The sequence below is a fragment of the Pseudomonas sp. FJ2-5-13 genome, from assembly GCF_029201605.1.
GTDB lineage: Bacteria > Pseudomonadota > Gammaproteobacteria > Pseudomonadales > Pseudomonadaceae > Aquipseudomonas > Aquipseudomonas lactis.
This window is the reverse complement of the sequence record NZ_CP104045.1, coordinates 5,959,661-6,017,331: the sequence shown is the minus strand read 5'-3', so window position 1 is coordinate 6,017,331 and position 57,671 is coordinate 5,959,661. Positions and strand designations below refer to the sequence as shown.

Here is a 57,671-nt window from a genome sequence, read left to right as displayed (position 1 = left end):
ACGAAGACAGCAACAGCACCGTCAAGACCCGTCGTCAGCAGGAAGACCAGCGCCGCATGGCGTTCCGTCGCGCCATCGAAGACCGTTGCGAGGAGCGCCAGTTGCTCCAGAGCATCAGCGACTACCCGGAACTGCATTGGCAGGCACCCGTGGCTGCCCAGCGAAACGCTCAGCCAGCGCGCTGATCTGCACCCGTTCGCTGCGAATAAAGCCCAGGAACGCATGGGCCACCGGTGACAGGCGTTTAGCCTTGGCCTGCACCAGGCACCAACTGCGGTACAGCGGCAGTTCTTCTACCGGCAGCTCCTTGAGCCCGCCGGTGGCCAGCTCCAGGTTCAAGGCGTGGCGCGTCAGCAGGGCCACGCCCAACCCTGCCGCCACGCACTCACGCTGTGCCTCCGCCGAGGCCACTTCCACCGTCTGGGTGAAGTGCACGCGTTTTTCCTTGAAGTACTCTTCGCAGGCCAGCCGCGTGCCAGAGCCCGGTTCGCGGATGAGCAGGGTGTAAGGCTCCAGGTCCTGCAGGCGCAACGGCCCTTGCAGGCTCAGGGGATGATCCGGCAATGCCACGGCCACAATCGGGTTGTTGAGAAACGGCAAGAACTCCAGGCCCATGTCCTGGGGCACCATGGACATGATCACCAAGTCGTCGCGGTTGTCCGAGAGCCTGCGGATTACCTGGGCACGGTTGACCACCGTGAGCTGCAATTGCACTTCCGGATGCTGGCGCTTGAAGGCGGCGAACAGGTGCGGCACGAAATACTTGGCGCTGGATTCCACCGCCAGTTTCAGTTGGCCTTGCAGTGACCCCTGCATGTCCGATAGCTGCATATCGAGGTTTTCCAGGCGCCCGAAAATATCGCGGCTGGCCCGTTGCAGGGCTTCGGCAGCCTCGGTCATGTAGAGCTTTTTGCCAACATAGTCGAACAGCGGCTGGCCGATCAGCTCTTCCAACTGACGAATTTGCAGGCTGACCGCCGGTTGGGTGAGGGACATTTCCTCGGCGGCACGGCTGTAGGAACGCAAATCACACACTTCATTGAAGATCTGCAATTGACGCAATGTCATACGCATCAATGACTTACGCATTTTATAAGCCCTTAGCTCCCCGGTCGTCCGGCCAACTATAAGTCTTTACTTATACACAACCCAATAATTATTGATTTTTGTTAATTCTCCTGTGCGCATAGTGTGTGTCTCGCGACTGTCATGAAACATTTGGTCACGCACCGGCCCGGCTGCAACGGGTCGAAGCACGCAAATCGGCTCAAGGGAATTTCCAAGTGATAAAAAAGATCCTGATCGCCAACCGTGGTGAAATTGCCGTACGAATCGTGCGTGCCTGCGCCGAGATGGGCATTCGCTCGGTCGCGGTTTATTCGGACGCCGACCGCCACGCGTTGCACGTCAAGCGTGCCGACGAAGCCCACAGCATCGGTGCCGAGCCACTGGCCGGTTACTTGAACCCGCGCAAGCTGGTGAACCTGGCGGTGGAAACCGGTTGCGATGCGCTGCACCCCGGCTACGGCTTCCTGTCGGAAAACGCCGAGTTGGCAGACATCTGTGCCGAACGCGGCATCAAATTCATTGGCCCTTCGGCCGAAGTGATTCGCCGCATGGGCGACAAGACCGAAGCGCGCCGCAGCATGATCAAGGCCGGTGTGCCGGTTACGCCGGGCACCGAAGGCAACGTCGCCGACATCCATGAAGCCCTCACCGAAGGCGACCGCATCGGTTACCCGGTGATGCTCAAGGCCACCTCCGGTGGCGGCGGGCGTGGCATTCGTCGTTGCAACAGTCGCGAAGAACTCGAGCAAGCCTTCCCCCGCGTGATTTCCGAAGCCACCAAGGCCTTCGGTTCGGCGGAAGTGTTCCTGGAAAAATGCATCGTCAATCCCAAGCACATCGAGGCGCAGATCCTTGGTGACAGCTTTGGCAACGTGGTGCACCTGTTCGAGCGTGATTGCTCGATCCAGCGTCGCAACCAGAAGCTGATCGAAATCGCCCCTAGCCCACAACTCACCCCGGAACAGCGCGCCTACATCGGCGACCTGTCGGTGCGCGCGGCCAAGGCTGTGGGCTACGAGAACGCCGGCACCGTGGAGTTCCTGCTCGCCGAGGGCGAGGTGTACTTCATGGAGATGAACACGCGGGTGCAGGTGGAACACACCATCACCGAAGAAATCACCGGCATCGATATCGTTCGTGAGCAAATCCGCATCGCCTCCGGCCTGCCGCTGTCGGTCAAGCAGGAAGACATCCAGCACCGGGGTTTCGCGTTGCAGTTTCGTATCAACGCCGAAGACCCGAAGAACAACTTCCTGCCAAGCTTCGGCAAGATCACCCGTTACTACGCCCCCGGCGGCCCCGGCGTGCGTACCGACACGGCGATCTACACCGGTTACACCATCCCGCCGTTCTACGACTCCATGTGCCTGAAACTGGTGGTGTGGGCGTTGACCTGGGAAGAAGCCATGGACCGCGGCCTGCGTGCCCTGGACGACATGCGCCTGCAAGGCGTGAAGACCACCGCCGCCTACTACCAGGAAATCCTGCGCAACCCGGAATTCCGTAGCGGCCAGTTCAATACAAGCTTTGTGGAAAGCCACCCTGAGCTGACCAACTACTCGATCAAGCGCAAACCCGAAGAGCTGGCCCTGGCCATCGCCGCCGCCATCGCCGCCCACGCAGGCCTGTGAGGAATATAACAATGAGCAAGAAGATCTTCGTAACCGACACCATCCTGCGCGACGCCCACCAATCGTTGCTGGCCACCCGCATGCGCACCGACGACATGCTGCCGATCTGCGACAAGCTCGACAAAGTCGGCTACTGGTCCCTGGAAGTCTGGGGCGGCGCGACCTTCGACGCCTGTGTGCGCTTTCTCAAGGAAGACCCGTGGGAGCGCCTGCGCCAACTGCGCGCCGCGCTGCCTAACACACGCCTGCAAATGCTGCTGCGCGGCCAGAACCTGCTGGGCTACCGCCATTACAGCGACGACGTGGTCAAAGCCTTCGTGGCCAAGGCGGCGGTCAACGGTATCGACGTGTTCCGCATTTTCGATGCAATGAACGACGTGCGTAACCTGCGCGTGGCCATTGAAGCGGTCAAGGCCGCTGGCAAGCATGCCCAGGGCACCATCGCCTACACCACCAGCCCGGTGCATACCGTGGAAGCGTTCGTGGCCCAGGCCAAGCAATTGGAAGCCATGGGCTGCGATTCCATCGCAATCAAGGACATGGCTGGCCTGCTCACGCCCTACGCCACTGGCGAGCTGGTCAAGGCACTCAAAGCCGAGCAGAACCTGCCGATCTTTATCCACTCCCACGACACCGCCGGCCTGGCCGCGATGTGCCAACTCAAGGCCATCGAAAACGGTGCCGACCATATCGACACGGCCATCTCCAGCTTTGCCTGGGGCACCAGCCATCCGGGCACCGAGTCGATGGTCGCTGCCCTTAAAGGCAGCGAGTTCGACACAGGCCTCGACCTGGAACTGCTGCAAGAGATCGGCCTGTACTTCTACGCCGTGCGCAAGAAGTACCACCAGTTCGAAAGCGAATTCACCGCCGTCGACACCCGTGTGCAGGTCAACCAGGTGCCGGGCGGGATGATCTCCAACCTGGCCAACCAGCTCAAAGAGCAAGGCGCTCTGAACCGCATGAGTGAAGTGCTGGCCGAGATTCCACGAGTGCGTGAAGACCTCGGCTTCCCGCCACTGGTAACGCCGACCTCGCAGATCGTCGGCACCCAGGCGTTCTTCAACGTGCTGGCCGGTGAGCGCTACAAGACCATCACCAACGAAGTGAAGCTCTATCTGCAAGGCGGTTACGGCAAGGCGCCGGGCACGGTGAACGAAAAACTGCGCCGCCAGGCCATCGGCAGCGAAGACCTGATCGACGTGCGCCCGGCGGATTTGCTCAAGCCGGAAATGACCAAGCTGCGCGGCGAAATCGGCGCACTGGCCAAGTCCGAAGAAGACGTGCTGACCTACGCCATGTTCCCGGACATCGGGCGCAAGTTCCTCGAAGAGCGCGACGCAGGCACCTTGGCTCCTGAAGTGCTGTTGCCGATCCCGGAAGCGGGCGGCGTGGCCCGTGCTGGCGGCGAAGGCGTACCGACCGAATTCGTTATCGATGTGCACGGCGAAAGCTACCGCGTGGATATCACCGGTGTCGGCGTGAAGGCCGAAGGCAAGCGCCACTTCTACCTGTCCATCGACGGCATGCCGGAAGAAGTGGTGTTCGAACCGCTCAACGAGTTTGTCAGCAGCGGCGGCAGCAAGCGCAAGCACGCGACCGAACCGGGCCATGTCAGCACGGCGATGCCGGGCAATATCGTTGATGTGCTGGTCAAGGTCGGCGATGTGGTCAAGGCCGGCCAGGCCGTGCTGATTACCGAAGCCATGAAGATGGAAACCGAAGTGCAGGCAGCGATTGCCGGCAAGGTGAGCGCTGTACATGTGGCCAAGGGCGACCGGGTGAACCCTGGCGAAATCCTGATTGAGATCGAAGGCTGATCACAGCCTTCGAAACTAACGTTTAATCCTCGGGGGGGCAGGTGCTCCCCTTTTTTTTCGCCTGCAATTCAGGCGTTCACGGGCTTAGAAGCTCATTTTCCACTGGCCCATCAGGCCTTGGTCGTGGCCATGGTTGCCGGCTTGGCTGGTATAGGTCAGGCCGACGCTGTGTTGGGTGGACAAGGCAAGGTCCAGGCCCGCTTGCAAGTCAAAGCTATCGCGGTCCAGGGCGGTGCCGGTGATGGTGTAACCGTCGATCAGACCCGGCGCATAGCGCGAGGTTTGGCGGACCTGGCTGTTGACGTCGCCGTAGAGGTGTTTCCAGCTCGTGCTGAGGTGGGGCGTGAGGCTCATGTTGTTGTCGAAGCGATACAGCGTTGCCAGGCGCAGGCCAAAGGTGCTGTTCAGGTTTCGCTGGGTTTGTGGGCCGACGTTCAATGCGGTCACGCCGCCGCTCTCTTTGAAACGGTCGCGCTGATAGCGTTGGTAGCCGAGGCCGACGAAGGGTTCGACAGTGGAATCACCGCTGCCCAATTGATAGCCCAGTTCGGAGAACAGGGTCTGGCTGCTGGCGTTGTATTTGCTTTTGAGCGAGTCGTGGTAATTGAGCAGGCTGACGCTGCGTTTGTTCTGCCCGGCATGGTTGCTGTAGATCGCCCCCAGGCGCAGGGCGAAGGGGCCGTCCTGGCGCACGGCGTAGCCGCCCAAGTGCCAGCTGTCCAGGTCGGCGGCATAACGCGGGGCATCCAAGCGGCTAGAGGTCTTGGCGCCCATGACACCCACCCGCCAGGCATGGTCGACCGCCCAGTCGGCGCCCAGCAACAGGCCTTGGGTATCGTGTTTCAAGCCGGCGCTACCGTGTTGTGCGTCTAGGCTGCCGCCGTTGCCCAGGCCTTGCACCCAGAAGTGGCCGTCGTCGTCAGTAGGCAGTGTGCGCAGAGTGGCCAGCAATTGGCGGCTCAGGTGCTGGGTGGTGGCCTGGGTTGCGGTGGCCAGGTTGGCGTTTTGGCTGGCGGCCAGTTGCTCAAGGGCTGCACCGATCCCTCCGGGTTGTTTGCTCAATTGTTCGAGCGATTTTTGCAGGTCCTTGAGGTCTTCCGCGTCCAACTCGCCGGAGGCCACCAGTTGAATCACTGCCGGCTCCAGCACCTGGGCGACTTGCAGGCCGTTGTGCGAAGTGGCCTGCTGAGTGAGGAACCCGTCGAAGGGCGGTGGAATGGGCGGCGCTTCGAACTGGGGTATAAATACTCCGCTATAGTCGGCGGCGTCATAGGGATAGCTGCCGTAAGGCTTGTATTCAATATCGCCTCGCGCATGGGCTGGCTGAAAACTTGCGGCCACTGCCAAGCTGATGACGATTGCGATTCTTTGAAGTGTAAAGGGCATGAATTCCCAACCTCTGATGAATGAGGCCGGGAATTTAGGCGAGGCGCGGGGGGATAACTGTCAGCCTATCGACCGCTGATGTGCGGGAGTTGTCTCTAGTACGGTGCGATTAAAAACTCATCTGCCATTGGCCGGTCAGCGCATGGTTGCGGCTGTTGCTGCCCACTTCGCCGGTATAGCCCAAGCCCAGGCGATGACGGGCGGATAAGCCTACGTCCAGGCCTGCTTCGAGCAACAGGCTGTCGCGGTCCAGGGCGCTGCCTTGCACATTGAAGGCGGTGCCACCGGCCAGGAAAGCCTGGCGTGTGGTGCTGTCGACATCGCCATAGGTGTGCTTCCAGCCAAGGCTGGCGCGGGGTGTGAGGCTGACGCCGTTGTCCAGCTGGCTCAGGTGCGCCAAGCGCAGGCCGAAGGTGCTGCTGAAGTTGTCCTGGGTCTGGCCCTCGACATGCAGTGCAGCGGCGCCGCCTTTTTCGTTATAGCCGTCGCGCTGGTAGCGCTGGTAGCCGAGGTTGGCGAACGGTTCTGCGCTCAAGCGACCGCTGCCCAGGGCGTAGCCCAGTTCCGCAAAAGCCTGCTGGCTGTTGGCGTCATAGTCGCCTTTGGGGCGGTCGTTAAAACCGTTGAAGGCCACCGTGCGTTTACTGTCGCCCTGGTGCCCGCTGTAGGCCGCACCCAGGCGCAACGCCAATGGGCCGCTCTGGCGCAGGGCATAGACGCCGGCGTGCCAGCTGTCGACGCTGCCGTCCACACCGGTGGTGTCCAGGTCGGTCTTGGAGTAACCGCCCAGCACACCCAGGCGCCAGTCGCTGTCCAGCGCCCAATCGGCGCCGAGCACTGTGCCTTTGGTGCGTTGGGTCAAGCCGTTGCTGCCGTGCTCGCCATCAAGCTTGCCGTAGCTGCCGATGCCTTGCAGCCACAGTCGGCCGCGGGCATTCGGGTCATTGAGGTTGCGCACCTCGGCGGGCACGCCGGTGGCGGCCAGTACCGGTGTATCTTTGTCATTGAGCCCTACCAGCAGTCCCGCACCGCCGCCCACCTGGTGCATGGCGGCGAGCATGCTGTTGCCCACTTGCGCACTGGCATTGAGGGTGGCGCTGGTGAGGTTGGCGGTGCTGCTGCCCGCCAGTTGCTCGATAGCGGCACCGGCTGTGCCGGTGGTGGTATTGAGCAGGGCGTTGTACAGCGGATTGGTCGTGCCCAGGCCCGCCAGGCTGTTGGCGGCGCTGGCGCCGTTGCCGGTGTTGGCGAACTGGTTGAAGGCGATGTCGTTACGGGTGTACGTAAGGCCGACCTGAGTGGGGCTGTAATCCAGGGTCGGGGTCAGGAAGGCGTAGTCGCTGGTGACCTTGCCAAACGTGCCATTGATGCTGCCGGCTTGCAGCACGCTGTAATGGCTTTGCCAGGGGTAGGTGCCTTCGCCGGGGTTGACCGCCAGCGTCGCGCCATTGAGGTAAGCGGTGCCGCCGACCTTGATCGGCGCGCTGCTGCCGTCGGCGTTGACGCCATAGGCCAGGGTCGAGCCGCTGCCCATGCGCAAGTCGCGGTTGATGCTGGCGGTGCCCAGCGCGGTGTTGGTCTGCAGGGTGCCGTTCACCACCAGGCTGCCCACCGAGCCGCCGCCGGCATACACACCGCCTGCGTCGACCGTCACGTTACCGGCAATGCCGCCTTGGTTGACCAGCGTGGCACCGCTGGAAATTTCGCCGCCGTCGCTGAAGTCACCCTGGCCGGTCAACGTCCAGGTGCCTTGCTTGACCTCCAACCGTTCGAGGTTGCGGCTGTCGCCAAAACTGCCACCGGCGACGTCGTCCAGGGTCAGTCGGTCGTAACCGCTGCCGCCGTCCACCGTGCCAATAAAGCGGCTGCCGTTGCGCAAGATCAGCTGGTCATCGCCGCCGCCCAAATCCAGGGCCAGGCCATTACTGCCGCTTATGGTGCCGCTGTTGATGACCGTGTCGGCAAAGTTGCCGACGAACTTCACGCCAAAGCCATCCAGGCCTTCAATCGTGCCGTGGTTCTCCAGGGTGGTGGCCGCGAGCCCCGGCCCGTCGCTGCCGTCGTCCACCAGGATGGCATTGTTGGCACCACTGATCAGCGCGCCTTTGGCGTTGTAGAGAGAGCCACCGCCCAGGGCGATCCCTTCGCTGCCGTTGGCGAAGCCGTTCTTGTCGACACCCCCGGCGCCGACGCCCTGGATAACACCGTAGTTTTCGATATGCGCGATCTTGTCGATGTCCACACCGTCACCGTCGCCATCCGGTTGCAACCCGGAGAACGCGCCGATGATGGTGCCGTGGTTGACCACAGTGCCGTCGCCATCGGAACCAAAGCCTGAGCCGTTGCGGCCGATCACCGTGCCGTAGTTGGTCAGCGTGGCGCCCTCGTCCGTGGTGATGCCATGGCGGCCACCGGAAATCAGGCCGTAATTGGTGACCGTCACGCCGCTGGCGGAGTCGATGTCCACGCCATCGAACTTGTCATCGCGGGAGAAGGTGTCGCCGGTGGAAATCTCGCCGTAGTTAGTGATAGAGGCGTTGGCGCCGGTCTTCATGCCGTCGCTGGCCTCCCCGCGAATCAAGCCACCGGCACGGTTGATGATCGTGGTGGTGACGTTACTGCTGCGCAGCGCATCCAGGTCCAGCCCTTGGCCGGTGGCCGAGCGAAGGGTGCCGCTGTTGTCGATCAGCACGCTGCCGCTGGCAACGTTACTGTTGATGCGCAACGCATCATTGGCGCCTTGGATCACCCCACCGGCAAGGTTGTAAATGCTGTACCTGCGCTCCCCGCTGACACTGCCCGAACTGTCGATACCCCGGCCGCCAGTGGAGGCCAGCTTGCCCGCGTTGGTGACTACCACCCCCTCACCGCGGGTGCCGTCCTTGAGCGTCACCGCTACCCCGGAAGTTGTAATGCTGCCAGGCGCCGACGTGGTCAACGTATCACTGCCACCCAGGGTTTGCCCCTGGGTAGTAGGTGTGTCGATCTGCAGGTTTTTTGCTGCGGCGGCTTCAATGAAACCGCCGCTGACCAACAGGGTGATGGCGAGCGCGAGGCGTTGAGGAGACGGGGGCATGCTGGACGACCTTGTTATGGCAAGCGAGTCGATTGGTATAGCGCAAGGTCGTTGCAGGAATGTGTCGCAGAGATGACGGTCAAGTCGTATGCATTAAATTGCATATCTCCAGGTCTTTCCCCTCCATATCTGCATTTTAATGCATATATAAAGACGCTCTATGAGTGAGAAATGCACTATATTGCATGTGTCGCTCTCATCACTGCTTAGCAGGTGCACTAAATTGCAGAAAGACACCGCTTACTCTTTGACGCTGCAGATTTTCACCGCCGGGCACTGGCATGATGCTATGCGGCTTGAATTTCCTGAACCGCAACGGGGTTTTGTCGGGCCCTGCAGGTTTCATTACCGCCAGGATTATCTGGCCGATCACCTCGAAGAGATCCAGCAGCCTTTTTGCTACGCGGCCAGTGCCCGGTTCCCGCTGGATTGGGACGTTACGGTGCTCAAGTCAGCCCCCGCTTTTTTGCACGATATTGCGCCAGCCGGCGCAGCCAAGCGCTTTTTGATGCAGCGTCTTGGTCGTGAGAAACCCCAGGCCATCGATGACGACTTGTTCTTGCTGGGGCGCAGTACGCCGGCGCCGATTGGCAACATGCGGATCAAGGAGTCCATCCAAGCCCTGAGCGGTGAAACACCGATGGGATTTGCACGACATGAGGTCGTCAGTCGCGATAGCCGCTTCCTGGAATATGCCTATGAACAAGGTGCTGCCATCGGCGGTGCTACCGGAGCAGGGGGCGAGGCACCGAAATTGTTGATGACCCAAGGCGTAGATGGCTTGCTGTATCCAGACGCGATCCTGAATGACGCTGACGTCGCTCAGCACTGGTTCATCAAGTTCGCGCGCAACCAGGCTACGCAGACTGATCAAGATATCCTGCGAAGTGAGTACCACTATTACCGGGCGCTTGAGTCTCTTGGCATCGAAACGGTCGCCACCCAAGGGCTGGCGCTGGAAGAGGCGACAAAACCCAGCCTGTGGATGCATCGTTTTGATCGCAGGCTGGGTGAGGGCGGTGTTGAACGGCTGGCCGTCGAGTCGATCTATTCCTTGGCCTGTGTGACCACCCCTGGCAGCTACATGGATCATCTGGAGGTGGTGAGGCTGTTGGTCGATCAATGGCGAGCAGTGGGGCAAGGGGACCACATCGCAGATCTGGTCGCAGAGTACCTGCGCCGGGATTTGCTGAATAAAGTGCTGGGTAATTCGGATAACCACGGCCGCAATACATCGATCATCCGCGAGCCCAAGGCGCTGCGCCTGGCCCCCATTTATGATTTGGCACCCATGGTAATGGACGCTGAAGCTGTCACTCGAACCACCAAATGGCCCAAACCCTTGGAAATCGCCGGGGATATCAATTGGCGAGCGGTATGCGAGGCTCTGGCCGACCTCGTCGACCCCGAGCAAAGCTTTGAACGCCTGCGACAAACAGCCGAGCACCTGCGTGCATTACCGGATCTTCTGGTGACCAGTGGCGTGCCCGCTGTGACCTTGAATCACCCCAGCATCCCATTGGGCAAACTGGACCTGCGCCTCAAGCAGTGGGGGTTGAGATGACTACCAGCATGGACGCCCGTGCGTTGTTGATCGACAGCGTCGAACAAGGCTTGGCCGATGGCTCGCTCGAGCTGGGCGCCGCCGTGCGCCGCCTGCGCACCGAAGTGACCGGCCTGCACCAAAGCCAGTTCGCCAGAATGTGCAAGATCTCGGTGCGCACCCTGGTGCATATCGAACATGGCGAGGGCAACCCAACCCTGAAATCGCTGAATGCCGTGTTTCGGCCCTTCGGTTTGCAGATGGGCGTGGTCAAGGTGCGGCGCAACGGGCCCTGACCTTCAACCGCGCCGCACGTAGCCCTTGCCGAAATGCCGCTCCATGCGCGCCTGGATCAATTCCAGCCCCAGGGACATCACCCAATAAATGATCGCCGCCGTCGTGAGCATCTCGATATAGCGGTAGCTTGAACGGCCATAGGACTGCGCCAGGAACATCACTTCCCACACGCCCATCACCGAAATCAGGGAGGAGTCCTTGAGCATCGAGATGAACTGGTTGGTGGCCGGCGGGATGATGGTGCGCATGGCCTGGGGCAGGGTCACGTGCCAGAAGATCGCCCTGTCGCGCATGCCCAGGGCCAGCGCGGCCTCGCGTTGGCCATGGGGCACGCCGAGGATGCCGGCGCGGAAAATCTCGCTCAGGTAGGCGCCGTAGTTCAGCGACAGCGCGATGATCCCGGCGACGATGGCGCCTGGCACTAGCCCCAGTTGCGGCAGGCCCAGGTAGATCAACAGGATCTGGATCAGCAGCGGTGTGCCGCGAAAGAACGAGGCGTAGAAACTGGCGATGCCGAACGCCACCGCACTTTTCGACAGGCGCCCCAATGCGGTGATAAAGCCCAGCACCGATGAGGCGACGATGGCGCACAGGCACAAGAACAGCGTTAGCGCCGCGCCTTGCAGGAAGCCGTTGGGCGCAAGGTGCAGGCCGACGAGGTTGGGCAGCTTGTCGAGGATGATCGAGAACTTCAGGTCAAAGCTCAGGAAGAAACTCGCAAACAGGGCGAACAGTGCCGCCCAGGTCAGGTAAAGCCGTAGGCGAAAACTCATCGGCTGATATCGGCGCCGATCCATTTTTGCGACAGCGCGCTCAAGGTGCCGTCCTGCTTGAGCTGGGCGAAGACCTCACGCACTTTGCTGTCCCACTGCGGGTCGCCTTTCTCGATGGCCACCGAGTTGGGCTCCGAGTACAGCGGCGCACCGGCGAGCTTGAAGCGCTTGTCCTGGCTCAGGCGCGGCTGCGCGGTGACCAGGTTGGTGAGGATCGCGTCCAGGCGCACGCCAGCGCCCAAGCCCAGATCCTGGAACGCCACGTTGTCGGTGTCGTACGGGGCGATCTGCACCTCCTCGAACGGGTACTGCAATTGCGTGTCTTCAGCGCCTTCGATCACCAGGTTCTTGTTCAAGTAGCTTTCGTAGCTGGAGGCGCTTGTGAGGCCGACTTTCTTGCCGCTCAGGTCCCGGGCTTCGTGGATGCGATCGTCCTTGGCATTGACCACGATCACGGCCGGCGAAGCGTAGTACTCCACCGGGAAGTCGAACACCTCGGCGCGTGCTTTGCTAGGGGTCATGGAGCAGATGCAAATGTCGTAGCGCCCGCTCCAGCGGCCGGCGGCGATCACGTCCCAGGACGGGGTTTCCAGGCGCAACTTTACGCCCAGTTTTTGTGCCACGGCCTTGGCCACGTCCACGTCGAAACCGTCGAGCTGGTTCTGGTCATTGAGAAATGAAAACGGCGGATAGCTTTCCATCAGCACGCCGACCAGTTCTTTCTTTTGCTCGACACGATCCAGCGTGGCACCGCCAAAGGCTTGGGTTGAAGCAGCCAACATCGTCAGGCCCAGGGCCAACAGCGGTCTGAATTTCAAAATCGAACACCCGAATAAAAAAGAGGTTGTTATTAACCGAACGGTACGCATTAAATAGTTATAAGAACGACTCTCATAGTGAGTTATTTTCATAAGCATATGAGTAAAAAGCATATGGGCGCAGTAAGCACAGTAATTCTCGATGGCGGCATGGGCCGTGAACTGCAACGCCGTGGCGCGCCGTTCCGCCAGCCGGAATGGTCGGCACTGGCCTTGAGCGAAGCGCCGCAAGCGGTGGAGGCGGTGCACGCGGCCTACATCGACAGTGGTGCCAATGTGATCACCAGCAACAGTTACGCGGTGGTGCCGTTCCACATTGGCGAAGCGCGGTTTGCCGAAGAAGGCCAGGCGCTGGCCGCCCTGGCCGGTGAGTTGGCGCGACGGGCGGTGCAAGCCTCCGGTAAAACCGTGCAGGTCGCCGGCTCACTGCCGCCGCTGTTTGGCTCTTATCGCCCTGATCTGTTCCAGGCCGAGCGCGTCAGTGAGTTGCTCACCCCCTTGGTGAACGGCCTGGCCCCGCATGTAGACCTGTGGCTGGCGGAAACCCAGAGCTCGATCGCTGAAGCACGGGCGATCCATGCCGGGCTGCCTAAGGATGGCAAGCCGTTCTGGCTGTCGTTTACCTTGAAAGATGAAGACACCGACGAGGTGCCGCGCCTGCGCTCCGGCGAACCGGTGGTGGACGCAGCCGAGGCGGCGGCGCAGCTAGGTGTGCAGGTATTGCTGTTCAACTGCAGCCAGCCGGAAGTGATCGGCGCGGCCATTGATGCGGCGCGGGCAACCTTCGAACGATTGGGTGTAGCGATTCAGATCGGCGCCTACGCCAACGCCTTCCCACCGCAACCCAAGGAAGCCACGGCCAACGATGGCCTGGACCCGTTGCGCGACGACCTCGACCCGCCGGGTTACCTGCACTGGGCGGCAGATTGGCAAGCGCGCGGCGCTAGCCATCTGGGTGGATGCTGCGGCATCGGACCGGAGCATATTGCGGTGCTGGCCCAGCGCCTGACCCACTGATTCACCGCTGGTCAAAACTGTGGGAGCGGGCTTGCTCGCGAAAACGATGGTTCAGTCACAGCAGTGTTGCCTGGCACTCCGTATTCGCGAGCAAGCCCGCTCCCACATTGTTTTATGGTGAGGTTCAGCCTCGGCACTCTGTGAGTGTCTTCAGTTGGCCCGAACCACTCTGGTTCGCCTCCGACAACCACGCCTCAAACCCGGCACCGACCTTCGGCCATTCCGAATCCAGGATCGAATACCACGCCGTATCGCGGTTCTGGCCTTTGACCACCATGTGCTGGCGGAATACCCCTTCAAAACTGAACCCCAAGCGCTCGGCTGCGTACTTGGACCGCGCGTTGCCGTTGTTGCACTTCCACTCCAGCCGACGGTAGCCCTGCTCGAACGCATACTTGGCCAGCAGGTACACCGCTTCGGTGCTTTTCGGCGAGCGCTGCATCGGCGCGCCGAAGGTGACGTGGCCGATTTCGATACGCCCTTGCGCCGGGACGATGGACATCAGGCTGAGGATGCCCTGGACCTGGCCCGTCGCACGGTCGATCACGCTGAAAAAGTACGGGTCGTTGTGGGCGGCGTGGTTGTTCAACCAGGCGTCGAAGGCACTGCGCTCGGTGAACGGGCCGTAGGGCAAATAATCCCACAGCTTCGGGTCGGCTCCTGGGCCTTCAAGGGCTTGCCACAGTTGGTCGGCATGGCGCGCCGGGTCGAGCTTTTCCAGGTGGATAAAACGCCCTTCAAGCAGGTGCGCGGTGGGCGCCGGGGCGCCTTTCCAGTCGGCGAGGGAAGTAGTCATGCTGCGCTCCTTAGAGACCTTTGCGAAATTGAATGAAGCCTGGGCGTTCGGCGATGCGCTCGTAGAGCTGGATCGCGGTGGCGTTGGTCTCATGGGTCAACCAGTGCACCTTGCAGCAGCCATCGGCCTTGGCGGTGGCGTAGACGAATTCAATCAACTGACGACCCACGCCGGTGCCACGTTGAGCCGGGTCTACCAGCAAGTCCTGCAGGTAGCAGGAGTTCTCGATGCTCCAGTTGGAGCGATGGTAGATGAAGTTGACCATGCCCACCGCCTTGCCGTCCTGCCAGGCCAGTGCCGAATGGGTCGGCTCGCTGGGGTCGATCAGGCGTTGCCAGGTGCTCTGGCTGACGGCGTCCGGCAGTTCGGTGTTATAGAACTTCAAGTACGCCTGCCACAGCGGCAACCAGGCGGCGTGGTCAGCCGCTGTAACCTGGCGAATGTCGATCAAGCTCATTCTGAAACTCCTTGGGGAATAAAGCGGGCCAGGGTCTGGTCGCGTACATCGGCACTGGCGGCCAGGCCGTCACGCACACCGGCCATGTCGGCCGCGCTGCGGTTCTGGCTGAGTTTGCGTTTGCCCACCAGGCGCTCGATCGGCAGGGCGAAGCCGACGATGGCTTTGAGCATGCCGTCAATGTAGTCCGCCGGTGCGTCGCTGACACGCCAGGGTTGGGCGCGGCCGCTTTCATGGCGGTCGGTGAGGGCGGTGACCACCTTGAGCAAGCGCTCGGCGTCACTGAACACCTCAGGCGTGCCATAGGCGTGCACGGCGATGTAGTTCCAGGTAGGCACCACTTTGCCGTGCTCGGCCTTGGCGGGGTAAAACGCCGGGCTGATATAGGCGTCGGCACCGGCGAAGATCACCAGCGCCTCACTGCCATTTTGCAGCTCGCGCCACTGTGGGTTGGCCCTGGCCAAGTGACCGTACAGCGTGCCGTTGGGCCCTTCATCGGGGTTGAGCAGCAAGGGCAAGTGGCTGGCTTGCAGGCCGTTTTCACCCACGGTTACCAACTGCGCCAGACGGGTGTGCTGGATCAGTTGCTGGATTTCGGGCAAGTCATCGAGAGCAAAGGCGCGGGGTGTGTACATGGAGATTTTCCTTGGCGAATGCCTGCATCCTAGGCAGGCTATTGGTTCGTTGTAAGAGCCATCTAGCGCTATTTTCATAGGTCCAATATGCCGCCCATTTCGCCGCCGTTGTCCTTCAACCCCGCCGGTATCGAGTTGGACCGCCGCCAGGGCCTCACGCGCCAACTCTATGAGGCCCTGCGCCAGCGGGTGCTCGATGGGCGACTGGTCAGTGGCACGCGGTTGCCCGCAACCCGAGATCTGGCGGCGGCCTTGTCGATTTCCCGCAACAGCGTGGTGCGCGCCTACGATCAGCTGTATGCCGAAGGGTTTATCGAGAGCCGGGTAGGTGATGGCACCTACGTTGCCCAACTGCCGATGGCCAAAAAACTATCCACAAAAGTATCCACAGGGTTGTCAACAGGCTTATCCCCAGGGTTATCCACAAAATGGGCGAATTTGCCCGAAGATTTGGACGATGAAGTTATCCACAGTGCCGGGTTGGCACGGGTAAAAGACCATCACTTGCCCCAGCCGCCTTTGGGGCCGCCTCGGGCCTTTCGCGTGGGTGTACCGGCCTTTGATCTGTTCCCGTTTGAGGTTTGGGCCAAGCTTAATGGGGCGTTCTGGCGCAAACCCGACCTGGAACAGCTGTGCTATGGCGACCCGGCAGGTGACGGCCGTCTGCGCGGTTTGATCGCCGCGTACCTGCGCAGCTCGCGCGGCATGCAATGCACGGCTGAACAAATTGTGATCACCAGTGGCGCACAGCAGGCCATCAGCCTTTGTGCACAGTTGCTGGTAGAGCCTGGGGACGGCGTGGCAGTGGAAAACCCCGGTTACCGCGCGGCCGGCCATGCATTCGCGTTGGCCGGCGGGCAACTGCATGGCGTGCCGGTCGACGGCGAGGGCATGGATTGCCAAGTGCTCGGTACTCTCAATGACTGCCGTGTGGCGTATGTCACGCCTTCCCATCAGTACCCGCTGGGGGTGGTGATGAGCCTGGCACGGCGCCTGGAATTGCTGGCCTGGGCCGAACGTTCAGGCGGTTGGATCGTGGAGGACGATTACGACGGTGAGTACCGCTACAGCGGCGCACCGCTGTCACCGTTGGCTGCGCTGGATCGCAATGGCCGCGTGCTGTACGTCGGCACCTTCGGCAAGGTAGCGTTCCCGGCGTTGCGCCTGGGTTACCTGGTGTTGCCCCCGGGCCTGGTGCAAGCCTTCACCCGGCGCCGCGCCGTGGACGTGCGCCATTCCGAGGTCAGCACCCAGGCGGTGATGGCCGAGTTTATGGCGGCGGGGCATTTCCAGCGCCACATTCGCCGCATGCGCCGCGCCGCATTGAGCCGACGCAATGCTTTGCTGGCCGGTTGGCCCGATGGCTTGCCCGGCGTCGGGCCCTTGCCCAGCGTTGCGGCCGGGCTGCACATGACGGTGCGGGTGGAAAGCCTGGCACGTGAACAGGTACTGCTCGCCCAGGCCCATGCTGCAGGTGTCGAAATCAACGGCCTGAGCAGCTATTGGTTGGCAGGCGCCAGCCCACCTGCGGACCAGCGTGCCGGCCTGGTGATGGGGTTTGCCGCCGTGCCCGAAGCCGACATCGCACAAGCGCTGGCACGTTTGCATCAGGCGTGGTTGCCGTAAAGACGTTCAGGTGTTGAAGAACAGCGACTTGGCCAGTGGCTTGCCGATCTTGCGGCGGTGAATCTCGATGATGTCCCAGTCATTGGGGCCAGTGCGTTGATGGGACCCCCCGAGCCCTTGTTGTTCGCGAGTCTTGAGGTGGTCTGCGGTGAAATCCTCAAGGGCGGCATCCTTCGTCCCATAGTGAAAGTGCGCGTACCACAACACCCTGCCGCTCTCTTTATCGCGAATCTCGTACTCGTCCAGATAGCCCTTGTTGGGCCCTTTGAGTGCGCGGCGGCTCACGACCTTGACGATGCGGATCAAGCCTTGGCTATGCAGCCACTCCACGCGCTCGGCAGTGGGTGCTTGATGTTTGACCATCTCCAGGTAGGTTTTTTTGCCGAGCCGATAAAACCGTTGTGCCGCCTCGTTGAGCTTACGGTTGGTCGAGGCGGCGGAAGTGTGATCGCTCTCGGTAAGGTTGCGGCGAGTCAGGGCCTCTTCAATGTTGTTGGATGCGCTTTCAAGCCTCCTGGCATAGGCATTGAACATGTCTTGAATGTCCTGCGGTGCGTGCCAGGGCTTCCTGGAGAACCCCTGGTTTTTGCGGATTTCAGTCTGTTCTCCATCCAGTAGCGTTTGCCCGGCGTTGATGCTGGTGTCCAGGTCAACGGACGCAGGCGCAGGTGGCTGTGACGAGGTTTTCTGCCGTTTGACCCACACGCCGGGCGCCTTTTCGTGGAACGTGGCGATCACTTTGCCGGTGACGCCGGCCTTGATGTCCACCAGGCTGCTGTCGGTTTCACGCGGTTCGCCCATCACCAGGCCGTGATGGCGTGTCTTGATGACTTTGCGCCGTGGCGGGGGCTCTGCCTTTGAGCTGCCGGGCTTGGGTTCCAGCGCTTTTTTCTGGCGCAGGAGGTAAGCCAGGTCGCGCACGGCCCGCTGGCTGAATTCGCCAATCTGCTGGCGTAGGCTTTCCAAGCGAGGCTTGAGCAGGTACCGCGGGTAATCGGCGTGCAGGTCCAGCAGGCGCTGATCGGCGCTGGAAAATTGCTCAACCAGGCTGTCCAGGACGTCAATGCGTTCATCCAGCGACGTACCGTTACCGCGCTCCACGATCTCAACGAAACTTTCGACGTTGAGTTCAGCGGTATCGACGACCTGGCCCATTCGCTCGCGCAGTGTGGCTGGGATCTGGCTTTGCGCTTCGTCGATACACAGGTAGCGGCCCAAGCTGATATCCAGTGCCTTGAGTTCGATAAGCGTGAACGAGGGCAATGATTCCATGGTTTTACGAATGACGGCTGCGCCTTCATCTCCCAGGGCTTTGAGGTCGCCGAAACGCTCGTTGATGAACGCCAGGCGCTCGATGATCCCCCTGTTCAGAGTGGACAGGTTCTGTGCGCTTTGTGCCTGGTCCTGATAGTTAATATCTGCCTCGGCTTCAAGGACGGGCGACGACGACAGCAGCGCCTCCTTGTAGCTCACCAGTTGCTGTTCCAAGGCAATCTGAGTCAATTGCACTTGTTGCTTCAGGTAGCCGCTCATGTTGCTCTGGTAGGTGGGTACCGTGTCGATGATGCTCAAGGACTTCAACTGGCTGATCGCTTCGTCGTATTCGACCAGTCGGCCATCGACTTTACCGAGGAACGCACTGCGCTGCTGGTCGGTGGAAGGGCCGGCAGCGGCGTCCAGCGCGGGCTTGGATTCAAGCACGTCCAGTTGCTTGCTGGCGGCGACCGCATCGAAAGCGTTGAGCGAAGTCTTGAGCGCCGAAATGCGCGCAGGCTGATCGACCTTGACTGCCCGCCGACGGTTTCGAAGGCCACCGCCGCGCAGTCGCAGCCGAACATCCACAAACCACTGGCCCGCCAGGTTGCCGATCAGCGGTGGGCCGGTGCGCGATGGGGTGTTCGGGTCGATGACGATGACGCTGTCATTGTCGTCGACCATCACCTCGAACCAACGCTTGCCCACCGGGGCATACCACTTGTCTGCAAGCGCATAGAGATTCAGGTGGCGACCGGGGGTTTTGTTCTGTTCGCCCAGTGCCTCAGGTTTGGTCACGCTGAAGCTGTCGAGTGTGCTGGCCAGGCCCAGGCGGCTATGACTCAGGGCGCCGCTGATGTGCACCGGGCCTTGATGCTTGGCGGGTATTTGGCTGTCGGGAATATTGGCTTGCTGATCTGCGTTGAATGCTGCCTCGGGCACTGCAGGCTTATCTATCGTTTGGAGGGCGGTTGATTCGGATTCGGTCTCGACCTTGGGAGTCTCGAAATGCTCCAGTGCGCGAGGGTGGCGCAGGGCGATGTGCAGGGTCAGCGCCATGCCCAGGTTGAGGAATACGTCCACCAACGCTGTCCAGGACGCGGGCGAGTCGTCCTTGTTCACCGCTTCCTCGGCGGCTTGCAGGTCGTCCATGATTTGCCAGATCCAGGCGGCGACGCCAAGGGTGCGGCCCATGAACGGCAATGCGGCATTGAATATCTGCCAGCCGGCATGCCGAAAGGTCGCCCAGCGCTTTTGCACGTTGGACACCGATTGGCGGGTTGCCAATTCGACCAGGGCATTGGCATTGGCCTTGAACAGCGTGGCCAGTGTGTCATTGCCCACTTCTTCATCGGTCAGCGTGATCGGGCCGCTCATGTACAGCACGGTCAGAGGCTCGACCAGCGCACGCACCACCGTCCAAGGCGACGGCAAGGTGTCGGGGAATACGTATTGGGCGTAATTGAACCGTTGTGCCTCGGGCAGCCAGGCCAAAACCGATTCGCGCAACGATCGTTCATGTTTGATGGCGTACAGCAGGTTTTGCCGCGACGCAAATTGCAGCAGCGCCGGTTCAAGCAGTGGCCGATAGAGCACGCAGGGGCCAGCGTCGGACTGTCGTGGGCCGATCACGAACATATTGGCGACCCCATCTTGTTCATGCCCAGGGCGCAGGGTGGGCACGAACGCCAGGTTGCGGATGACGATAGGCTGCCCGTCCACCTGGCGCTCATGTTCCTCGGTACGCATCACCGCGGCGACATAGCGGTAACCGCGTTCATCGATACCGCCCTGTTGGCGAATCTTCATCTGCAGGGCCAGCAGCGGCAGTTGCACCTGCAAGTGGCTGGTGTAGAGCAGCTGTCGTCGGCTGGATTGCTGCGGGTCCTCCAGGAGTTTCTGTTTGACCAGGGCAGGGTAGTACTGGCCAATATCGATGTCTTCGATTACGTCTTTCAGGTAGCCGTAGGTCAGCCAGTCGGGTACGCCGTTGTCCTTGCCGTTGTAGTGCACCGTGGTATTGCCGGTGGGTAGGCCGGTGAGGTTATCCAGGGCCAGGTCGATCAGGCTGCGACGGGTAATGTCCACGGCACCGGGGATGATAAAGGTGCCCCACAGGACCGGGCTCTCGATGACGATCTCGATCTTGTCCAGGTTCAAGTGCGCGTTCTTTTTCGGGGCGCGGATGCGGCTTTGCAACTGGGTTCGCGCATAGTCACGAATGGCTGGAATGCCGTCCTGGAAGGTCTCGCCATGGTAGTGGGTGTGCAGGTGGGCCAGGTCGATCAGGTAGCGGCTGTAGGCGGCGGTATCGGAGTCTGATGCCGACGCCAGCCAGTTGGGAAGTTGTTGGTGAATGTCGCGGATACTCGACAGTTGATGATCGCTCATCTCTTCAATGCTGGGCACGATGCTCACCACGCCGGGGGCACGGGGTTGTTCCCGTACATCCGTCTCGCCGAAACTGGCAATCACCTGTATTTGCAGCGAAATCAGGATGCAGGCCAGGGCATCGAAGAAGTTGCCGTCGGGTTCATACAGGCGCCATTGCAAGGTGGTGTCTCGTTCTGGAGCACTCAGCCGGGCGGGCAACGAGGCACCGAACGCGGCCAATGATTCGAACGTTTCATACCCACTGACCAATGAGTAAGTGAGGACCATCTGGCGCTTCTGGTACTGGCCCACTAACACGGTGATGTCCATAAAGTTCACGTGGGTGGATTGACCCTCTGCCAGGATATCCACATCAACCAGGTAGGCATGACTGTTGTAAGGGTCTTTGCGTGAACGCTTGGCCCGGTCGGGTTCCTGAAACACCGTGCGCGCCATGGCGCACTCGTGTTCATCCAAGCCTTGCTCTTGGGTGAGGTTCCATACTTTGCGCAGGGCGTTGGAGAAGGACTGCCAGCGCGGGCCGGCGGCGCCGTTGGATGCGTTCCAGAAGTCCAGTTGCTGTTCTTGGAACGCGGTGAACAGTAGGCCGGACAGCTCGTTGATCAGACGTGCGATGGCGTCGATCTTCACGGCCAGGTGGGCAGGTGCCGCTGCATTGGGCTGCAACGTCAGGAAGTGTTGGCCGTCAATGTAGGTGACTCTGTCGCTGGACAGCGCCTGACGCGCGAGCACCGACGTGAGCGATTCGACAAGTGCCGGGGCGCGTTCGACAGCCTCGCCGACCACCTCCCATTGAGGGCTGACCACCACCGCCAGGTCGGGGTCGATATTCAGCGTGGGGTACAGCTCTTTGAGCGCCGAGCGCAGTGTGGTGCCGGCCACTTCACGGGTGGTGGGGCCAGTGGTCAGTTGGGTGAGCAGTTCATAGGTCGTCGGTGGGCGGTGGTTATTGGCGATGTCATTGGGCATGCGCAGCTCCTCTGCATTCGATGGCCCGGACGGGCTTCAGGAATGGGCAAGGTAGCGAGCGCCACGGCGGTGAGGGCGGTAGATACGTCGAGGCGCAACCGCTCAGTGCTGCAAGGGTGGCGAGGGCGCAAGCGGCCCTCGTATTAAAGAAAAACGACCAACCAGAGAACCGGTGCGTTACTTCCCGGATTTGATCTTGGTCCAGGCCCGCGTCCTGGCGCGTTCGGCTTTGCTGTCCAGGGGTTTAAGGGTGTAGAGCGTGGCCATGGCCGCGTCGGTCGGGTACAGGTTGGGGTTGTTGCGAATGGCCGGGTCGACCAACCCGCTGGCGTCCTTGTTGGGGTTGGGGTAACCGACAAAGTCGCTGATCGGCGCGATGACGTTGGGTTGCAGCAGGTAGTTGATAAAGGTGTAGGCGTCGCCCGGGTTGCTGGCGCCCTTGGGGATGGCGAGCATGTCGAACCAGATCGGCGCGCCTTCCTTGGGCAGGCGCATGTCCACGGTCACGCCATTCTTGGCTTCCTTGGCGCGGTTGGCGGCCTGGGAAAAGCTGCCGGAGTAGCCCACCGCCACGCAGATATCGCCGTTGGCGATGTCGGCCATGTATTTGGAGGAATGAAAGTAGGTGACGTACGGGCGGATCTTCATCAACAGCGCTTCGGCCTTGTCGTAGTCCTTGGGGTTGCTGCTGTTGGGGTCCAGGCCCAGGTGCTGCAAGGCCAGGGGCAGGATCTCCGAGGGCGAGTCCAGCAGGGCGACGCCGCATTGCTTGAGCTTGCTGATGTTCTCTTCCTTGAAGATCAGGTCCCAGCTGTCCACGGGCGCGTTGTCGCCCAGGGCGGCCTTGACTTTGGCGGGGTTGAAGCCGATCAGGATGGTGCCGTACATGTAGGGCACGGCGTACTGGTTGCCGGGGTCGTTGGCCTCGATCAGCTTCATCAGCTTGGGATCAAGGTGGTTCCAGTTGGGCAGTTGGCTGCGGTCCAGGGGCTGGAACACGCCGGCCTCGATCTGCTTGGCCAGGAACACATTGGACGGCACCACCACGTCATAGCCGGAGTTGCCGGTGAGCAACTTGGCTTCCAGGGCTTCGTTGGTGTCGAAGATGTCGTACACCAGCTTGATCGACGGGTGCTGGGCCTTGAAGTCTTCCAGCGCCTTGGGCGTGATGTAGTCGAACCAGTTGTAGACCTTCAGGGTTTTTTCTTCGGCCTGGGCTGCGCCGCTGACAACCACGGCGCACAGGGCGAGCGACTTGAGCATGTTCATTGGGCTGCTTCCTCGAAACCTTCCAGCACGTTGACGGCATTGATGCCGATTTCTTCCACCGCGTAGCCGCCTTCCATCACGAACAGCGTGGGTTTGCCCAGGCGGGCAATGCGTGCGCCCATGGCCAGGTAGTCCGGGCTGTCGAGCTTGAACTGTGAGATAGGGTCGTCCTTGAACGTGTCCACGCCCAGAGACACCACGATGATGTCGGCGGCGTAGCGCTCGATTTCGGCGCAGGCCTGTTCCAGCGCGGCGCTCCAGGCCTGCCAGCCGGACCCGGCCGGCAACGGATAGTTGAAATTGAAACCAACGCCCGCGCCCTCACCGTGCTCATCGGCATAGCCGAGGAAGAACGGAAACTCCGCCTCCGGATGGCCGTGGATCGAGGTGAACAACACGTCGCTGCGCGCATAGAAAATCGACTGCGTACCGTTGCCATGGTGGTAATCCACGTCGAGGATCGCAACCTTCTTGCAGCCCTGATCAAGGAACGCCTGGGCCGCGATGGCCGCGTTATTGAGGTAGCAATAACCACCCATCAAATCGCTGGCGGCATGATGCCCCGGTGGGCGGCACAGGGCGAAGGCACTGTGGGCGCCTTGCGCGATGGCGGCCTGCGCCGTAAGGGCCACTTGCGCCGCACTGTAAGCCGCTTGCCAAGTGCCTGCGGTGATTGGCGCGCCACCGTCGAAACTGTAATAGCCCAACTGGCCGTGCAGGCTGGTGGGCAACACGCGGCGCAACGTGCGCGCCGGCCAGGTGTAGGGCAGCAGGTCGCCGTCCTGGCCGTATTCGGTCCAGCGCTGCCAAGCGTCTTTGAAGAAGTCGAGGTAGTCGCGGCTGTGGATACGTTGCAGCGGCGCCAGGCCGAAATCCTGCGGCGCCTGCACCGGCCCCAGCTCCCGCTCTTTGACGCGTTGCAGTACATGGTCGGCGCGCGAGGGCATTTCGAAGCAGGGCATCAGTTGCCCGTCCATCAGCTCACAACGGCCATGGTGCAAATGATGATCGTCCGAGTAGATCGTCAGCATGTTGTTGTTCTCCAAAGGCTCAGGGGTATGCCATGCAGTGTTGCCAGACGCCGGGGTTTGGAGAACGGCAGGAGCGGCCAAAAGGGGATCGATATGGCCAATGTGTTTGTCCGCTATTCGCCCCTTGCTAGGGCCTGAACTGACTCGGCGCCACACCGCTCCAGCGCACGAACGCATGCCTGAAGCTGGCGGTCTCGCTAAAGCCCAGTTGTTCGGCGATGCGGTAGATCGGCAGGTCATCCTCCCCCAGTAACTGCTTGGCGCGTTCGAAGCGTAGCTCGTCGAGCAACTCCTGATAGCTGCACCCCAGATCATGCAAATGCCGGCGCAGGGTGCGTGCCGAACAGTTCATTTGCCCTGCCAGTCCATCCAGGCCCGGAGCGGCATTCAATTGCGCGGCCAGTAACAGGCGCACCCGCCCCAGCCAGGCCTGGCGACCGGTGAACTCGGCGTTCTGCCGACGGCAGCGTTCCACCATGGCGCAGTGGGTGACGGCATCGGCCAGCGGCAGGGGCTGGTCGAGCCAGTCACGGTCGAAGGCAAAGGCGTTAGTGGCGGCGCCAAATTGCAGCGGGCAGTCGAAGCGTTCGGCGTAGCGTGCTCGATAGTCGGGCGCTGGGTATTCAAAGCGTGCACCGAGCAATGGCAACGGCTGGCCGAGCAGGTCGTCGCAGATGACTTTCAGCGAGAGCAGGCAGAACTCGACATTGAAGGCGCTCAGGGCTGGGTCTTCGCGGTAGTCAGTGGCGCTGAACCAGACGCGCTGGCCATCCTCTTCCAGGCTCAGTTCAAAAAGTGTTCCCAACAGCGCCGGGTAGCGCAGGGCCAGGCGCAAAGCGTCACCGAAGGTGGCACTGGTGAGCAGTGCATAACCGAGCATGCCGTAGGACGACACATGCATGCGCCGGCCCAGTTCCAGGCCGATGTCCCGGCGCAACGCCACGGCGTTGGCACACACGCGCATTTCCTGATGAGTGGTAATACGCGTGTCGGCGCGGCTCAGGTCGGCACTGGCGATGCCACTGCCAGCCAGCAGGGTCTGGCTGCAGATGCCGTCGGGCTTGAACGTCTCCAGGATCAGCGAGACCGCATTGAGGGTGGTCAGGTGTGAATGCAGCATGATGGAGTCCAGCCTGGGTTTGTCAGGCTGGAGCAAGTTATGTGCCGTTGTGCGAGCGCGCCGTCAATAGACCTCTGGCGGGAAAAACAAGCGCTGGGCTTGGGTCAGGTTGATGGAACTGCGGTAGTAGTCGAGCTGTTGCTCTGCGGTTAAGCCGGTGAGCGTGTCAGCTACCTCTTTGAGCTGTTGTTCTGCTGGGGTTTTGAGTCGTGCGTGAAGAAATCTATTGAGTGAAGCGTGGGCGCTCGAGTATTGGAAATGCGCATACCAGAGAGGTTTGCTGGTAGACAGATCAATGACCGCATACTCATCTTGATAGCTCCAAGTGGCGCCCTTGAGGGGCTGGCGGGTCATGATCTTTTTGATCGCAATTTCGCGGTGGTTAATGAGCCAATCGACATGGGCAATGGTCGGAGGCTGTCGCTTGATGAGCTTGGCCACGGTTTCAGTGGCCCGTTCGTAAAGTGCTTTTGTGGCGGCTTTGAGTCTTCTGCGCAGGTCTGCGCTGGACTGCTTGGTTTGCGCCGTGACTTTGGCTTTGATCAATGCCTCGTCGATATCTTGCTTGCTGCGTTCGAGCAACCAGGCGTGCTGGTGAAACATGTGCTCGATGCCAATGGCTGTGCGCGAGGGATCGTCGGCTTGTTGGCTGGCGCGTTCTTGAAACTTCGGCAATTGGGCGAGTAATTTTTCGCCCGCGGTGGTGGCGTCGTGGAGCGTGAGCGCTGTAGATGTGGCCTGTGCCGGGGACGATTCGATGTGCTCGACCCACATGCCCGGGGTCTTCTCATGAAAGGTAGCCAGGACCTGGCCGGTTATCGGGGACTTGATATCAACGAACTTTGATACGGTCCCTATCGGGTCCAAGCGGGGTTCGCCAATCAGCACGCCGTTGTAGCGTGTCTGGATAAACCTCTTCAGCGGCCTGGGCGGCGTAGGAGGAGGGGTGGGCTTGATGCGCTTCAGGTTCTGTTCCTCGTGCAGCGGGACAAGTGCCGCCTTGGCGCGATTGGCGAACCCTTGCAGCGATTGGCTCAGGCGTTTCAAGGGTTGGGCCTGGATCTGCTCGGAGAACTCTTGAGAAAGGTCCTGCAAGCGCTCATCGATGAACTTGAATTGCTCCACCAGGTTGCTCAAGGCGTCAATACGCTCGTCCAGGCGATATTCGCTTCGCTCATCCAGGGTGTCACGCAGGGTCTGTACTGCAACGTCGGCGCTGTCGAGCGTGTCGTTGAGCAACTCCCAGGCCTGGGGTTCGGTGGTGAGGGATTCAGGGGCCAGGCACAAGTGACGGGCCAACGTCACCTGCAGGGCCCTGAGATCGTCGCTCGTATAGCTGGGCAGTTTGCGCTGGCGCTCTCTGATCACGTCGAATCCGGCCGGGCCGAATTTGCGCAGCTCGGTGAAGCGTGATTGAGCGTAATCCAGGCGCTTGATCATGCTGTCGCTCATCTCGACGACCTGTTGGTGGTCGGCGATATCGCTGGTATGAGGTGACGGTGCATGGGTTGGGAGCTGGTCCAGGACGGGCGAGAGTTTTGGCGCAAAGGTGATGAGCTCTTCGTTTACCCCCGCTTCATTGAGTTCCAGTTGAGCCTGTAGGTAACCAATGGCTTTTATCTGGAATTCAGGCTCCGAGGTGAAGACGGCCATGGTCAGCAAGTGTTGGCGTGCTTTTTCGTAGTCTTCTGATTGGCGATTGAGCGTGTCCAGGTAGGCCTGGCGTTTGGCTTGGGCACTGGTACTGGGGGCCTCGTCCATTGCTTTGCGGGTTTCTTGCAGTAGGTTCTGCTGGTTTTTTTTTGCGGTTTCAAACGCTTTCAATTTCCTGCGCGATGCGTCGGCTTCGCTGATTGCCAGGTCCTTGGCGGTATTTTTCAACCGATCGGTACTGGATTTACGCAGGCGTATCCGGTGATCGACGGACCATTGACCCTGGGCGTTGTGAACCAGCATGGGCCCGATGCGGTGGGTCTGGTTGGGGTCAATGACAACGATGTTTTTATCATCGTCCACTTTCACCATGAACCAGTTTTTGCCGACGGGAGCGTAGTGCTGCTCACCCAACTGGTACAGGTATTGGTCAGCAGCCGGCTGGTCTATCACGGTGCCGAGGTCATCGGGTTTTTCTATTTTAAAGCCTTCAAGCATCGAGGTTTCCAGCGCTGGCGTGCGGTTGATTGCGCCGCTCGTGTTCAGCGCGATCTCGTGATCGGGAGGCGGGGCCAGAGAGGTGCGCTCAGGCAGTTGCTCGACGGTGAAGCTTATCGTGCTGGAGGGGCCTGGCGTTTCAGGCGCAAGCTCGGTCGTCTTGACCTTGGTGGGCTCGATCCTGGCCGGTTCGAACTTAGGTCTGCTGCGCTGGGCGCTGTGCAAGGTGATCGCCATGCCCAGGTTAAGCAGCACGTCGGTCAGCGCCGACCATTGTGCGGGTTTATCGCCTTCCTCATGCGCCTGGGCAAAGGTATCCAGTTGTTCGACGATTTGCCAGATCCATGCGCTAGTGCTTGCCACGCGCCCCATAAAGGGCAGGGCCGCGTTGAAGAGCACCCAACCGGCTTGCTTCAACGTGTCCCAGCGGCGTTCGGCATTCGATACCGACTGGCGGTCCGCCAGTTCAACCAGCGCATTGGCATTGCTATCGAACAGTGTCTTGAACCTATCCCCATTGAGCACCTCCTCACCAAGATTCACGGGGCCGCTATAGGTCCATAGATCGCTGGGGTTGACCAGAAACTCGGCGACAAGCCATGGCGAAGGCCAATGACTGGTAAAGACATAATTGGTGTAGTGGTGACGCACCGAGTCCGGTAGCCAGGTAACCACCGAGTCTCGCAAAGTGCGCGACTGGCTGATGGCATACAGTAAGTTCGCCGGTGATGGATATTGCAGCAACGCGGGTTCAAACAACGGGCGGTACAGCACGCAAGGGCCGTCTTGCGCATTTTCTGGGCCGATGATGTACATGTTGGTGACATCATCGTTGCTGTTGATGAGCCGGCGCTTGGGGTTGAAGCTCAGGCGTCGCATCACGATGGCTTTGCCGTCGACGTATTGGTCGCCGCTTTCGTCCTGCATCACAGCTACGACGTAGCGGTAGCCGCGCTCGTCAATCCCGCCAATGCGGCGGATCTTGTGCTGCAAGGCCAACATCGGCAGCTGGACTCGCAGGTGATCGCGGTACAGTTTTTTGCGACGTGAGGCCTCAGCCGAGTCATCCAGCAGTTTGCTGCGGATCAGTTTTGGGTAGGTGGCACCGATATTACAGCGGCTGATCAGTGTCTCAAGGTAAGCCACGGTGATCTGATTCGGTATGGAGTGGCCGACGTCGCTCAGCAACGTTTTATTACCGGTGGGCAGTGCAATCAGGTTTTGCAGGGCCAGTTCGGCAAGGCTGAACGTGGTGGTTTCGTACTGCCCTGGCACGGTGAAAAGGCCCCACACCACCAGGCTCTTGACCTGGATTTTCAGCTTGTCGAGCTTCAGGTGTTGCAGGGTCGGGTGGTCCTTGAGCAGCTCGGTTTTCAACTGGTCCAAGGCGAATTGATGAATGCTGGGAATACCGTCCTCATAGGTCTTGCCGGCATTCAGGCTATTGAGCGCGGCCAAGTCCTTGAGGTGGCGTGCATAGAGTGATTGATCGCTGGCAGAGGCATCGGTCAGCCAGTCTGGCAGCAGGGTTTGATACCAGCCCGGCCCCGGGCCCTTGGCAACCGATTTTTCGGCAGGCGTCGGGAGTGTGAGCAGGGGTGACTGTTGGGTGCTGGGCTGTTTGCCATCACTGGTTTTGAGACCTTCCACGGTCTCAAGCTGCAGGGCGATCAGCTTGCAGGCTGCGTGTTCGAAAAAATCGCCGTCGGGTTCATAAAGGCGCCACTCCAGGCGATCAAAGGCCTCGGGTTGCTCCAGGTGATCCTTCAACGAATCGCCTAGCTGTTGGTAGGTGTCGTATTTCTCGTATCCCTTGAAGGGTGAGTAACAGAGGATCAGCGTTTTGTCTTCGAGTTTGCCCTCCAGCACGGTCATGAACACTTGGTCGGTGTGCTGCGTCTTGGAACCTTTGACCAGGTCGGCATCAATCAGGTAAGCGCGGCAGCTATAACGATTTTTGTCTTGGCGAGCGGAGCGGGTGGGTGCATGGAACAGCGTGCGGGCCATCGTGCAGTCTTCGTCGGTCCAGGCATCGACGTGTTGCACATTCCAGGCTCCGCGCAGGCTCTGGGCGAGTGTTTGCCAGCGAGGACCGTTGCCGTTGCTTTGGTTCCAGAACGTTATCAGCTGTTCCTGAAAGGCCCGGTAGACCACCGGCGCCAGGGTGTTGATCAGGTTGGCGACTTCGACAATACGCACGGGCAAATGAAGCGGGGGGTCGGTTACCGGCTTCAGGGTCAGGAAGTGATTGCCCTCGACGCACAGCGTCGGCACTTTGAGGATGGCCTGCCGGGCCAGGATGCTGCTCAGGGTTTCATAATGTGTTGGCCCCGGCACGATCTGGTCATCGATGAGCTCCCAGGTGGAAGTGCCCATCAGTGTCATGGCCGGGTCGATGTCCAGGTCGGGGTATTTCTCCAGCAAAGACTGGCGCAGCAGTTCGCGAGCCGCTTCCCGGAACGAAGGTCCGACGGACAGTTGAGTGGCCAGTTTGTGTGTTTCAGTGTCTGGAGGCGTTTGCTGCGAGGGTGTGGAACTGGAGGTCGTCATGCGGGCATCCCTGTCTTGCCGATCAATGGAAAAGCCGAGCGCAGGCTCGGGTATTCCATGTTAGGTATCGGCAAGCAGGGAATTGCAGTGCTTATGTAGGGCTGTCTTAAGCGTTCAAGCTGGCTGGGTATGCAGGTCCAGCTCTACCAGGCGCCGCACTTGCTCCACGGCAAGGCCGGCACCGAGCAAGGCGTGCAACTTGCCGAACGCGGCTTCGCGGGTCATCCCACCGCCGGACAACACGCCGGCGCCCCGCAAGCGGCTGCCGGCCTCGTAGACATCCAGCTCCACACCGCCTTCATGGCACTGAGTGATGGCGACCACCACCACCCCTTGATCCTGCGCACGCTGCAAGCTGGCGAGGAATTGCGGGTTATCGCTCGGCCCGGTGCCGCTGCCGAAGCACTCCAGCACCAAGCCCTGAATGCCGCTGCCGATGATTGCGTCCAGCTGTGCAGCCTCGAAACCGGGTATCAGCGGCAGTACGCCGACGTTCGCCAAGGCTTTGGGCTGGCGGTAATCCAGCGCTGCCGGCAGGGAGTCGGCACGGGCGAAGTCGTCCTGGCGTTGCAAGGCTGCGAACGGGTTGCGCCCAAAACTGCGAATCTTCGCGCAGCGGGTCGGCGCCATCAACGCGCCGTGGAAGTACAGGTGCACCCCCGGCTTCAACCCTTCGCCCAAGGCCGTCAACGCACCGCTGACGTTTTCCCAGGCATCGCTGTCGGGCACACCGGCTGGCAGCATCGAGCCGGTGAACACCACCGGCACCGGCAGGCCCAGCAGTTGGAAGCTCATGGCCGCCGCGCTGTAGGCCAGGGTGTCGGTGCCGTGCAGGATCAGCACGGCGTCGCAGCCGGCATCTACCGCCTCGACCACGGCGCTGCGCAGGCGTTGCCAGTAGGCAGGGTTCATGTTGGCGCTGTCGATCAGTGGTGACATTTCCTGGAAGCGCCACGCGGGCAGGTCTGCGCCCGCAAACTGTTCACGCATGCGCACTTCAAAACCAGACGCGGGCGCCAGGCCGTTGGCGCTGGCCTGCATGCCAATGGTGCCGCCGGTATAGAGCACCATCACGTTATTAGCTGATTGCATCGAAAATCTCCTGAACGAAAAACGCCGCCGGGCCCAGAGCATGCCCAAGGCCGGGCGGCGTGTCATCTGGCTGCGATTAACGTTGCGCTTGAGCGCTCAGTTCCGCTGCCGGGGCCGCCTCGGTTTTCACCGGGTTGGCCGGCCAGGCCTTGCGGTCCAGGTCCAGGTCAGGGAACTGGCTGGAATCGAACACCGGGGTCTTGATACCCGCCGCGCGCTGGTTGTCGTAGTCGTTGAGGATGCGCATGGCAATCTTGAACAGGAACGCCAGGGCGAACAGGTTGACGAACGCGAGCATGGTCATGGTGATGTCGGCGAAGGCGAACACCGTGCTCAGGTTCTCGATGGAGCCCCAGAAAATCAGCACCAGCACCAAGGCGCGATAACCCATCAGCACCTTGCGGTTGTTACCGACCAAGAAGCGCAGGTTGCTCTCGCCCAGGTAGTAGTTGTACATGATCGAGGTGAACACGAACAACGCCAGGGCCACCGAGATGAACATGCGGCCCCAGTCACCCACTACCGCCGCCAGGGAATTCTGGGTCAGGGCAATGCCGTCGCCTTCAAAGCCCGGGGTGTAGAAGCCGGACAGCAGGATCAGCAACGCCGTGCAGGTGCAGATCACGAACGTATCGAGGAACACGCTGAACGCTTGCACCACGCCTTGGGCGATCGGGTGTTCTACCGACGCCACTGCCGCCACGTTAGGCGCACTGCCCAGGCCTGCTTCGTTGGCGAACACGCCGCGCTTCACACCCATGATGATCGCACTGCCCACCAGGCCACCGAAGGCTTGGTCGAGACCGAAGGCGCTCTTGACGATGGTCGCGAGCATGGCCGGTACGTGGTCGAATTGCAGCACGATCACGTACAGAGTCACGGCGATGTAGACCAGGGTCTTGACCGGCACCAGCAGGTCGGCGATCGAGGCGATACGCTTGATCCCGCCGATGAACACCAGGCCCAGCAACACCGCCAGCGCAAGGCCGGTGTAGGTGGTGTCGAGGCCGAAGGCGTTGTTCAGCGAGTGGGTCACAGCGTGGGCTTGCAGGCCGTTGAAGGCAAAGCCGAAGGTCACCAGCAGCAGGAACGCCATGACCATACCCAGCCAGCGCTTGTGCAGGCCGTGCTGGATGTAATACGCCGGGCCACCACGGTAGGTGCCTTCAGCGTCGGTGCGCTTGTACAACTGGCCGAGGGAGCACTCGATAAAGCTCGAAGACATGCCCACCAGCGCGGTGACCCACATCCAGAACACGGCACCCGGGCCACCCAACGTCACGGCAATGCCGACACCGGCGATGTTACCGGCACCCACGCGGCCGGCCAGGCTGAGCATCAGCGCCTGGAACGAACTGAGTTGGCCGGCGCTGCTCTTGAGGCTGTCTTTAAACACCGAGAACATGTGGAAAAAGTGACGCAATTGCACGAAACGCGAGCGGATCGTGAAATAACCGCCGAGCCCGACTATGAGCACGATCAGTACTTTCCCTGAGAGGAAGTCGTTGATGACTTCGAGCATGGAGTGTTCCTCGCTGATTTTTCTAATGGCAAACGCAGGACGGTCCGACGCATCGCTCGGCACCAGGCAGTGCACGACGCTCGATCCCCATCCTTTTGCGGGTGTTGTTATTCATGCGCTTTCGCGTGGTTCCCGGGCCTCGTTACCGACGGCCGCAGACGCGAAGAGGGGCGGCACTATACCTAGGTGCGCGCCAGCCGTCTGCAAGGGGCGTAATTGACCGAGGAACGGTCAATCGGAAAAATCGCGCTGGGGCCGATAAATAGCTTACCTGTGGCGAGGGAGCTTGCTTCCGAAGGACTGCGCAGCAGTCCCATTTTCTGGGGCCGCTTCGCGTCCCAGCGCAAGCTTGCTCCCTCGCCACAACAGCCATTTGACGACCGTGCCTGGAAACGTAGTGGCAACGAGTAATACGCGCCCGGTGCACGGCATCGGGCGCCGCAACCCATCAGATTTATACGACAAAACTCACGGAATCGTCCGACTTTACCCTAAGTAAATCCCTCTCCAGAGTTTGGCTTGCCGCTGACTTCCCTTTACTCGTTTACCTCGATTGAAAGGCGTCACACGTATCGAGGCGGGGAGGAAAGCACGGCCAAATACAATATGGATGAAGGGTAAATATGCACGGTGTTCTCCACGCGCGTGAAGGCGACCGAGTGACGTGCGGGAAACATGCAGGGACTTACCAGATTCTAGGCGGCATTTCCCATATTCAAAGTCATGGAAAACGTGTCGCTGGCACGCTGGACAGCTTCAGTAGTTGCCCCTGTCGAGCTCGCCTGATTCCCTCGGTACGACGCTGATCTTTACGGCTCTGATTTGGTTGGCGGCTGCATACATTCTGGAAAAGTTCAGGTAACCCAAACGGGCCTCACCCGAGGCCCGATATCAGCAAAAAGCGAACTGTCAGCGCACCCCACCTTGTGGGAGCGATGTCAGAAGTAGTAACCGATGTTGACGTTGGTGCGGTAATACCAGTCGTTGCTACCCACCGAATTGGTGCTGGTAAAGCCGCTGCCATTCTCCGCACCGCCATAGGGGTTGGCATTGCGCGCCCACGTGAGATCGACCCAGGCCATCACCGGCATCGCCAGGAACTGCGCGCCCACGGTGAACATCTGCGAGTCGTCCCAGGCGCTTTTGTCTTTCATCATTCGGCTGTAATCGCTGTACAGCTTGATCTTCTTCAGTTGCCCCAGCCGGGGCGTGTGGATGTCGTAGCCGACGTTGAGCGAAGCCAGGCTGGCCTTGGAGGCGATCAGGTACGCAGGCGTCAGGCCATTGCCGCCCATCAGCACTGAGTCGTTGCTCACCCCGGCCGGGTTTTCGGGGTCGTATTCGTAGCGGATGGCTTGGGTGGTGACGGTCCACAGGCCCTTGCTGATGATGGCGTGCACGCCGGCGGCCCAGTAGTCGCCATTGTCTTTGGTGGTGGCGTTGTACAGTTGGGCGGTGGCGAGCGAGGCGCCGACTTCGGTCTTCCAGCCCTCGCTGTTGAAGGTGCGCGCCACGCGGGCGTTGAATTGGTTGCGCTTCTCGTTGTCCTGGCGCGACTGGGTGAAGGCAATCGCGTTGTCATTCAAGTCGGCGTAACGCCCCACTTCCGGTGAGTAACGCAGGTCGCTGGGCAGCATGCGTGGGAAATAGCCGAGCTGCACGTCCCAGTCCTGGTCCTTGTAGCTGTATTTGAGGCCGGTGCCGGCACTCACCGCGTAGCCCATGAAAAACGGCAGGTGGTAGCTCCAGCCAAATTGCGGATAAGGCTCCAGGCCGAAGGGTTTGAACGGCGCCCCCAGTTGCAGGTTGGCGTTGGCATTGAGCCGGTAGCCCACAAACCCGCGATCAATGGAACGCTTGCCGTCATCCTGGAACCAGTAGCCGACATCGCTGTAGAGGCTCTTGTAGGTGGCCTGCACATCCAGGCGGAACGTATCGAACAGAAACCGACCGTTGTTCTCAGTGGTGTCCCAATGTTCATCGCGATAGTTGGTACGCAGCGCCCCGCCAATGTCCAGGCTGCTGTCGCCGCTATCGCTGCGCCAGGAGATATGCGGGAAAGGTTTGTTAGCGGCGTTGGCCCGCACCGGCTCGGAAGGAATGGGTTCTGCGGCGAAACTGCTGAAACTGGCAAACATCAATCCTGCACACAAGACGCGCTTCATAGAGACCTCTCTACCGGGTGGTCGGCAACACTCGTCCGCTTGCCTTTAAAGGCAACTAAGGAGGGAGCGGGTCTTACCGGGTTTAAGTGTTGGTTATTATTGTTTTATCGGCGAAACGCCGTTTAATCAGTGAATGCACAGGAGTAGAGCAGGAAGTGTGCCAGGCAGACTGTTAGTTTGTTTTTAGAAAAAATATCATCAAAAACAGTTGTTTATATGGGAAACAAAGCTGGTTGTATAACCCGTGAAACAACCCGCAAGTGCGGTAACAAAGTGGCCCGTGATCGGTGCGTATTTATTGCACGCTGCCAATGAAATGGGCACTTTGCGGGTGATCTTGTAGGCGCGAGCTTGCTCGCGAAAAACGTTAACGGTAATACGTGCACCCTGAAATAACGCGGTGCCTGGACGTTCTTCGCGAGCAAGCTCGCTCCTACAAGGGGGGGTTAAAGGTCGAGCACCAACCGTCGGCTCTTGCAGCCAGAAACGCACACCATCATCGATTTGTTCGCCGCCCGCTCGGCCTTGGTCAGCACCCCATCGCGGTGGTCGATTTCGCCTTCCACCACCCGCGTTTCGCAGGAGCCACACACGCCTTCGCGGCAGCTGTGATCAATGTCGCAGCCCGCCTCCAACAACACATCCAGCAAACTCAAGCCAGGTTCCACCGCCAGGGTTTTGCCGGACCTTTTCAGTTCAACGCTATAGCTGCTCTGGGCGTCTTCGCTGGGCGGCAGTTCGGCGGCGGCAAAGCGCTCGATGTGGGCATGGGGATAACCCAGGCGCTCACAGGTACTTTCGAAAGCGTCGAGCATCGGCGTCGGGCCGCAGCAGTACAGATGGGTATCGGCAGGTTGGCCGGCGAGGTAGGCGGCAAGATCAGGCGGCACGCCTTTTTCGTCGTTGAAGTGGTAGGTCACCCGCGCCCCGAGTCCGCCCAAGGCTTCCACCAGCGCTGCCTCCTGGCGTGAGCGGGCGCAGTAGATCAACTCGGCGGATTTTCCCAGCGCCAGCAACTGGCGGAACATGCAGTAGATCGGCGTGATCCCGATGCCACCGGCCACCAGCACACTGTGGCTGGCGCTCAGGTCCAGTTCGAAGTTGTTGCGCGGCGGCGAGATCGACAGCGGCATGCCGACCCGCAACTGGCTGTGTACATACTCCGACCCGCCACGGCTGTTGCGGTCACGCAGGATACCCACCACATAACGCCCACGGTCGCTGGGCGAGTTGAGCAGCGAATAACTGCGCACCAGGCCGTTGGCTAGGTGCAGGTCGATGTGCGAGCCGGCGTCGAACGGTGGGAACACGGTATCGCCCAAAGGCCGCAGTTCGACGCTGATGATGCCTTCGGCTTCATAGCGCAGGGTGTGGACGCGGGCGTTGAGGAGCGCGGCTTTATTCATGGCAATTGCTTCGCGTCGATCAACTCGAGCTGGGCTTTGGCGGCGTTCTTCAGGTACCGCCGCAGCCGCACCACGCCCAAGTCGTGCTGGTAGAGGTTTTCACGCTGATTGGCGTCCGGCTCCATGAATTCCAACAGCACCCGGTCTTGCTCCAGCACTGCCCAATGCCGCGCTTCCAGACGGTTCTTGTACAAGAACCGCCAGGTGTCACGCTGCCAGCCGGTCAGCGGGCGGCAGCGCCAGTGAAATGCGGCGGCCAGCGAACGACTGCTGGGGGTGTAGCTGCCGATGATGGTGAAGTTGCCGCCGGGGCCACCGGTTTTCGGATAGGGGATCTCCAGGCGCAGCCAATGGCAGCCGTTGTCCACGAACTCGGTCCAGTCGAAGTTCACGCCGCGCTGGCCTTCCTTCTCGAAGAAAAAGCCAGTGTCGGTGTCGCGGGTGACGAACTTGGCGGTGGCTTCGCCTTCGCTCATCGAGTGCGACATCTTGTGCAGGTAGGTGCCGTGCATCGGGTCCATGACGTTGTCGATCACGTAGCGATAGTCGCCTTTCCACTCGGTGTAGCAGACGAAGCTGCTCCACTCGGGCGAGGTCAATTGTTCGGGCAGCACCAGCTGCGGCGCAACGTCCAGGTGCGGGTCGGTGGCGTTGAACAAGAAGATCGCGCCTGCGGCTTCGCGGGTGTGGAACATACGCGTGGGCCGGCTGCCTTCCAGTTTGCAGCCGGGGCTGCCGGGTACTTTGGTGACGGTGCCGTCGCAGCGCACTTCAACGCCGTGATACGGGCACTGCAGGCGATCGCCCAACACCGGCCCTTGGGACAGCGGGGCGCCGCGATGGGGGCAATGGTCTTCGAGCGCGTGAACGCTGCCATCGTTGTCGCGCCACAGGGCGATCTTGTAGCCCAGGCGCCGTATCGACAGCGGCTTCTCACCCAAGAGGTCCGACGGCAATACCGGGAACCAGAGGTCTTTGAGGCCATTGGCCAGATGCTGTTCAACAGGGTCGACGGTCAATTGCATGTTCATTTTTATTCCTTCTGCCGGGTCATTCGCCCAGCCGGGCCATCAGGGTTTTGTAGGCATCTTCGGTCCACTCGCCGCTGGTCAGCGGGCACGGGGGGCCGGCCAGGTTCAAGTGCGCGAGCAGGGCCGCAAGCTCGGTCACGCCACTGCCGAACGCGCGCTCGATGGAGTCGCCCAGCAACTCTTCGAACTGGGTGTTGGGCCGTTTACGCGCCTGATGGGGTTGCAGGTAGGGTTCGTGAGTACTCATGGTGTTGACCTCCGTATTCAGGCTGCGTGAGTTGTCGAGACGCCCCAGGCGTCGTAGCCGTAGACCCAATCGGCATTACCGCCGTCCTTGAGCCACTGGTTGCCCCGCGAGCCGATCTGGATCTGGCTGGTACGCTCAAGACGCGCTTGCTGGTAAGCCTGCAATGCGCTGGCCACCGAGGCCTGGCTGTCGAGGTCTTGCAGGTAGCGGGCGAGCACCACCGCATCTTCGATGGCCTGGCCGGCGCCCTGGGCCATGAACGGCATCATTGGGTGGCAGGCATCGCCCAGCAGGGTGATCGCGCCCTTGGACCAGAACGGCAGCGGGTCGCGCTCATACAGCGCGGTCTTGAGCACGTCGGTGCAGGCATCGAGCAGGGCGCGGGCGTCCGGATGGAACGCCTGATAGTGGCTGCGCAGCTCATCGGCATCGCCGGCGCTGGTCCACGACTCTTCGTGCCAGCTGTCCTGGGCGGTGGTGGCGAAGATGAAGATGTCTTTGCCCTGGTTCAGCGGGAAGGTGACGATCTGGCTTTGCGGGTTCGGCCCCCACCATTTGGTGAACGCCTGGATGTTCGGCACATGCGCCACCTGCTCGGCCGGCACCACCGCGCGATACGCCACCACGCCGGTAAAGCGCGGGTGCTCTTCGCCAAACAGCGCGTTGCGCACCACCGAATGGATACCGTCGGCGCCGATCAGCACATCACAGCGGTGTTGGCTGCCATCCTTGAAGTGCAGGGTAATGCCGTCGTCAGCCTGTACTACCCGTTCGGCACGCTTGGCGAACTGCACCTGGTTCAGTGGGAACACCTCGGCCAGGGCCGCGAGCAGGTCGGCGCGGTGGATGGTCAATTGCGGCGCGCCGTATTTCTGTTCGGCGGCGTCGGACATTTCCAGGCGCGAAGTCTCCTCGCCGGTGTCCCACATGCGGCTGATGCGGTGAGTGGGGCGGGCGGCCGGGATGCGCACGGCGGGGCCAATACCCAGGCCATCCAGCGCACGGACCGCGTTGGGGGTGAGGTTGATATCGGCACCGACGCGCAAAAAGGCCTTGGACTGTTCGAACACGGTGACCTGGTGACCGGCGCGATGCAGGGCGATGGCGGCGGTCAGGCCGCCGATACCGGCACCGGCGATAGCAATATTCAGGGAAGGCATGGGCGACTCCTGCTCAAGGTTTGGGTTTGTCGGTGAGGAACTTGCCTTGCGGCGCCTCCACGTGTTGCTGGCGCCGGGTGTTGCCGTCGATACCGCCAGCAATGGCCCATTCAGCGAACACTGTGGGGCCGGGCTCAAAGGTGCGTGGCTGCCATTCGCCGGTCAGTTGGTCTTCATCGGCGTAGTACTCCACCAGCGCGCCCGCCGGGTTCTTGAAGTACCAGAAAAACGCCGAAGACACCGGGTGGCGGCCCGGCCCGATCTCGGTCGGCCAGCCGCTGCGGGACACATGCATGCCACCACCAAACACCTCATGAACATCGCGCACGGTAAACGCCACGTGGTTCAGCCCGGCCCGTGGCGCCGGCAGTTGCAGCATGAACAGGTCGTGATGGCCACCTTCTTCGGCGGTGCGCAAGAAGGCCCCGCGGTCGGGGTAACGGTCCGAGGCCTGGAAGCCGAAACGCTCGTGGTAGAAGGCTTCGCAGGCGTTTACGTCCTTGACGAAAAACACCACATGGCCGACCTCAATCGGTGTGGCGCGTTCATAGATCGGCGCGGCCTTGTTGATCCGGCCCTTGGTCTGCCAGGTGTTGTGGCCGCTGCATTCAATCTCCAGTTCACGCTTGCGCGTGACTTGCAGGCGGATCGCCAGACCATTGGGGTCGGTGCAGCCGATGCGCCCGTCGCGTTCGATAAACCCCGGGTCATTGGCGATGCGTTGGCTGTACAGCGCCAGGTCCGCGGTGCTGGCCACGCCCCAGACCACTTCGCGCACCGTGGAGCCGGCTTCGATGGCCGGAGGCAGGCCCGGCTTGTTCAGGTCGGCAAGCACTACGCGGCAGCCGTTGAGGGTCCCGAATACCACTTCATCCGGTTGCGCGCTGACTTGCGTCAGGCCCCAGTCGCTGAAAAAACGCACACAGGTGTCCAGGTCCTCGACGCCATAGGTGACTTCATCAATCCCTAACACGCTCATTGCGCTACCTCTCGTGGCACACCGGCCCAGGCCAGTGGCTGTTCGTTCATGCCCCAGTAGAGGCTCTTTTGTTCCATGTACTGCAGGATGCCCAGGCGACCTTTTTCGCGGCCCAGGCCGCTGTCGCGCCAGCCGCCAAACGGCGTGGAGATCGAGAACTGCTTGTAGGTGTTGATCCACACCGTACCGGCCTGCAAACGCCGGCCCAGGGCCCAGGCGCGCTTGTAGTCACGGGTCCAGATGCCAGCGGCGAGGGCGTAGACGCTGTCGTTGGCCTGCTCCAGCAGTTGTGCTTCGTCGTCGAACGGCATGGCGACCAATACCGGCCCGAAGATTTCCTCTTGGCACACTTGCTGGTGATTGCTCAGACCCTCGAGGATGGTCGGCGGGTAGAAGTAACCCTGGTCATACAGTCCACCGCTGGGGCGCTGCCCACCCAGGCGCAGGCGTCCACCTTCGGCCAGGCCGAGGGCGACGTAACGCTCCACGGATTCTCGGTGGCTGGCGCTGATCAACGGGCCCATCTGTGTACGTTCGTCGGCCGGGTCACCCACCCGCAGGTTCGCGGCAGCGGCGACCAGGCGCTGCATGAAGGGCTCGTACAAAGCACGGGCGATGAACAACCGTGAGCCGGCGATGCAGGCTTCGCCCGACGAACTGAAGATGCCGTACAGCACCCCGGCCACCGCATGCTCAAGGTCGGCGTCATCGAGGACGATGGTCGGCGACTTGCCGCCCAGCTCCAGGGACACCGGCATCATCTTGTCGGCGGCAATATGGGCGATGTGCTTGCCGGTGCGGGTACCACCGGTAAACGACACGCGCTTGACCAGCGGGTGGCGGGTCAGCGCATCCCCCAGCAACGAACCCTTGCCCGGTAGCACGCTGATCAAGCCCTTGGGCAAGCCGGCTTCTTCACACAGACGCGCCAGGCGCAGGGCCAGCAGCGGGGTGATTTCCGCAGGCTTGATCACCACCGCATTGCCGGCTGCCAGTGCCGGCGCAACCTTCTGCGCCTCGCTGGCAATCGGTGAGTTCCACGGCGTGATCGCGGCGACCACGCCCATAGGTTCATACACGCTCATGCTGATGAAATCACCGCGTGACGGGGTGATGGTTTCTTCCAGTGTTTCGCAGGCTGCGGCGAAAAACTGAAAGGTGCCCGCCGCACTGGCTACCAAGGCGCGGGTTTCGTTGATTGGCTTGCCGTTGTCCTGGCGTTGCAGCTGCGCCAGCTCTTCGCTGTGCAGGCGGATCAGCTCGGCGATGCGGTACAACACACCGGCGCGCTCATGGGGTTTGCGCTGGGCCCAGCCACTGTGCAGGAACGCCTGGTGCGCGCCCTGGATGGCCTCTTCCACATCCTGCAGGTCGGCGGCATTGAGCCAGGCCACGGCTTCGCCGGTGGCCGGGTAGCGGCTGGCGTAGCGCTCGCCACGGCCTGTGCGCCACTGGCCGGCGATGCAGATGGGTAACGTCTGTTCGGTGTTCATCGACGGCTCCTAAATGGAAATTGCGTGGGCATGGTTGCCCAAGGCACGGACCACGCTGTACACGGTCAGCGCCGAGGTTTTCGGGTTGGCCAGCAAGGGCTTGCCGCGCAGGCTCAACTCGAAACGGCCAAAGGCGCCACGGGCTTCGAAGTGGTGGACGTTTTCATCGCTGTGGGGGTCGGCGATCAACGTCACATGGGTGCGGTCCAGGCCCAGCCCGGCCAGCGACAGGGTGGCCGCAACGTTGGCGTTCTTGGGGTACAGGCGCGCCGCTTCGCGGGCGCTGCCCTGGAAGATCACCGTGGCTTGCTCGATGGTGTCCAGGTCGCAGGCCTGCTCGCCAGGGGTGTTCTTCCAGGCGCGGGCCGGCTTGCGGCCGGTGTAGTTGACCGCGTCCAACCCGCCGACCTTGGCCGCCGACAGCGCATCGATGCCGCCGATGGCGCCAGGCAGCAATTCGATGCGGGTCTTGCCGCGTTCCGCCGCCGCCTCCAGGCGCTCCACCAGGCCGATCTCGGACAACGCGCCCACCGATACAATCAGGCAGGCAATCCCACGCTCCAGCGCCGGCAGCACATGCTCTTCAATGGCGCGATGCCCGGCGCACTCCACCAGCAAATCCGGGCGGGCACCGGCGGGCAAGGCCGTCAGCACCTGCGGCGGCTGCTTGAAACTGGCCAGGCGCTGGCGCACCAAGGCTTCGGAGCCCTCGGAGGCGATGACGTAATCCACGCACAGCTGTGGGTCGTTCTCCAGCAGCTCCAGCACACCGACGCCAATGGCACCGCAGCCGATCATGGTGATATGCAACATGGTGCGATCCTCAGGCGGTGGCCTTCTGGGCTTTGGTTTCGCTGTTGGGCGGGCCGGCGAACTGGGTGGCGAAGTTGCCGACGCTGAGCATGTCCACTTCCAGCAGGAACGGGCCCGGCTGGCTCAGGGCGCTGTCCACCACCTTGCCGAAGTCCTTGAGATCAGTGACCAGGCCATGGCGCAGGCCCAGGGACTCGGCGAGCTTGGTGTAGTCCGGAGTGTGCAGGTCGACGTAGCAATGGCGGCTGCCGTAGACCGCGTCCTGGATATTGCGGATCACGCCGTAGCGCTGGTCGTTCATCAGCAGGATCACCAGGTTGGCGCGCTCCTGCACCAGGGTCGCCAGCTCACCCAGGTTGAGGATGAAACCGCCGTCACCCGCGATGGCGAACACTTTGCGCTCAGGCGCGGTTTCCGCTGCCGCGACGGCTGCGCCGATGCCCATGGCCAACCCCTGGCCAATCCCGCCGCCTAACGCATGAACACCCGCCCGTGGGTGATACAGGGTCAGCAGGCGGTTGCCCCAGATGCTGTTGGACAGGGTCACATCGCGTACCCAGGAGAAGTTGCGCCCGGTCACAGCCTGCAATTGCTCGACCATGGCCGAGTACGGCCCGAGGTCGGCCATCAGTTGACTACGTGATTGCTCGCGCACGGCTTTGAGTTCCGCGAGAAAGCTCGGGTCGGTGTGCAAGCGACCTTCCAGGCGATCAGCCAGGCCTTCGAGCGCCAGCGCCGCGTCGCCGCAGACAAACAGTTCGCTGGCGTAACTACGGCCTTCGATCGCCGGGTTGGCGTCGATGCGCAAGAGGTTCGAAGGCAGTTTCAGCGCGTACTTGAAGGTTTCGTTACTGCGCAGCCGCGAGCCAGCGATCAGCAGCGCATCGCAGGTTTGCAGGAACTGTTCGACGCGCTTGTTCTGCGAAAAAGCTCCCAGGCAACGCTCGTCGTCTTCATTGACCACGCCGCGTCCTTGCGTGGAAGTGATCACGCCCACGCCCATCGCCAGCAGGCGCTTGACCTGTGCGCCGGCGTGCCGGGCGCCGCCGCCGAGCCAGAGCATCGGCCGCTTGGCGCTGGCCAGGCGGTCGGCCATAAGGTCCAGGGCTTCCGGCGCGGGCACGGCCACCGGGATCGGCAGGGGCGACAGGTCGGTGGGCATCGGGATAAAGGTGGACTGGATATCGATAGGGATTTCGACGCTGACCGGCCCGGTGGGCGCGGTGAGGGCGGTCTGCACCGCGAGCTTCATGGTGCTCAGGGCGGTCTCGACGCTGCGTACGCGAAAGGCGGCCTTGGATACGGCCTTGAGCATGTTCAACTGGTCGCGGGCTTCGTGGATATAAGCCAGTTCCTGGTCCAGGTACGGCGTTTCGATCTGCCCGGTGATGTGCAGCAGCGGGGTGCCTGCGGTTTGGGCTTCGACCATCGCGCCAGCGGCATTGCCGGCGGCCGTGCCGGTGGAAGTCAGGCACACACCCAGGCCGCCGGTGGTGCGGGCATAGGCGTCGGCCATGTTGGCGGCGCCGGCTTCGCCCCGGGCCATGACGAAGCGGATATTGCCGCGCACTGCAAAGGCATCGAGGATCGGCATGTTGTGGATCGAGATCACGCCGAACACAGCCTTGACGTCGCATTGCTCGAGAAAGGCGGTGATGGCAGCGCCCACGGTGACAGTGTTGTTTTCATTACGCATGGCGGGACAGGCCTCCGGATACATCGATATGGCTGCCTGTGGTGTAAGCCGACAGAGGCGAGGCCAGAAACAGGATCGCGCGGGCCGCTTCAATCGGCAGGCCCAGGCGCCCCAAGGGAATGTGTTTTTGTTGTGCCAGCCGCGCGGTCCATTGCGCCCAGCCGAGGTCGCGTTCTTCGCGCGCTTCGAAACGCCGGCGCCATTGCCCGGACTCCACCAGGCCGATGAGGATGCCGTTGACGCGGATGCCCTGCGGGGCGAATTCAGTGGCCATCGAGCGCACCAGGTTCTTGAGCCCTGCACGTGCGGCGGAGGTGGCGACCATGTGCGGTTCGGGCTGGCTGGCCAGCAGCGAATTGACGCAGACGATGGCGGCGTCAGGCTGGCTTTCCAGCTGAGGCTTGAAGGCGCGGACCGGGTTGATCACCGAGAAAAACTTCAGGTTCAGCTCTTCGGTCCAGGCGCTGTCGGTGGTGTCGGCAAAGGTCGAGACCCGGCCTTGCCCGGCGTTGTTGATCAGCACATTGGCCGCTCCCAGCGCAGCCAGGCTGGCGGCGGCAAACGCGTTGACCGACTCGGCATCGAGCACATCGCAGGCCTGGGCCAGCAGGCGGGCCTTTGGGAAACGTTCGCGCAAACCGGCTTCAGCACGGCGCAGGCGCTCTTGATCGCGACCGCAGAACGCCACCGCCGCACCGGCTTCCAGCAGCAGTTCGACACAGGCCAGGCCGATGCCCGAAGAACCCCCGGTGACAATGGCGACGCGGCCCTGCAATTGGTAAAGGCTCATGTCAGTCTCTCATCAAGGCGGTGACGCGCGGCTGACCGTTATGGGCGCCGCCGTTGTAGTTGAGCAGGCGTGACAGCTCGTCGGCGCTGCGCCGGACCTGATTCAAGAGTTCTTCAAAGTTGACGTGGCCGATCTGCGCCGTAGGGATAGTCACGCCCAGGGCTGCGACAATGCCGCCGCTCTGGTCACGCACCGGCGCGGCCACGGTGGAAATCGCCGATTCGAAAAAGCCTTCGCCGCTGACAAAACCGCGCTGGCGGTCGGCCTGGACCAGGTCGAACAGCGCCATCACGGTTTTCGGCGTGCAGGGCGAGTGTTGTTCCAAGTGCTCTTCGGGGTACAACTCGCGCAACTCGGCCAGCGATAGGTCTTCGAGCAGGATGCGCCCCAGCACGGTGGCGTGGGCGGGCAGGCGGGTGCCGACGTTGACCGCGTTGGAGAACACCGACGGCGGTGAAACCTTGGCCACGTAGACAATCGAGCGACCGTCGCGCACCACGAGGTTGCTTGGGTAGTTGACGCGGTCGCACAAGCGCGCCAGCAACGGCTGGCCCAGTTCGGTCAGCTCCAGCGACGCCAGGTATTCGAAGCCCAGGCGCAGCACCGACATGCCGAGACGGTATTCATTGCCGCTGCGGGTGACGAAGCCCATGGTCTCCAGGGTGGTCAGCAGGCGGAAGATGGTCGAGCGGGGCAGTGCCAGGCGGCGTGCCAGCTCCGGCGCGGTCAGGGTGCGGTTGCGTCGGCTGAACTCACAGAGCAGGAGCAGGCCGCGCTCCAGGCCTGGAACGATGTATTTGTCCTGAGCGTCTTTGAGCAGATCGGAATCGTTCATAAGGTTCTACCTGTCAGGGATTGATGAATGGCGCAGGCCAGGCGCCCGGCTACCACTTGGGGTTGCTCGATGGGGCTGGCGTGGCCGGCGTCGGCAATCAGGTTGAAGCTGGCGCCCAGCGCCTTGGCCACGCTCAGGCAGGCCTCGGCGGGGGTGATGCTGTCGGCTTCACCGCAATGCACCTCGCAGGGCATGGCCGGTTGGCCATGGCGCAGCAGGTCATCGCCGCACAGCAATTCAATGGCCTGGCGATAGCCAACGGGGTTCAGGCGCGCCATGTTCCAACGCACCCAGGCCAGGGCCTGGGGCGTGGCGCGGGGCGACAACATGTGGGCGCTGCGTTGTTCGGCCAGGCCGACGATGCCCAGGCTTTGCAGGTTGTCCAGGCGTTGCTGGCGCACCTGTTGGCGCTGTTGACCAAGCGCTGGTGCGCCGTAGCCGCGCGCCGGGCTGATCAGCACCAGCCGGTTGACGCGATGGGCCTGTGAACTGCGGGCGAACGCCAGAGCGGTGAGGGCACCAAGGGAATGGCCGACCAGCACACATTCCTCGACACCCAGTGCATCCAGCATCTGCGCCAGACGGGCTGCGTACTGCTCGGCCTTGGGCGCATCCGACTCCAGCGGGCTGGAGTCGCCGTAGCCGGGAGCGTCCCAGGCGATGATCCGGGCCTGGGGCGCCAGTTGCCGCGCCACTTGCAGCCAGGACGCCGCTCCGGAGCCGATACCGTGCAGCAACACCACCACCGGCCCCGCGCCACATTCGCGCAACGCCTGCTGACCACCGGCCGAGGCCACCAGGCGCTGAGGGAAATCGCGCTCCAGCAGGGCTTGCAGGTCCGCCGTCGGCGCGGCTTGAGAGAGTCCTGGCAGCATGGGCTTATCCGCGCTTGATCGAGGCCAGAGGGTGTTCTGGCGGGTAGGTCGGTGTGATGGGTTTTTTCGCGCCGAGCATCACGCACATCAACGCGTCTTCGTCGCCGATGTTGATCTCCTCGCGGTACACGCCCGGTGGCACGGAGATCACGTCGCGGTCGGTGAGAATGGTCTCGAAGCGCTCGCCGTCTTTTTCCAGCACCACCTTGAGCTTGCCGCGCAGCACGAAGAACACTTCTTCGACATCGATGTGCAAGTGCGGCGGGCCTTCGTGGCCGGCCGGGATCACCATGGTGGAGAAGGTGAAATGCTCCGACGGGATGGTGTTCATGTCGGTGCTGATGCCGGTGCCGCCGGTGCCGATGTAGCGCATTTGTGCACGGCGGAACTTGGGGTCGTAGTCGGCCTGGAACTTCAGCGCATCCCAGTCGTACTTGCGTGTTTCGTAACGGGCGATACGGGTGTTCATCCAGCTTTCCAGGCTGGCGCCGGCCGGGCGGTCCCAGCTTTTCGGGGTGTCGTTTTGGGCAGATAGATCAGTCATGACAGTCTCCAGATCAAGGCATGACGAACCCGCCGTTGACCGGCAGGGTTTGTCCAGTGATGAAGCGGGCAAGGTCGGACAGCGCGAACAGCACGGCGCCGCTGACGTCTTCGGGTAATTGCGGGCGTTGGATCGCCCGCTGATCGTTGTACAACCGGTGGCGCGCCTCGGGCACGTAGGCGGTGGCTTCCACCAGCACCAGGCCAGGGGCGATGGCGTTGACGGTGATGTTGTCGGCGCCCAGCTCGCGGGCCAGGCTGCGGGTCATGGCGATGATTGCGCCCTTGCTGGCAACGTAGGCCAACAGGTTTGGTGCGCCCCACAGGGGGGTGTCGGAGGCCAGGTTGACGATGGCGCCGTGGCCGCTGGCACGCAGCGCCGGCAGGCAGGCGGTGGTCATCAGCCAGGTGCCGCGCACGTTGACCTGCATCACCTGGTCCCAGGTGTCGATGCTCAGGTCTTCGCAGCCTTTGCCACCGGAGTTGGTGATGGAGGCGTTGTTCACTAGACCATCGAGGCCGCCCAGCACATCGAGTGTCGCGGTGATGCACGCCTGGATCGACTCCGGCTGGGCCAGGTCGACCGTGACAGCCTGCACGTCCAGGCCCAGGGCCTGCAGTTCATGGGCTGCCTGTTGCACACGGTCGTGCAGCACATCGGCAATCACCACGCGCGCACCAGCCTGGCCGATGGCCTGGGCGAACCCGTAACCCAGGCCGCGGGCACCGCCGGTTACCAGTACGCGACGACCTTCGAGCAAACGGTTCTGGTTGTTCATCATTGCGTGCTCAACATGGCTTTGGGCATGTAGTGCAGGACGCGTTTTTCTGCCCACACCACGGCGCCGTAGGCGACCACCCCAATCAGGGTGAGCATGACGATGGCGACGAATACACCGGCCGTGTTGCCTTGGCCCTCGGCGTCCACCAACAGGAAGCCCAGGCCCTGGTTACCGCCGACCAGCTCACCGACGGTGACGCCGATCACCGCCAGGGTGGAGGCGATGCGCAGGCCGGAAAACAGCGCGGCCATGGCGGAAGGAAATTCCACCAGGCGGAAGATCTGCCAGCGGCTGGCGTTCATGGTGCGCACCAGGTTGATCATGTCCGGGTCGACCGTCCGGATCGCCGAGAGCACGTTGATCATCACCGGGAAAAACACGATCAGGATCGCGATCAGAATCTTCGGGTAGATGGTGTAGCCCAGCCACATCACGAACAGCGGCGCAAAGGCGACCTTCGGTGCAATCTGCAACGCCAGGATATAGGGCGACAGCATCGCTTCAGCCGCGGGCGACAGGCCCAGGGACACCCCAATCATCACGCCCAGCAAGGCGCCCAGGGCAAAGCCGACGACGATCTCCATGGCGGTGATCAGGGTGTGTTCCAGTAGGCCGCCGCTGTGCCACATCACCAGGCTTTCCTGGGCCACGCGGCTGAGTTTGGGCATGACGAATTCGGGCATGCCGAGCAGCCCGGGGCCCCACTGCCAAAGCGCCAGGAACAGGATCAGCAGCGCAACGCTACCGAGCACGGAGGGGTTCAGGTTTTTCATCGTATGCGTACCTTGTTATCCAGTGCGCTATTGCGCGGCGACCGGGCTGTCGACGAATTGGTTGGTGAACAGCTCATCCAGTGGGGTTTCCCGAGGGACGATGCCTTCGCTCACGTAGAACTGGCGGACCTTGTCCAGGCGCTCGGGGTCGATGTGCCCCAGTACGCGCTGGTTGGCGTAGACGTGCTCGACATAGAGCTTGAAGATCTTCTCCAGTGAGTCTTCCTTGCCGGCGTAGGTCGGCACCGCCTTGGCAAAGGTGACGGCGGCGGCGCGCGGGTCCTGGATAATGTCGTGCATGCCTTTGAGGGTGGCCTGGACCACGCCGCGCACCACTTGGGGGTGGTTTTTGATGGCGTCATCCGAGGCGAGGATGGCCTGGGCCATGCTTTCGAAGATCTGCTCCTGGGGAATCAGCTTGATCTGCGCGCCGGCTTCTTCGGCGGTGACCATCCAGTCCGGCACGCCGGCCATGGCCTGGGCCTTGTTGGCCGTGAACAACTGCCAGACCCCGGCAGGCCCCGCGGCCTGGATATCCACGTCGTTCTTGCCAAGGCCCGCCTTGCGCAACGAAGCGAGCAGCGCGTAGTAGGTGGTGTCGGAATACGACATCACCGTCATGGTCTTGCCCTTGAGGTCGCTGACGTTATTGATGTTGTCCTTGGAATGGGTGGCGATCATGGTCACGCCGCCCGCGCCCAGCACCGCCACGGCGCGCACCGGGATGCCGTTGCCGCGCACCATGATCGGCGTGTCGCCGATGGCGCCGCCGAGCAGGGCATTGCCGGCGCCGATCTGCTTGGCCACATCCACACCACCTTTGGCGGCAATGAACGTCAGGTTCAGGTCCTGGGCCGCGTAGTAGCCTTTTTCCTTGGCGATGATCCAGGGTGCAAAGGCTGGCAAGTTAGGCGGGGCCGGCAGCAGGTAGGTAACGTCGGTCGGCTGCGCCTGGGCCGCGCAGGTCAGGCCGAGGCCAAGGCTGAGCGCGCAAAAACGTTGGAACAGAGACTTGAGCATGGGAACTCCTGAATCGGTTGAGGGCCGCAAGCGCGGTAATCAGTGCAGTTCGGTGTCGGCGCCGACGTGCAGCAGCTCCATCAGGCGACCGACCAGCGGGCCGATCTCCGGTAGCTTGCGGCGCTCCAGCGGGTTGTCGCGAAACGGCAGGTCGATGCTGATTTCTTCGATGATGGTGCCGGGGCGGGCGCTCATGACCAGCAACCGGTCGGACATGGCGATGCCCTCGATCAGGTCGTGGGTGATGAACAGCGCGGTCTTCTTTTCGTCGAACAGCATCCGCGCCATGTCCTGCTGCAGGATCATCTTGGTCTGGGCGTCGAGGGCGGAAAACGGCTCATCGAGGAACAACACCTGGGGGTCGATGGCCAGGGTGCGTGCCAGGGCGGCGCGTTGGCGCATGCCGCCGGAGAGTTGGAATGGGTAGTGGTCGGCGAAGCCGTTGAGGTGGCAACGGTCGAGCAAGTCCAGGGCTACCTTCTGCCGGGTCGCGCTGGGCACGCCTTGAATCTCCAGGCCCAGTTCGACGTTGCGGCGAATGCTGCGCCAGGGCATCAACAAATCTTTTTGCAGCATGAACGCGACCTGTGGCACAGGCCCGGTCACCGGCTCACCGCCCACGAAGACTTCACCTTCAGTGGGCCGATACAGGCCAGAACCCATATTGAGGATGGTGCTCTTGCCACAGCCGGACGGACCGATGATCGACACGACCTCGCCGCGACGAATCTTGAAGTTCACATCGCGAATGGCAAATGGCGCTTCTGTTTTACCTTTGGCTGGGAAACATTTACCGACATTACGGAATTCAATTTCAGTCGGCTCCAGCTCTTCCTTAAGTGCGGGCGTATTCCATTGGGGCGTCACGGCGTACATCTCTTTCACAGCCATCAGGAAGGTACTCTGGTCTGTTTTATAGGTGATACGCCGTTTAGTGCATGAACAATGCCAGTGAGTTAATTCCTACAAATTTTTGTTGAATTTCCTTTTAAATTAATTGGTTGCGAGACTAAGGTTACTTATTGAGCGTTTCATATATGAAACCATTGTTTTTATATGGCACGAAACTGCACACCGTTTGTGCACGCGATGGGAACTTGCAATGAATCAATGCTTTTTCAAGTAACGCCGCAGACGTGATGTTTTATAGGTGAAACGCATTAACAGCGCTTTATATAAGGAGGGGAATTACGGGCAAAAAAAAGGGCCTGAAGAACGAGTCTTCAAGCCCTCAAAAGGTGAGAGGTGTCTAGTCCCTCAGCCTGGTGAGCGGTGCAACAAACGCTTAGGCCTTCAGCGGGACCAAGCGTGGGGCAATCATGTTTTCCGGGCGCAGGATGTCGTCGAGCATGGCGTCGTCGAGCAAGCCTTCTTCACGCACCAGTTCCAGCACGCCGCGCCCGCTTTCAAGCGCGATACGCGCAATGCGGGTGGCGTTTTCATAGCCGATGTACGGGTTCAGCGCGGTGACCAGGCCGATGGAGTGTTCCACCAGTTCGCGGCAGCGGGCTTCGTTGGCGGTGATGCCGACGATGCAGTGCTCGCGCAGCATGTCCATGGCGCGTTGCAGCAGGCGGATCGAGTCGAAGATCTTAAAGGCGATCAGCGGCTCCATCACGTTCAACTGCAGTTGGCCGCCTTCGGCTGCCATGGTCAGGGCCAGGTCGTTACCGATGACCTGGAACGCTACCTGGTTGACCGCTTCCGGGATCACCGGGTTGACCTTGCCGGGCATGATCGAGCTGCCTGGCTGGCGAGCCGGCAGGTTGATCTCGTTGATGCCGGTGCGTGGACCGCTGGACAGCAGGCGCAGGTCGTTGCAGATCTTCGACAGCTTCACGGCAGTACGCTTGAGCATGCCGGAGAACAGTACGAAAGCGCCCATGTCGGAGGTGGCTTCGATCAGGTCGGCCGCCGGTACCAGCGGCTGACCGCTGATGGTGGCCAGGCGTTGTACGGCGAGGGCCTGGTAGCGCGGGTCGGCGTTGATGCCGGTACCGATCGCGGTGCCGCCCAGGTTCACTTCGGTCAGCAACTCTGGCGCCAAGGTTTTCAGGCGGGCCAGGTCTTCACCCAGGGTGGTGGCGAACGCGCGGAATTCCTGGCCGAGGGTCATCGGCACGGCGTCTTGCAATTGGGTGCGGCCCATTTTCAGCACATGGCTGAACTCGGCGCCTTTGGCGGCGAACGCCTGGATCAGGCTGTCGAGGCTGGCCAGCAGCGCGTCATGGCCCAGCAGCAGACCCAGGCGGATCGCGGTCGGGTAGGCGTCGTTGGTCGACTGCGCCATGTTCACGTCGTTGTTGGGGTGCAGGTACTGGTATTCGCCCTTCTGGTGACCCATGGCCTCCAGCGCGATGTTGGCGATGACTTCGTTGGCATTCATGTTGGTTGAAGTGCCAGCGCCGCCTTGAATCATGTCCACCACGAACTCTTCGTGGAAATCGCCGCGGATCAGACGAGCACAGGCTTCGCTGATGGCAGCGTGCTTGGCTTCACTGAGCTGGCCCAACTCGCGGTTGGCGTCAGCCGCTGCTTGCTTGACCATTGCCAGACCGACCACCAATTTCGGGTAATGCGAAATCGGAACGCCCGAGAGACGGAAGTTATTCACCGCTCGCAGGGTCTGGATGCCGTAATACGCTTGAGCCGGTACTTCGAGTACGCCAAGCAGGTCTTTTTCGGTACGGAAAGATGCAGCAGAGGACATGACGGAAATCATCTCAATATGGACCCGGGACTGGCCGGAACGCTGCGAATGCTAGGCTTGTAGAACTTTTTGGGCCAATGCTGTTAAACACTGGCCTATGCACAAACGGCATAATGTGGATGTGACCCGGTTATCTTGGCGGGCGTGTGTGCCAAAATGGTGCATTCCGTGGGAGGCAGTGATGAACCTTGAGAGCAAGTGGTTGGAAGACTTCAGCGCCCTGGCGGCGACGCGTAGTTTTTCCCAGGCGGCTGAGCGGCGCTTTGTCACCCAGCCGGCGTTCAGTCGGCGTATCCGCAGCCTGGAAGCCGCGTTGGGGCTGACGCTGGTCAACCGTTCACGCACGCCGGTGGAGCTGACAGCGGCCGGGCAGTTGTTTCTGGTGACGGCGCGCACGGTGGTCGAACAGCTGGGCGAAGTGCTGCGCCATTTGCATCATCTGGAAGGCGGGCAGGGCGAAGTCATGCAAGTGGCCGCCGCCCACTCCCTGGCCTTGGGGTTCTTCCCACGCTGGATCGCGCAGTTGCGCAACGAAGGGCTGAACATTGCCACGCGGCTGGTGGCCACCAACGTCGGCGACGCCGTGCACGCCCTGCGCGAAGGCGGTTGCGACCTGATGCTGGCGTTCTATGACCCGGACGCGGCGATGCAAATGGACGCCGAGATTTTCCCGTCGCTGCACCTGGGTAACACCGAAATGCTTCCGGTGTGTGCCGCCGATGCCGATGGCAAGCCGCTGTTCGACCTGGAAGGCGAGGGCAGTGTGCCGCTGCTGGCCTACAGCGCCGGCGCGTTCCTGGGCCGCTCGGTGAATTTGCTGCTGCGCCAGCGTGCCCTGCGCTTTACGACCATTTACGAAACCGCCATGGCCGACAGCCTCAAGAGCATGGCGCTCGAAGGCTTGGGTATCGCCTGGGTGCCGCAGTTGAGCGTACGTGCGGAGTTGGCACGCGGCGAACTGGTGGTGTGCGGCGGGCCGCAATGGCATGTGCCGCTGGAGATTCGCTTGTATCGCTGCGCGTTGGTGCGCAAGGCGAATGTGCGGTTGTTGTGGCGCAAGCTCGAGAGTGGCATCGCAGTGAGTTCCTCCGCATGAGCGGAGGCAGGTCAGTGATTGTTCGAACTGATGGAAGTAAAACGGTAAAAGCGCAGTTGGTATTAATCTTTACTGGCCAGATAATTCTTAATATTTTGCCGATTGGCGGGGCTGAAAGTGTAAGTGGTGGAACTGCTACTGTGGGGTGCCATATAGGTATAAGTCTTAATGTCCTCGTACCAGCTTCCGAATAGCCGCCAAGCCTCAAGGAGCTTAATACCACTGGCCCAGCGGCGCTTGATATGCACTTCAGAGTCGTCATGTTTGGCCCCTAGTAAATGACCGATCTCATGCGCGACGACTTCTGGCGAGACCAATGAAGCGATGGCGAATGTTCCGCCTTTGCTTTCCCCATATGTCCTCGCGGCGCCTAAAACTCTATCGTTTAATTTGTCGTTGGTAACGAGAACGACTTTGGTCAATTCATTGGTTTTTAAGCCGTTTTTCGTCATTTCTTCGAGAATTTTAGCGCCGAGAGTTGCCCAGCGTGTTGCAGCGTCATCAAAATCATCACCTTTGTATTCCATGCTGCTTTGGGGGTCGCCCTGCGCGAAGACGACATTGATTTTCCGCTCTGCGAAGCTCTCCAGCTCTTTTGCGACGGCGTGAAAATAATCAGCGTAAATGGTTTTTCGTTTGGACTGTGCCACGTCATTATGAATAACAGCGATAATTGTAATATCTTTTTTGGATGTACTTTCGATTGTCTGAGTCATCCTTTAATCCTTCAAGAAGTTAAAAGTAATTGATAGTGAATCAGGATGCCGGTGAGTTTATTGAATGAGGGCGTTCCCTCTGGCGGTAATTAATTCTGGACGGTACGTCGGTTTGGCGAGCGGACGTGAGTGTCTTGCTTTGACGTGCGTTAGAGGCTGACCTTAGAGTCAATAAATCGCTCGGTAGCTAGGAATGACAGATGGTCATCCCAGGGGCTGTTTATCTGGATTATTACGGTATACTGCGCGGCCTTCGGCCGGTCCAACCGGCCTTAATTCGTACACCAAGCCACGCCGGATTTCCTGCGTGGCTTGTTGTTTTTTGACGCGCCTGCGGGCGCCCAGAGAGAAGAGGCACGACGATGAGTGCATTGGTTGGCGTGATCATGGGCTCCAAGTCCGATTGGTCCACCCTTAGCCACACCGCCGATATGCTGGAAAAACTCGGCATTCCGTACGAAGTGAAGGTGGTCTCCGCCCACCGCACCCCGGACTTGCTGTTCCAGTATGCCGATGAAGCAGAATCCCGTGGCATCGAGGTGATCATCGCCGGTGCTGGCGGCGCTGCGCACTTGCCTGGCATGTGTGCGGCCAAGACTCACCTGCCCGTACTTGGCGTGCCGGTGCAGTCGTCGATGCTCTCGGGCGTGGATTCGCTGTTGTCCATCGTGCAGATGCCGGCCGGCATCCCGGTGGCAACCCTGGCGATCGGCAAGGCCGGCGCGATCAACGCAGCCTTGCTGTCGGCCAGCATCCTGGGCGCCAAGCACCCGCAGTTTCATGCGGTGCTGAAAAAATTCCGTGCTGAGCAGACAGACAGCGTGCTGGACAATCCAGACCCACGCATCGCCTGAGGTTGTTATTGATGAAGATCGGTGTAATCGGTGGCGGCCAACTGGGCCGCATGCTGGCTTTGGCGGGTACGCCGCTGGGGATGAACTTCGCTTTCCTGGACCCGGCGCCGGACGCCTGCGCTGCGGCCCTGGGTGAACACCTGCGCGCTGACTACAGCGACCCGGACCACCTGCGCCAACTGGCCGATGAAGTCGACCTTGTGACCTTCGAATTCGAAAGCGTCCCGGCTGAAACCGTGGCCTTCTTGTCGCAGTTCGTGCCGGTGTACCCGAGCGCCGAAGCCTTGCGCATCGCTCGCGACCGCTGGTTCGAAAAGAGCATGTTCAAGGACCTGGGCATTCCGACCCCCGCCTTCGCCGATATCCAGTCCCAGGCCGACCTGGACGCCGCAGTCGCCAGCATCGGCCTGCCGGCGGTGTTGAAAACCCGCACCCTGGGTTACGACGGCAAGGGCCAGAAAGTCCTGCGCACCGCCGCCGATGTGGTCGGTACCTTTGCCGAGCTGGGCAGCGTCGCCTGCCTGCTGGAAGGCTTTGTGCCGTTCACCGGCGAAGTGTCGCTGATCGCCGTGCGGGCCCGTGATGGTGAAACCCGCTTCTACCCGTTGGTGCACAACACCCACGACAGCGGCATTCTCAAGCTTTCCGTGGCCAGCACCGACCACCCGCTGCAGGCCCTGGCCGAAGATTATTCCAGCCGCGTCCTCAAGCAACTGGATTATGTCGGCGTGATGGCGTTCGAGTTCTTTGAAGTCGACGGTGGCCTGAAGGCCAACGAAATCGCCCCGCGTGTGCACAACTCCGGGCACTGGACCACCGAAGGCGCCGAGTGCAGCCAGTTCGAAAACCACCTGCGGGCGGTGGCGGGCTTGCCGTTGGGCTCCACGGCCAAGATCGGCGAGAGCGCCATGCTCAACTTCATCGGTTCTGTGCCGCCGGTAGAGCGCGTGATGGCGATCGACGATTGCCACGTGCATCACTACGGCAAGGCCTTCAAGGCCGGGCGCAAGGTCGGCCACGCCAACCTGCGTTGCAAGGACCGTGCGACGCTGCAGGCGCAGATCCTCAAGGTTGAAGCGCTGATCGCCGAACAATAAGCCTGGCCCTGGCGGGAACCATTGGGGTTCTGCGTCTCTCTGATTGCAGGATGCCAAAGCCTGACTAGGCTTTGGCATGACTCATACCAATCAGAGGGAAATGCCATGGGTATCATCGGAACCATCTTTATCGGCTTGATCGTCGGCCTCCTGGCGCGCTTCCTCAAGCCTGGCGACGACAGCATGGGCTGGATCATGACCATCCTGCTGGGTATCGCCGGTTCCCTGGCCGCGACCTACGGCGGTCAGGCCCTGGGGATCTACCAGGCAGGCCAGGGCGCAGGCTTCATCGGCGCGCTGGTAGGTGCCATCGTGTTGCTGGTGATCTACGGCCTGGTCAAAAAGAAGTAATCAGCCGACAAAGTCCTCTGCGCTGCGCAGGCGCAGAGGGCTAGAATGCTCGGCACTTGTATTTGCCGAGCCTCTCCATGCGCCGTCTTCTGTTTACGCTTCTTCTGCTGGGCTCTGGCCTGGCGCACGCTGGCGAACTGCCGGAAACCGACTGGCTCGACCTGATGCCGCTGTCGGATCAGAAAGCCCTCGAGGCCATGCCCGAGATCGACCACAACTCCCCCGAAGCCCAAGGCACGTTCACCGAAAAGGGTGGCTTGAAGCAGAGCAAGGGCCTGCCTGCGGTGATGTATTCCACCAAGACCGTGGCGGCCATGAACGGCAAGAATATCCGCATTGGTGGGTATCCGGTGCCGTTGGAAACCGACGCAAAAGGCCGCAGCACGTTGTTCTTTCTGGTCCCGTATCCGGGCGCCTGCATCCATGTGCCGCCACCGCCGCCTAACCAACTGGTGCTGGTGCGCTATCCCAAGGGGCTGAAGCTGGATGATATCTACACGCCGCTGTGGGTCACGGGCACGTTGAAGGTGGAGAAGGTCAATAATGACTTGGCGGATGCCGCGTATGCGCTGGAGGCGGGGAAGGTGCGGGTGGTGAAGGAGTCTGATCTCTAAGCCACAACACATATCCAATGTGCGAGGGGGGCAGGCCCTTGACCCCCTGTAGGAGCGAGCTTGCTCGCGAAAAACGTCAACGATAACGCGTGTTTCCTGAATAAACGCGGCGTCTGTGGGTTTTTCGCGAGCAAGCTCGCTCCTACAATTTACTACAGGGTGATCGCGGTGATGCTTACGCCCAGAGTGTGGCTTTCGCCGGGCGCCAGGTTCACCACATCATCCAGCACATTCGCTGTCTCGATGCACAACATACCCTGCCAGCCGTCATCGGCCATATCGTCGAAAGCCTTGGCGCGTTCGGTCCAGGGGTTCCAGACCACGGTGGATTTGGAGCCTTCGCTGGTGAGCTGGATACGGCGCTGCCAGTCGCTATCAACGATATTCAACTGTGCAGGCGTATTCAGGTAAATGCGGTCTGTTTCGGCGCGAAAGTGCAGCAGCCCGGCTTGCTGCTTCTCGGCCCACCCATCGGCGGTATCGATGTAATCCACGCCATCCAGGCCCTCGACCTGCACCTTGCGCACATCGCTCACGGCGAAGTAGGTGTGCAATGCCTGGCTGAGGGTCACGGTGTCGGTGCCACGGTTGTGACTGGTCAGGCGGATATGCAGGTGCTCGTCCAGCAGCAGGCTCAGCGTCAGGTCTACCTGATGGGGCCAGCCTGGAAAGCCGCCCGCCGGCACCGGCAATACCAGGTCCACTCGCAGCGTCTGGCCGTCGAGTTCGGTGGTGGCCAGCTCCCAACGCGCGGTGCGCACAAAACCGTGGGCGCCGGCAGGCTGATCGCTCTGGCGCATGGCTTTGACGCTTTGCGGGTTGCGGTCGAACACCCCAAACCACGGCCAGCACACCGGTACGCCGGTACGAATGCCTTTGCCCTGCTTGAACACGGCCTCGGGGTTCGGCCAGATCAGCGGCTGTTCGCCCTCGCGCTGGTAACTGAAGATATGCGCACCCTGTTGGGCCACCATCAGCTCAGCACCGTTGTGGCGGATGCGCCAGCAGTCCAGCTCGTCGATTTTTACCGTCTCAACGTGGGGCGTAGGCATGACAAAGCTCTCTTAATGGCAGGCAATGGGGCAATTGACCGTTAAAACCCGGCGAGGTTTAACGCGCCCGTGACGGTACCGAGCGCGTGCGGCCGCTGCCATCGATGGCGACGAACACAAATACGGCTTCGGTCACCTTGCGCCATTCGCTGGACAACGGATCGTCGCTCCACACTTCGACCATCATCTGGATCGAGCTGCGGCCGATTTCCAGGGCCTGGGTATAGAAGGAAAGCTGCGCACCCACGGCCACCGGCACCAGGAACGCCATGCGATCA

The 57,671-nt window shown here is 61.4% G+C and carries 48 protein-coding genes (2 of these 48 running past the window's edge); 12 read left to right on the top strand and 36 right to left on the bottom strand.

The window, feature by feature from the left end:
* Window positions 1–185: the 3' portion of a hypothetical protein gene (locus N2A98_RS26840; protein ID WP_073526287.1), read on the top strand. It extends 13 nt beyond the left edge of the window; the window shows 185 of its 198 coding nt (coding positions 14–198); the start codon falls outside the window, past its left edge; it ends in the stop codon at window positions 183–185.
* Here the strand turns inward: N2A98_RS26840 and N2A98_RS26835 are convergent.
* Complete coding sequence (locus tag N2A98_RS26835; RefSeq protein WP_032894431.1) at window positions 115–1,089, bottom strand: LysR family transcriptional regulator; 975 nt, start codon at window positions 1,087–1,089, stop codon at window positions 115–117. The two genes, N2A98_RS26840 and N2A98_RS26835, sit on opposite strands and share 71 nt — an antisense overlap.
* A gap of 194 nt (window positions 1,090–1,283) precedes the next feature.
* Between N2A98_RS26835 and N2A98_RS26830 the strand changes: the two genes are divergently transcribed.
* Together N2A98_RS26830 and oadA are read left to right on the top strand one after the other, a co-directional pair.
* Complete coding sequence (locus tag N2A98_RS26830; RefSeq protein ID WP_003195732.1) at window positions 1,284–2,699, top strand: acetyl-CoA carboxylase biotin carboxylase subunit; 1,416 nt, start codon at window positions 1,284–1,286, stop codon at window positions 2,697–2,699.
* Window positions 2,700–2,710: 11 nt separating this feature from the next.
* Window positions 2,711–4,519 (top strand): sodium-extruding oxaloacetate decarboxylase subunit alpha, encoded by a 1,809-nt coding sequence (oadA, locus tag N2A98_RS26825; RefSeq protein ID WP_275622836.1) that lies wholly within the window; start codon window positions 2,711–2,713, stop codon window positions 4,517–4,519.
* 84 nt (window positions 4,520–4,603) lie between these two features.
* On the opposite strand, the gene N2A98_RS26820 is transcribed toward oadA, so the two are convergent.
* Window positions 4,604–5,905: an autotransporter outer membrane beta-barrel domain-containing protein gene (locus tag N2A98_RS26820; RefSeq protein WP_275622835.1), complete on the bottom strand. Its 1,302-nt coding sequence runs from the start codon at window positions 5,903–5,905 to the stop codon at window positions 4,604–4,606.
* Window positions 5,906–6,014: 109 nt separating this feature from the next.
* Entirely contained in the window at window positions 6,015–8,981 is a 2,967-nt protein-coding gene (locus N2A98_RS26815) for an autotransporter outer membrane beta-barrel domain-containing protein (protein WP_275622834.1), read from the bottom strand.
* Window positions 8,982–9,204: 223 nt separating this feature from the next.
* On the opposite strand from N2A98_RS26815, the gene N2A98_RS26810 reads away from it, so the two are divergent.
* On the top strand, window positions 9,205–10,545 hold the full coding sequence (locus N2A98_RS26810; RefSeq protein WP_078466289.1) for a HipA domain-containing protein: 1,341 nt from the start codon (window positions 9,205–9,207) through the stop codon (window positions 10,543–10,545).
* Window positions 10,542–10,820: a helix-turn-helix transcriptional regulator gene (locus N2A98_RS26805; RefSeq protein WP_044269982.1), complete on the top strand. Its 279-nt coding sequence runs from the start codon at window positions 10,542–10,544 to the stop codon at window positions 10,818–10,820. The genes N2A98_RS26810 and N2A98_RS26805 overlap by 4 nt, the downstream gene beginning before the upstream one ends.
* Before the next feature lie 3 nt (window positions 10,821–10,823).
* Here the strand turns inward: N2A98_RS26805 and N2A98_RS26800 are convergent, their stop codons facing one another.
* Both N2A98_RS26800 and N2A98_RS26795 read right to left on the bottom strand, forming a co-directional pair.
* Window positions 10,824–11,594 (bottom strand): amino acid ABC transporter permease, encoded by a 771-nt coding sequence (locus N2A98_RS26800; RefSeq protein ID WP_014720547.1) that lies wholly within the window; start codon window positions 11,592–11,594, stop codon window positions 10,824–10,826.
* Window positions 11,591–12,412, bottom strand: a complete 822-nt coding sequence (locus N2A98_RS26795; protein ID WP_034134100.1) for an ABC transporter substrate-binding protein — start codon at window positions 12,410–12,412, stop codon at window positions 11,591–11,593. The genes N2A98_RS26800 and N2A98_RS26795 overlap by 4 nt, the downstream gene beginning before the upstream one ends.
* A 114-nt stretch (window positions 12,413–12,526) precedes the next feature.
* Here N2A98_RS26795 and N2A98_RS26790 point away from each other — a divergent pair, with 114 nt between their 5' ends.
* Complete coding sequence (locus N2A98_RS26790) at window positions 12,527–13,429, top strand: homocysteine S-methyltransferase family protein (protein WP_069556863.1); 903 nt, start codon at window positions 12,527–12,529, stop codon at window positions 13,427–13,429.
* A 124-nt stretch (window positions 13,430–13,553) separates the two neighbouring features.
* On the opposite strand, the gene N2A98_RS26785 is transcribed toward N2A98_RS26790, so the two are convergent.
* The 3 genes from N2A98_RS26785 to N2A98_RS26775 are packed head-to-tail and all read right to left on the bottom strand — an operon-like array spanning window position 13,554 to window position 15,317.
* Window positions 13,554–14,225: a GNAT family protein gene (locus N2A98_RS26785; RefSeq protein WP_044269976.1), complete on the bottom strand. Its 672-nt coding sequence runs from the start codon at window positions 14,223–14,225 to the stop codon at window positions 13,554–13,556.
* Between the two features lie 10 nt (window positions 14,226–14,235).
* A complete protein-coding gene (locus N2A98_RS26780; RefSeq protein WP_047712112.1) occupies window positions 14,236–14,682 on the bottom strand; it encodes a GNAT family N-acetyltransferase in 447 nt (148 codons plus the stop codon).
* Window positions 14,679–15,317 carry an FMN-binding negative transcriptional regulator gene (locus tag N2A98_RS26775; RefSeq protein ID WP_044269972.1) on the bottom strand — a complete coding sequence of 213 codons (639 nt, stop codon included), beginning with the start codon at window positions 15,315–15,317 and terminating at the stop codon, window positions 14,679–14,681. The genes N2A98_RS26780 and N2A98_RS26775 overlap by 4 nt, the downstream gene beginning before the upstream one ends.
* Before the next feature lie 87 nt (window positions 15,318–15,404).
* Between N2A98_RS26775 and N2A98_RS26770 the strand changes: the two genes are divergently transcribed.
* Window positions 15,405–16,943: a PLP-dependent aminotransferase family protein gene (locus N2A98_RS26770; protein ID WP_078804070.1), complete on the top strand. Its 1,539-nt coding sequence runs from the start codon at window positions 15,405–15,407 to the stop codon at window positions 16,941–16,943.
* 6 nt (window positions 16,944–16,949) lie between these two features.
* Here N2A98_RS26770 and N2A98_RS26765 read toward each other — a convergent pair whose 3' ends face one another.
* The 25 genes from N2A98_RS26765 to aspA form a co-directional block, all read right to left on the bottom strand.
* The gene (locus tag N2A98_RS26765; RefSeq protein ID WP_275622833.1) at window positions 16,950–21,560 is read right to left on the bottom strand and encodes a DUF6543 domain-containing protein; all 4,611 of its coding nucleotides are present in this window, start codon (window positions 21,558–21,560) and stop codon (window positions 16,950–16,952) included.
* A gap of 177 nt (window positions 21,561–21,737) precedes the next feature.
* A complete protein-coding gene (locus tag N2A98_RS26760) occupies window positions 21,738–22,829 on the bottom strand; it encodes a polyamine ABC transporter substrate-binding protein (RefSeq protein ID WP_275622832.1) in 1,092 nt (363 codons plus the stop codon).
* Entirely contained in the window at window positions 22,826–23,860 is a 1,035-nt protein-coding gene (locus tag N2A98_RS26755; RefSeq protein WP_044269965.1) for a histone deacetylase family protein, read from the bottom strand. The genes N2A98_RS26760 and N2A98_RS26755 overlap by 4 nt, the downstream gene beginning before the upstream one ends.
* Window positions 23,861–23,987: 127 nt before the next feature.
* Window positions 23,988–24,980, bottom strand: a complete 993-nt coding sequence (locus N2A98_RS26750; RefSeq protein WP_078804067.1) for an AraC family transcriptional regulator — start codon at window positions 24,978–24,980, stop codon at window positions 23,988–23,990.
* 63 nt (window positions 24,981–25,043) lie between these two features.
* Window positions 25,044–29,681, bottom strand: coding sequence for a hypothetical protein (locus tag N2A98_RS26745; protein WP_275622831.1), 4,638 nt, complete (start codon window positions 29,679–29,681; stop codon window positions 25,044–25,046).
* Window positions 29,682–29,795: 114 nt separating this feature from the next.
* Window positions 29,796–30,773, bottom strand: coding sequence for an asparaginase (locus N2A98_RS26740; RefSeq protein ID WP_069556857.1), 978 nt, complete (start codon window positions 30,771–30,773; stop codon window positions 29,796–29,798).
* Window positions 30,774–30,849: 76 nt separating this feature from the next.
* A complete protein-coding gene (locus N2A98_RS26735) occupies window positions 30,850–32,295 on the bottom strand; it encodes an alanine/glycine:cation symporter family protein (protein WP_034129133.1) in 1,446 nt (481 codons plus the stop codon).
* 938 nt (window positions 32,296–33,233) lie between these two features.
* Window positions 33,234–34,460: a hypothetical protein gene (locus N2A98_RS26725; RefSeq protein WP_047712105.1), complete on the bottom strand. Its 1,227-nt coding sequence runs from the start codon at window positions 34,458–34,460 to the stop codon at window positions 33,234–33,236.
* A gap of 446 nt (window positions 34,461–34,906) precedes the next feature.
* Window positions 34,907–35,866, bottom strand: coding sequence for a PDR/VanB family oxidoreductase (locus N2A98_RS26720; RefSeq protein ID WP_275622830.1), 960 nt, complete (start codon window positions 35,864–35,866; stop codon window positions 34,907–34,909).
* Window positions 35,863–36,897: an aromatic ring-hydroxylating dioxygenase subunit alpha gene (locus N2A98_RS26715; protein ID WP_034134089.1), complete on the bottom strand. Its 1,035-nt coding sequence runs from the start codon at window positions 36,895–36,897 to the stop codon at window positions 35,863–35,865. The genes N2A98_RS26720 and N2A98_RS26715 overlap by 4 nt, the downstream gene beginning before the upstream one ends.
* 19 nt (window positions 36,898–36,916) lie before the next feature.
* Window positions 36,917–37,144 carry a recombinase-like helix-turn-helix domain-containing protein gene (locus N2A98_RS26710; RefSeq protein WP_032894471.1) on the bottom strand — a complete coding sequence of 76 codons (228 nt, stop codon included), beginning with the start codon at window positions 37,142–37,144 and terminating at the stop codon, window positions 36,917–36,919.
* Window positions 37,145–37,161: 17 nt separating this feature from the next.
* Window positions 37,162–38,304 (bottom strand): FAD-dependent monooxygenase, encoded by a 1,143-nt coding sequence (locus N2A98_RS26705; RefSeq protein WP_275622829.1) that lies wholly within the window; start codon window positions 38,302–38,304, stop codon window positions 37,162–37,164.
* A gap of 13 nt (window positions 38,305–38,317) precedes the next feature.
* Window positions 38,318–39,283 (bottom strand): VOC family protein, encoded by a 966-nt coding sequence (locus N2A98_RS26700; protein ID WP_275622828.1) that lies wholly within the window; start codon window positions 39,281–39,283, stop codon window positions 38,318–38,320.
* Window positions 39,280–40,776: an aldehyde dehydrogenase gene (locus N2A98_RS26695; RefSeq protein WP_275622827.1), complete on the bottom strand. Its 1,497-nt coding sequence runs from the start codon at window positions 40,774–40,776 to the stop codon at window positions 39,280–39,282. Before N2A98_RS26695 ends, N2A98_RS26700 begins: the two co-directional genes overlap by 4 nt.
* Window positions 40,777–40,785: 9 nt before the next feature.
* The gene (locus tag N2A98_RS26690; RefSeq protein ID WP_275622826.1) at window positions 40,786–41,589 is read right to left on the bottom strand and encodes an aspartate dehydrogenase; all 804 of its coding nucleotides are present in this window, start codon (window positions 41,587–41,589) and stop codon (window positions 40,786–40,788) included.
* Between the two features lie 10 nt (window positions 41,590–41,599).
* Window positions 41,600–43,285: a thiamine pyrophosphate-binding protein gene (locus tag N2A98_RS26685; RefSeq protein WP_047712100.1), complete on the bottom strand. Its 1,686-nt coding sequence runs from the start codon at window positions 43,283–43,285 to the stop codon at window positions 41,600–41,602.
* A complete protein-coding gene (locus N2A98_RS26680) occupies window positions 43,278–44,075 on the bottom strand; it encodes an SDR family oxidoreductase (RefSeq protein WP_032894477.1) in 798 nt (265 codons plus the stop codon). The genes N2A98_RS26685 and N2A98_RS26680 overlap by 8 nt, the downstream gene beginning before the upstream one ends.
* A 1-nt stretch (window position 44,076) precedes the next feature.
* Window positions 44,077–44,910 carry an IclR family transcriptional regulator gene (locus tag N2A98_RS26675; protein ID WP_003195671.1) on the bottom strand — a complete coding sequence of 278 codons (834 nt, stop codon included), beginning with the start codon at window positions 44,908–44,910 and terminating at the stop codon, window positions 44,077–44,079.
* Window positions 44,907–45,785: an alpha/beta hydrolase gene (locus tag N2A98_RS26670; RefSeq protein ID WP_275622825.1), complete on the bottom strand. Its 879-nt coding sequence runs from the start codon at window positions 45,783–45,785 to the stop codon at window positions 44,907–44,909. Before N2A98_RS26670 ends, N2A98_RS26675 begins: the two co-directional genes overlap by 4 nt.
* Window positions 45,786–45,789: 4 nt before the next feature.
* The gene (locus N2A98_RS26665; RefSeq protein WP_014720525.1) at window positions 45,790–46,329 is read right to left on the bottom strand and encodes a cupin domain-containing protein; all 540 of its coding nucleotides are present in this window, start codon (window positions 46,327–46,329) and stop codon (window positions 45,790–45,792) included.
* Between the two features lie 13 nt (window positions 46,330–46,342).
* Complete coding sequence (locus tag N2A98_RS26660; RefSeq protein ID WP_275622824.1) at window positions 46,343–47,110, bottom strand: SDR family oxidoreductase; 768 nt, start codon at window positions 47,108–47,110, stop codon at window positions 46,343–46,345.
* Window positions 47,107–47,883 (bottom strand): ABC transporter permease, encoded by a 777-nt coding sequence (locus tag N2A98_RS26655; protein ID WP_032894483.1) that lies wholly within the window; start codon window positions 47,881–47,883, stop codon window positions 47,107–47,109. The genes N2A98_RS26660 and N2A98_RS26655 overlap by 4 nt, the downstream gene beginning before the upstream one ends.
* 27 nt (window positions 47,884–47,910) lie before the next feature.
* On the bottom strand, window positions 47,911–48,903 hold the full coding sequence (locus N2A98_RS26650) for an ABC transporter substrate-binding protein (protein ID WP_003195661.1): 993 nt from the start codon (window positions 48,901–48,903) through the stop codon (window positions 47,911–47,913).
* A gap of 39 nt (window positions 48,904–48,942) precedes the next feature.
* Complete coding sequence (locus N2A98_RS26645) at window positions 48,943–49,779, bottom strand: ABC transporter ATP-binding protein (RefSeq protein ID WP_050499539.1); 837 nt, start codon at window positions 49,777–49,779, stop codon at window positions 48,943–48,945.
* Between the two features lie 409 nt (window positions 49,780–50,188).
* The gene (aspA, locus tag N2A98_RS26640; protein WP_003195657.1) at window positions 50,189–51,613 is read right to left on the bottom strand and encodes an aspartate ammonia-lyase; all 1,425 of its coding nucleotides are present in this window, start codon (window positions 51,611–51,613) and stop codon (window positions 50,189–50,191) included.
* Between the two features lie 181 nt (window positions 51,614–51,794).
* Between aspA and N2A98_RS26635 the strand changes: the two genes are divergently transcribed.
* Window positions 51,795–52,709 carry a LysR substrate-binding domain-containing protein gene (locus tag N2A98_RS26635; RefSeq protein ID WP_032894486.1) on the top strand — a complete coding sequence of 305 codons (915 nt, stop codon included), beginning with the start codon at window positions 51,795–51,797 and terminating at the stop codon, window positions 52,707–52,709.
* A gap of 62 nt (window positions 52,710–52,771) precedes the next feature.
* On the opposite strand, the gene N2A98_RS26630 is transcribed toward N2A98_RS26635, so the two are convergent.
* Entirely contained in the window at window positions 52,772–53,425 is a 654-nt protein-coding gene (locus N2A98_RS26630; protein WP_275622823.1) for a reprolysin-like metallopeptidase, read from the bottom strand.
* Between the two features lie 362 nt (window positions 53,426–53,787).
* Between N2A98_RS26630 and purE the strand changes: the two genes are divergently transcribed.
* From purE to N2A98_RS26610, 4 genes are all read left to right on the top strand, one after another.
* A complete protein-coding gene (gene purE, locus N2A98_RS26625; RefSeq protein ID WP_003195648.1) occupies window positions 53,788–54,279 on the top strand; it encodes a 5-(carboxyamino)imidazole ribonucleotide mutase in 492 nt (163 codons plus the stop codon).
* An 11-nt stretch (window positions 54,280–54,290) separates the two neighbouring features.
* Complete coding sequence (locus tag N2A98_RS26620) at window positions 54,291–55,376, top strand: 5-(carboxyamino)imidazole ribonucleotide synthase (protein ID WP_044269947.1); 1,086 nt, start codon at window positions 54,291–54,293, stop codon at window positions 55,374–55,376.
* A gap of 105 nt (window positions 55,377–55,481) precedes the next feature.
* A complete protein-coding gene (locus tag N2A98_RS26615; protein WP_003195642.1) occupies window positions 55,482–55,727 on the top strand; it encodes a GlsB/YeaQ/YmgE family stress response membrane protein in 246 nt (81 codons plus the stop codon).
* Window positions 55,728–55,804: 77 nt separating this feature from the next.
* Window positions 55,805–56,341: a DUF3299 domain-containing protein gene (locus N2A98_RS26610; protein ID WP_078804058.1), complete on the top strand. Its 537-nt coding sequence runs from the start codon at window positions 55,805–55,807 to the stop codon at window positions 56,339–56,341.
* Between the two features lie 152 nt (window positions 56,342–56,493).
* On the opposite strand, the gene N2A98_RS26605 is transcribed toward N2A98_RS26610, so the two are convergent.
* Both N2A98_RS26605 and N2A98_RS26600 read right to left on the bottom strand, forming a co-directional pair.
* Window positions 56,494–57,393, bottom strand: a complete 900-nt coding sequence (locus N2A98_RS26605; protein WP_275622822.1) for a D-hexose-6-phosphate mutarotase — start codon at window positions 57,391–57,393, stop codon at window positions 56,494–56,496.
* Between the two features lie 58 nt (window positions 57,394–57,451).
* Window positions 57,452–57,671: the 3' portion of an acyl-CoA thioesterase gene (locus N2A98_RS26600; RefSeq protein WP_003176975.1), read on the bottom strand. Its footprint extends 185 nt past the window's final position; only the last 220 of its 405 coding nucleotides appear in the window; its start codon lies beyond the right edge, outside the window; it ends in the stop codon at window positions 57,452–57,454.

Coding starts and splice junctions, on each gene's coding strand:
- N2A98_RS26835 (WP_032894431.1), bottom strand. CDS start 1,089: ATGCGTAAGTCATTGATGCGTATGACATTGCGTCAATTGCAGATCTTC.
- oadA (WP_275622836.1), top strand. CDS start 2,711: ATGAGCAAGAAGATCTTCGTAACCGACACCATCCTGCGCGACGCCCAC.
- N2A98_RS26820 (WP_275622835.1), bottom strand. CDS start 5,905: ATGCCCTTTACACTTCAAAGAATCGCAATCGTCATCAGCTTGGCAGTG.
- N2A98_RS26815 (WP_275622834.1), bottom strand. CDS start 8,981: ATGCCCCCGTCTCCTCAACGCCTCGCGCTCGCCATCACCCTGTTGGTC.
- N2A98_RS26805 (WP_044269982.1), top strand. CDS start 10,542: ATGACTACCAGCATGGACGCCCGTGCGTTGTTGATCGACAGCGTCGAA.
- N2A98_RS26800 (WP_014720547.1), bottom strand. CDS start 11,594: ATGAGTTTTCGCCTACGGCTTTACCTGACCTGGGCGGCACTGTTCGCC.
- N2A98_RS26790 (WP_069556863.1), top strand. CDS start 12,527: ATGGGCGCAGTAAGCACAGTAATTCTCGATGGCGGCATGGGCCGTGAA.
- N2A98_RS26785 (WP_044269976.1), bottom strand. CDS start 14,225: ATGACTACTTCCCTCGCCGACTGGAAAGGCGCCCCGGCGCCCACCGCG.
- N2A98_RS26780 (WP_047712112.1), bottom strand. CDS start 14,682: ATGAGCTTGATCGACATTCGCCAGGTTACAGCGGCTGACCACGCCGCC.
- N2A98_RS26775 (WP_044269972.1), bottom strand. CDS start 15,317: ATGTACACACCCCGCGCCTTTGCTCTCGATGACTTGCCCGAAATCCAG.
- N2A98_RS26770 (WP_078804070.1), top strand. CDS start 15,405: ATGCCGCCCATTTCGCCGCCGTTGTCCTTCAACCCCGCCGGTATCGAG.
- N2A98_RS26765 (WP_275622833.1), bottom strand. CDS start 21,560: ATGCCCAATGACATCGCCAATAACCACCGCCCACCGACGACCTATGAA.
- N2A98_RS26760 (WP_275622832.1), bottom strand. CDS start 22,829: ATGAACATGCTCAAGTCGCTCGCCCTGTGCGCCGTGGTTGTCAGCGGC.
- N2A98_RS26755 (WP_044269965.1), bottom strand. CDS start 23,860: ATGCTGACGATCTACTCGGACGATCATCATTTGCACCATGGCCGTTGT.
- N2A98_RS26750 (WP_078804067.1), bottom strand. CDS start 24,980: ATGCTGCATTCACACCTGACCACCCTCAATGCGGTCTCGCTGATCCTG.
- N2A98_RS26745 (WP_275622831.1), bottom strand. CDS start 29,681: ATGACGACCTCCAGTTCCACACCCTCGCAGCAAACGCCTCCAGACACT.
- N2A98_RS26740 (WP_069556857.1), bottom strand. CDS start 30,773: ATGCAATCAGCTAATAACGTGATGGTGCTCTATACCGGCGGCACCATT.
- N2A98_RS26735 (WP_034129133.1), bottom strand. CDS start 32,295: ATGCTCGAAGTCATCAACGACTTCCTCTCAGGGAAAGTACTGATCGTG.
- N2A98_RS26725 (WP_047712105.1), bottom strand. CDS start 34,460: ATGAAGCGCGTCTTGTGTGCAGGATTGATGTTTGCCAGTTTCAGCAGT.
- N2A98_RS26720 (WP_275622830.1), bottom strand. CDS start 35,866: ATGAATAAAGCCGCGCTCCTCAACGCCCGCGTCCACACCCTGCGCTAT.
- N2A98_RS26715 (WP_034134089.1), bottom strand. CDS start 36,897: ATGAACATGCAATTGACCGTCGACCCTGTTGAACAGCATCTGGCCAAT.
- N2A98_RS26710 (WP_032894471.1), bottom strand. CDS start 37,144: ATGAGTACTCACGAACCCTACCTGCAACCCCATCAGGCGCGTAAACGG.
- N2A98_RS26705 (WP_275622829.1), bottom strand. CDS start 38,304: ATGCCTTCCCTGAATATTGCTATCGCCGGTGCCGGTATCGGCGGCCTG.
- N2A98_RS26700 (WP_275622828.1), bottom strand. CDS start 39,283: ATGAGCGTGTTAGGGATTGATGAAGTCACCTATGGCGTCGAGGACCTG.
- N2A98_RS26695 (WP_275622827.1), bottom strand. CDS start 40,776: ATGAACACCGAACAGACGTTACCCATCTGCATCGCCGGCCAGTGGCGC.
- N2A98_RS26690 (WP_275622826.1), bottom strand. CDS start 41,589: ATGTTGCATATCACCATGATCGGCTGCGGTGCCATTGGCGTCGGTGTG.
- N2A98_RS26685 (WP_047712100.1), bottom strand. CDS start 43,285: ATGCGTAATGAAAACAACACTGTCACCGTGGGCGCTGCCATCACCGCC.
- N2A98_RS26680 (WP_032894477.1), bottom strand. CDS start 44,075: ATGAGCCTTTACCAATTGCAGGGCCGCGTCGCCATTGTCACCGGGGGT.
- N2A98_RS26675 (WP_003195671.1), bottom strand. CDS start 44,910: ATGAACGATTCCGATCTGCTCAAAGACGCTCAGGACAAATACATCGTT.
- N2A98_RS26670 (WP_275622825.1), bottom strand. CDS start 45,785: ATGCTGCCAGGACTCTCTCAAGCCGCGCCGACGGCGGACCTGCAAGCC.
- N2A98_RS26665 (WP_014720525.1), bottom strand. CDS start 46,329: ATGACTGATCTATCTGCCCAAAACGACACCCCGAAAAGCTGGGACCGC.
- N2A98_RS26660 (WP_275622824.1), bottom strand. CDS start 47,110: ATGATGAACAACCAGAACCGTTTGCTCGAAGGTCGTCGCGTACTGGTA.
- N2A98_RS26655 (WP_032894483.1), bottom strand. CDS start 47,883: ATGAAAAACCTGAACCCCTCCGTGCTCGGTAGCGTTGCGCTGCTGATC.
- N2A98_RS26650 (WP_003195661.1), bottom strand. CDS start 48,903: ATGCTCAAGTCTCTGTTCCAACGTTTTTGCGCGCTCAGCCTTGGCCTC.
- N2A98_RS26645 (WP_050499539.1), bottom strand. CDS start 49,779: ATGTACGCCGTGACGCCCCAATGGAATACGCCCGCACTTAAGGAAGAG.
- aspA (WP_003195657.1), bottom strand. CDS start 51,613: ATGTCCTCTGCTGCATCTTTCCGTACCGAAAAAGACCTGCTTGGCGTA.
- N2A98_RS26635 (WP_032894486.1), top strand. CDS start 51,795: ATGAACCTTGAGAGCAAGTGGTTGGAAGACTTCAGCGCCCTGGCGGCG.
- N2A98_RS26630 (WP_275622823.1), bottom strand. CDS start 53,425: ATGACTCAGACAATCGAAAGTACATCCAAAAAAGATATTACAATTATC.
- purE (WP_003195648.1), top strand. CDS start 53,788: ATGAGTGCATTGGTTGGCGTGATCATGGGCTCCAAGTCCGATTGGTCC.
- N2A98_RS26620 (WP_044269947.1), top strand. CDS start 54,291: ATGAAGATCGGTGTAATCGGTGGCGGCCAACTGGGCCGCATGCTGGCT.
- N2A98_RS26615 (WP_003195642.1), top strand. CDS start 55,482: ATGGGTATCATCGGAACCATCTTTATCGGCTTGATCGTCGGCCTCCTG.
- N2A98_RS26610 (WP_078804058.1), top strand. CDS start 55,805: ATGCGCCGTCTTCTGTTTACGCTTCTTCTGCTGGGCTCTGGCCTGGCG.
- N2A98_RS26605 (WP_275622822.1), bottom strand. CDS start 57,393: ATGCCTACGCCCCACGTTGAGACGGTAAAAATCGACGAGCTGGACTGC.